Genomic DNA, 56,523 nt, shown 5'->3' with positions numbered 1-56,523 from the left:
CCGTGCCGCCGGGCCCTGCGGGTCATGCCCACCCGTGAGGGGCGCTGCAGCGTGCGGGAATTCGAGGTTCAGGGGGCTTCGTCGGGTACCGTGAGGAGCATGGCCACTCGAACGTCCCCTGCCCCGCGGGGCCAGCACCAGACCCGCAGCAAGGGAGCGACCGCCGCTGCAGGACCCTCCCGGAGCAAGGCCCCGGCGAAGGGGACGGCGCGGACCGCGGCGAAGACCCGTCCGCTCCCCGCCCCGCCGGAACCGGAGGACCGCCAGGCCCTTCCGGTGAGGGCCGTCCGGGCGGTCTGGATGGGCATGGCGCACGTCGTCGGTTCCGGCGTCCGCACCTTCGGGCACGACGTCAGCCCGGAGCGCGAGCTCCGCCGGGACGGTTCCGGTTTCTTCCTCCTCCTGGTCGCCCTGGCCGTCGCGGCCGTCGAGTGGTGGGCGCTGACCGGCGTCGCCGCCGACATCGTCCACGCCGCCGCCGGCGGGACCTTCGGCTGGATGGCCCTGCTCGTCCCCTTCCTGCTCGGTATCGGCGCCGTCCGGCTGTTCCGCTATCCGGAGCGCCACCGGGCCAACAACCGGATCGCCATCGGGCTGCTCGTGATCCTCTTCGCCGGCTCCGGCATCGCGCACCTCGTGGGCGGCCGGCCTAGCCTCGCGGACGGGCTGGACGCGCTCTGGCGTGCAGGCGGCGTCGCGGGCTTCCTCGTCGCGGGTCCGCTCAGCAGCGTCCTCACGGCCTGGCCGGTCGGGGTCCTGCTGGCGGCGGCGATCTTCCTCGGGCTCCTGATCGTCACGGCCACGCCCTTCCGCCACATCCCGGGCCGCCTGCGCACGCTCTACGAGCACCTCATGGGCCAGGACCCCGATGGCGCCGGGAACCGCCGCGACGACGGCCACGACCAGAGCTACCTGTACGAGACGCACGGCGCCACCGCCAAGCCCGAACCGAAGAAGCGCAAGCGCCTCTTCGGCAAGGACAAGCAGGAGGCCCCCTTCGACGCCGAGCAGGAGGCCGGGCACGACGCCGACTGGGACGGGTACGTCGGCGACGAGGCGTTCGAGCGCGCCGTCATCGAGGACGAGGAACGCCGCGCCCGCGAGGCGGAGGCAGCCGTCCCCCCGGGCGTCCGTCGACCCACCAAGCAGGAACTCGCCGCCGAGGAACTCAAGCGGTCCCAGGCTGCCCGCCCGCCCGTGCCCGAGGCGCCGGAGCGCGCTCCGGAGGGCGCCACGGAGGCCATCGACGTCGTTCCCGCCGCGAAGGCGCTGATCGTCCCCTCCACGCCCGTGCAGCCGCAGGTCCCGCCCACGCCGATCCCGCAGCGCACGGAGCAGCTGCAGCTCGCCGGCGACGTCGCCTACACGCTGCCGCCGTCGGACTACCTGCCCGCCGGCACCCCGCCGAAGGAGCGGTCGGAGGCCAACGACGCCGTCGTCGCCGCCCTGACGCACACGATGGACCAGTTCAACGTGGATGCCAAGGTCACCGGGTTCTCCCGCGGCCCCACGGTGACGCGCTACGAGATCGAGCTGGCACCCGGCACCAAGGTGGAGCGGGTCACCGCCCTGTCGAAGAACATCTCCTACGCCGTGGCGAGCTCGGACGTGCGCATCCTGTCACCGATCCCGGGGAAGTCGGCCATCGGCATCGAGATCCCCAACACGGACCGCGAGACCGTCTCCCTCGGCGACGTGCTGCGCTCCGGCAACGCCCGCAAGACGGACCACCCGATGGTGATGGGAGTGGGCAAGGACGTGGAGGGCGGCTTCGTCGTCGCCAACCTCGCCAAGATGCCGCACCTGCTCGTCGCGGGTGCTACGGGCGCCGGCAAGTCCTCCTTCGTGAACTCGATGATCACGTCCATCCTGATGCGCTCCACCCCCGATGAGGTGCGCATGGTCATGGTGGACCCCAAGCGGGTGGAACTCACCGCGTACGAGGGCGTCCCGCACCTCATCACGCCCATCATCACGAACCCGAAGAAGGCCGCGGAGGCGCTGCAGTGGGTGGTCCGGGAGATGGACACGCGCTACGACGACCTCGCGAACTACGGCTACAAGCACATCGACGACTTCAACAAGGCGGTCCGCAACGGCAAGGTCGTCCCGCCCGAGGGGTCCAAGCGGGTCGTGCGGCCCTACCCCTACCTGCTGGTCATCGTGGACGAGCTCGCCGACCTGATGATGGTCGCGCCGCGCGACGTCGAGGACTCCATCGTGAGGATCACGCAGCTGGCACGTGCCGCCGGCATCCACCTGGTGCTCGCGACGCAGCGGCCGTCGGTCGACGTCGTCACCGGCCTGATCAAGGCGAACGTCCCGTCACGCATGGCGTTCGCGACGTCCTCCGTCACGGACTCCCGGGTGGTCCTCGACCAGCCGGGCGCGGAGAAGCTGATCGGCCAGGGCGACGCCCTCTTCCTGCCGATGGGTGCCTCGAAGCCCATGCGCGTCCAGGGCGCCTGGGTCACGGAATCCGAGATCCACCGCGTCGTCGAACACGTGAAGGGCCAGCTGCAGGCCGTGTACCGCGAGGACGTCGCGGTCGATGCCCCGAAGAAGCAGATCGACGACGACATCGGAGACGACCTCGACGTCCTGCTGCAGGCGACGGAACTCGTGGTCACCACCCAGTTCGGGTCCACTTCGATGCTCCAGCGCAAGCTCAGGGTCGGCTTCGCCAAGGCCGGACGGCTCATGGACCTCCTCGAGTCACGCGGCGTCGTCGGCCCGTCGGAGGGGTCGAAGGCCCGCGACGTGCTCGTCAAGCCCGACGATCTCGCACCGGTCCTCGCGGCCATGCGCGGCGACGAGGCCCCGGTCGCGCTCCGTGCAGCCTCCGAACCGATCGACCTCGTCGCCGACGACCTCGCCTCGCGGGCGCAGGCCGTGGACTACTACGACGGCGCGGACGGTTCGGACAGCGGCGATGACGGCGACAACGACGCGTGGAACCTCACCGGCAGGTAGCCTGACATCGTGAGTACCTCCCCGAGCCCGGCGGTGCCGGTCCTGAACATCGCGAACGTCCTCACCGTCGTGCGCATCCTGCTGGTCCCGTTCTTCATCTGGTTCCTCCTGCTCGACGACGGGCGGGCCGGGCTGTTCCGCTGGCTCGCGGTCGCCACCTTCGTCGTGGCCATCTACACCGACAAGCTCGACGGCGACCTGGCGCGCAGCCGGGGCCTCATCACGGACTTCGGCAAGATCGCGGACCCGATCGCCGACAAGCTGCTCATCGGATCGGCGCTGGTGCTCCTGTCGGTCCTGGGCGAGCTGTGGTGGTGGGTCACCGTCGTCATCCTCGTCCGGGAGCTCGGCATCACGGTGCTGCGCTTCGCGGTCATCCGGTACGGCGTCATGCCGGCATCCCGCGGCGGCAAGCTCAAGACCGTCGTCCAGACAGCTGCCATCCTGCTGTTCCTCATCCCGCTGCAGGCCATCGCGGGAGCCTGGGCATGGTGGCTCGCCGCAGCGGTCATGGCCCTGGCGGTCGTCATCACGGTGGTGACGGGTGTCGATTACGTGCTCCAGGCGATCCGCCTCCGGGCGGCAGGCCGCCGGTGAGCGACATCGGTGCCGCGTCCGAGGTGGTCGCACGGGCCACGCATCTGGGCGTCACCGTGGCGACCGCCGAGTCCCTGACGGCCGGCCTGGTGGCCTCCTCGATCGCAGGGGTGCCCGGCGCCTCGGCCGTCCTCCTGGGAGGTCTGGTCGCCTATCAGCTGGAAGTCAAGCAGAAACTCCTGGGCGTCGACGCGGACCTCCTCGCGACGGCAGGAGCCGTGGATCCCCGGGTCGCTGCCGCGATGGCCGACGGCGCGCGGGCCGCGTTCTCCGCCGATATCGGCCTCGCGACCACCGGCGTCGCGGGTCCCGCACCCCACGGGGGCAAGCCCGTGGGCACCGTGTTCACGGCGATCTCGTCCTCCGCGGGCACGGAGACCTTCGAACACCACTTCCCCGGCGACCGCGAAAGCATCCGGGCAGCCTCCTGCGAGGCGGTGCTTACCGAGCTCCTCGGGACTTTGTCCAAGGGAACAAACAGTGGCCGGGGGTAGTTATAAACACTGTCGGCCGTTGATAGGGTTGGCGACTTAGGCTCAAGCAGATCGGGCAGGTCATCATCACGGGGCACTCGTCGATCCGGCGGTGCCGCATTTATGAGGGAGCAAGGCGATACAGATGGTAAAGCAGCCCGTATCCGTAAACGGCGTTGTCCGTTGGCGTGATGTGGGGTTGGCGGATGATGCACAACGCAAGCCTAAGGAGCGCAAAATGGTAGTTCTTCGCCATGAAATCGGCGACGTCCTCCGTGACGTCCGCCAGCGCCAGGGCCGTACCCTGCGCGAGGTGTCGCACAGTGCGAGGGTCTCCCTCGGATACCTCAGCGAGGTCGAGCGTGGACAGAAGGAAGCATCCTCTGAACTCCTCTCATCAATCTGCAGTGCACTCGAGGTGCCGCTTTCCTCGATGCTGCGGGAAGTCAGTGACCGCCTGGCAGAAGCAGAAGGCGTGTCGATCCCGGACACCATCCCCCAGGAGTTCTCCCGTGAGTTCGGGGAGGATCTCACCGACGATCTGAACGACGATTTCCGTCGGGGACTCGCGGCAACGAACCGCTAGTCGCCCGCGACAAGGAAGGCCCGCCCCCTCAGGGACGGGCCTTCCTGCCGTCTCCTACCAGTTGTCCTTGGTGTAGGTGCTGTTCAGCTGGGCGATCAGCGTGCCGAGACGGGTCAGGTCCTCCACGTCCCAGTCCTCCATGAGCTGGTGGAACGCCTGCTTGCGGGCCGTCTGGGCGGCCACGAGCTGACGCGTACCGGCGTCGGTGAGGGAGATGGACTGGGCCCGGCCGTCCAGCGGATCGGCCTCCTTGTGCACGAGCCCGAGCTGTTCCAGCATCGCGATCTGGCGGCTGACCGAGGGCTTGCCGACGCCGACGCTCGCCGCGATGTCCGTGAGGCGCATGGAGCCCTCGCGCTGCAGGATCACGAGGAGCCCGTAGGCGGCCGGCTCCATGTCCGGGTGCACGCGACGGGCCACCTTGTAGGAGTTCGACCTGGCGCGACGCCACAGCATGCTCAGCTGCTGTTCGAGGGCCTCGATGGCCGCGTCGGTGTCGGCATCTTCCCCGGGGTAGGCTGCAAGGCCCGGGCCGGGGTGGGTGGTGCTCGGCTTCGCGTTCATGGGCCAATTGTAGGGTTCCGGGGTGGGAGTGGCACCATGTGAGCCGGTCCGATCCGATGGTCCGATCCGATGGTCCGACCTGGCGGGAGGACCTGCGGTGGTTCCCGGGGCACATACCGGGTACGGTCTGCCGTGCGTGCCGCCGGAGGAGCCACCCATGAGCGGGACAGGGGGCCGTGCGGCTGCGCCCGTACGACCCATACACGAGAGCAGGGAACTGTAGATGCGGCTGAGCGATTTCTGGCGATTGATGGACGACGAGTTCGGCGAGCGGTACTCGCGGACCCTCGCCCGGGACCTGGTGGTCGATCGACTGGGCGACAGGACGGCCTCCGAGGCTCTGGGCGCCGGGGTCGATCCGAAGGCGGTCTGGGAGGCTGTATGCCGGGCACAGGACGTGCCGCGCGAGCGCTGGCTGGGACGGGACGTGAAGCCCCGCTGAGACGGGTGACAGCCCCCCGGGGAACACGCTGATCCCGTCGAATAATCGAATACCTGTTCGGGCCGCGATATGATGGAGGTGGAGGCGGCGCCCTCTTGTGCACACAGCGGCGGCCCCACCTCAAACTGTCGGCGCAGGCTACTACAGTCGAATCGAACACTTAAACAGGCCGGTTGGCCATGAATGACCGAGGTGAAGAATGGCCGCTCCAGACCGCGAGAAAGCCCTAGAAGCTGCTCTCGCCCAGATCGACAAGCAGTACGGCAAGGGTTCCGTGATGCGTCTTGGTGATCAGACCAGGGCGCCCATCGAAACCATCTCCACGAGTTCCATCGCCCTGGATGCCGCACTCGGCATCGGCGGTCTTCCGCGCGGCAGGATCGTCGAGATCTACGGTCCGGAATCCTCCGGTAAGACCACCGTGGCCCTGCACGCCGTCGCGAGCGCACAGCGCAATGGAGGCATCGCAGCCTTCATCGACGCCGAGCACGCCCTGGACCCCGAGTACGCGAAGAAGCTCGGCGTGGACACGGATGCACTCCTCGTGTCGCAGCCGGATACGGGTGAGCAGGCGCTCGAGATCATGGACATGCTGATCGGCTCCGGCTCGATCGACATCGTCGTCATCGACTCCGTCGCCGCGCTCGTGCCCCGTGCCGAGATCGAGGGCGAGATGGGTGACAGTCACGTCGGCCTCCAGGCCCGTCTGATGAGCCAGGCCCTCCGGAAGATCACCGGCCGCCTGAGCCAGACCAAGACCACCGCGATCTTCATCAACCAGCTGCGCGAGAAGATCGGCGTGTTCTTCGGAAGCCCCGAGACCACCACGGGTGGCAAGGCGCTGAAGTTCTACGCGTCGGTCCGTATCGACGTGCGCCGCATCGAGACCCTGAAGGAAGGCGTGAACCCGGTGGGTAACCGGACCCGCGCCAAGATCGTCAAGAACAAGATGGCTCCGCCCTTCAAGCAGGCCGAGTTCGACATCCTGTACGGCCACGGCATCTCGCGCGAGGGTGGCCTGATCGACGTCGGAGTGGAGAACGGACTGGTGAAGAAGTCCGGTGCCTGGTTCACCTACGACGGCGACCAGCTCGGGCAGGGCAAGGAGAACGCCCGGAAGTTCCTCATCGACAATCCCGATCTGGCCGATGAGCTCGAGCAGAAGATCCGGGTCAAGCTGGGCATCGGAGTGCAGGTCGAAGAAGAGTCCGACGCACCCAAGCTCAAGGCTGTCAGCGGCGAGTAGGTCGCATGCCAACGGATGCCGGATCCGAGCCGGTCGAGTGGGGTTCCTCGTTCGGCCGGTTCGGCTCCGACAGCTCTTCTGATGCCGACGGGGCTTCCCGACAGCCTGCGGCGAAGCGACAGGGGCTGACCCGGTCTGCCTCGTTCGGCGCCCCGAGTTCCGGTGCGCGCAGCGCAGGTGGAGCGGGACGGGGCGCTCCGGGCCGTCGCCGGCGATCGTCGGGGCGGCCCCCTGCCGATGATCCGTTCGGTCCCGTCGTCGGCTCGTCCGCCGATGGCCCCGTCGATCACGGCTCTGCCCACGGCGGTTCTGCCGACGAGGACGGGTTCCGCGCTGGCCGACGCGCCCGTGGTGTCTCGGGTGGCCGGTCGGCACGTCGAGGATCGACCGGTGGCCGGGCGGCGCGTGGATCCTCGACGAGCGGAAGAGGTGTCAGCTCAGGGGAGGACTCCGCGGGCGAAGCGCGTGGTCCAGACGGGAGCGACGGATCCCTGCCTGACGGCACCCTGCCGGGTCCCGGCAGCGCGCCGTCCGGGGATCCTTCGGGCGGTACGGAGCCGAGCAGGAGCGACGAGGACTGGGCGTCCGAGGCGCGCTCCATCCTGCTCCGCCAGTTGGCTCTCGGTGCACGGAGCCGGCACCAGCTCGCCCGGAAGCTTGCCGACCGGGAGATCCCGGCAGCCGTGGCCGCAGCACTCCTGGACCGGTTCGAGGAAGTCCAGTTGATCGACGACGCCGAGTTCGCCCGGATGTGGGTGCGGACCCGCACCGCGGCCAAGGCGCTCTCCCGGTCCTCGCTGCGGCGAGAGCTCGCGGACAAGGGCATCGATCCCGACCTGGCGGAAGACGCGCTGCTCCAGGTCTCCGACGAGGACGAGCATGCCCAGGCGCGCGACGTCGTCCGCCGCAAGCTGCGCGGAAGCGCCGACCCCGCGGACCGTGCCGTGCGGGACAAGGAGGTGCGGAGGCTCGTCGGAATCCTCGCACGCAAGGGGTACAGTCCGGGGACCGCCTTCTCCATCGTGAAGGATGTCCTCGCGGAGGCTGAGGCGCAGGACTGAGCGGCCTTCCGGCGATTGTGGGCCCCCACCGTGCCAGCCGTACGCTTAAGGGCGTGAGCATGACACTTCCCGTTCCCCTCGATGAGACCGCCAGCAGCGCCCTGGAGGCGCAGGACGAAGCGCAGGACACCGGCGACCGGCGCACCTACGAGGTGCGGACCTTCGGCTGCCAGATGAACGTGCACGACTCCGAACGCATCTCCGGGCTGCTCGAGGGCGCCGGCCTCAGCAGGGTCGAGGACGGACAGGCGGACGTCGTCGTCTTCAACACCTGCGCCGTTCGTGAGAACGCCGACAACAAGCTCTACGGCAACCTCGGCATCCTGAAGGCCGTGAAGGAGGCGCGGCCGGGTATGCAGATCGCCGTCGGCGGCTGCCTGGCGCAGAAGGACCGCGAGACCATCCTGAAGAAGGCCCCCTGGGTGGATGCGGTGTTCGGCACTCACAACATCGGCGCACTGCCCGCCCTGCTGCAGCGCGCCCGGCACAACCAGGACGCGCAGCTCGAGATCCTCGAGTCGCTCGACGTCTTCCCGTCGACGCTGCCCACCAAGCGGGAATCCGTCTACGCGGGGTGGGTGTCCATCTCGGTCGGCTGCAACAACACCTGCACCTTCTGCATCGTGCCGTCGCTGCGGGGCAAGGAGCGCGACCGCAGGCCCGGGGAGATCCTCGCCGAGATCGAGGCGCTCGTGGCCGACGGCGCCGTGGAAGTCACGCTGCTGGGACAGAACGTCAATTCCTACGGCGTCGAGTTCGGCGACCGCGGCGCGTTCGCGAAGCTGCTGCGCGCGTGCGGGTCGATCGAAGGGCTCGAGCGCGTCCGCTTCACGAGCCCGCACCCCGCCGCCTTCACCGACGACGTCATCGACGCCATGGCCGAGACGCCCAACGTCATGCCGCAGCTCCATATGCCCCTGCAGTCGGGCTCCGACCCCGTCCTGAAGGCCATGCGCCGCTCCTACCGGTCGAGCCGCTTCCTCGGCATCCTCGACCGCGTCCGGGAGCGGATGCCGCACGCCGCCATCTCCACCGACATCATCGTCGGCTTCCCCGGCGAGACGGAGGAGGACTTCCAGGCCACCCTCGACGTCGTCGAGCAGTCCCGCTTCGCCACCGCCTTCACCTTCCAGTACTCGAAGAGGCCCGGCACACCCGCGGCCGAGCTGCCCGACCAGCTGCCCAAAGCCATCGTGCAGGAACGCTTCGAACGCCTCACCGCCCTCCAGGACCGCATCGCCCGGGAGGAGAACGCACGCCAGGTGGGCACGCTCGTCGAGGTGCTCGTCACCGACCAGCAGGGCCGCAAGGGAGGCGAGACGCACCGCCTGACGGGCCGCGCCCGCGACCAGCGCCTGGTGCACTTCTCGGTCCCGGCGGGCGCCGACGTGCCACGCCCGGGTGACTTCGTCACCCTGCCCGTCACGGAGGCGGCGTCGTTCCACCTGCTGTCCGACCCGACCACCGAGCAGTACTCCGTGCGCCGCTCACGCGCCGGCGACGCCTGGGACAGGAGCCAGGCCGACTCCTGTGCCGCTCCGGCGCCGGCCGGCGGGGCCCTCCGCGCCGTGTCCCTCGGCATGCCGTCCCTGCCGGTGCGGGGGAGCGGCCGTTGACCCTTCCGGTCGTCGCGGTCGTCGGTCCCACCGGGTCGGGCAAGTCCGACCTCGGCGTCGCCCTGGCGCAGCGGCTCGGGGGAGAGGTGATCAACGCCGACGCCCTGCAGTTCTACCGCGGCATGGACATCGGCACGGCGAAGCTTCCCGAGCATGACCGCGGGGGCATCGAGCACCACCTGCTGGATGTGCTCGACGTCACCGAGGAGGCCAGCGTGGCCGCCTACCAGGAGGACGCCCGCAGGATCATCGACGAGATCCGGATCCGCCGGCGCGTTCCCGTGCTCGTCGGCGGATCCGGGCTGTACGTCCGGGCAGCCCTGGACCGGCTGGAGTTCCCGCCCACTGACCCCGCGGTGCGTGCGCAGCTCGAGGTGGACATCGCCCGGGTGGGAAGCGAGGCCTTCCGCGAGCGGCTGCGCGCCGTGGACAGCGTGTCCGCGGAACGGATCGACGACGACCGCCGGCTCATCCGGGCCCTCGAGGTGTTCGAAGTCAGCGGACGGCCCTTCAGCGCCTTCATGCCGAGGCGCGAGTACCACCAGCCGACGGTGCAGATCGGTCTCGGCGTCGACCGCGAGGTGCTGCGGGAGAGACTCGCCGACCGCGTGCACGCCATGGTCCGCGCCGGCCTCGGACAGGAGGTGGAGCGCCTCGCCGCAGCCGGGCTCCGGGACGGCCGGACGGCGTCGCGCGCCCTCGGCTACGCGCAGTTCCTCCGGGTGCTGGACGGCTCCCTCACGGAAGCGGAGGCCATCGAGGACACGATCGCCGCCACCCGCCGATTCGCACGACGCCAGCTGACCTGGTTCCGCGGCGACCCCCGTGTCGCCTGGACCGACTGGCAGGACCCCGGCCTCGTCGAGCGGGCGGTCGGGATCGTCGAACGGCGCGGGGACCTATCCTAGGACGGTGACCGATTCCCTCGCCGAAGCACCGTCCCCCGCAGCTCCGCGCCCTTCCGACGCCGCGGGCCTGTCCTTCACGAAGGGTCACGGCACCGGCAACGACTTCCTCCTCACCCTCGACCCCGAGGGCGCCGCTCCCACCGACGCCTCGTTCGTCGCCGCCCTGTGCGACCGGAACCGGGGCCTCGGTGCCGACGGGTACATCCGCGCCGTCCGGTCCGCCGCGCTTCCCGAAGGCCGTGCCCTGCTGCAGACCGACCCTGCTGCGGAATGGTTCATGGACTACCGCAACGGGGACGGCTCGGTTTCGGAGATGTGCGGCAACGGCGTGAGGGTCTTCGCCCACTTCCTCCTCGCCAAGGGCGTCGCCGCACTGCCCGAGGGCGGCGCTCTGGCGATCGGGACCCGCGCAGGGGTCAAGCGCGTCACCCGTTCCGGGGACGGGTACGCCGTGGACATGGGACCCTGGGAATTCATCTTCCCGGATGCCGCCGTGGCGCGCGGCACCGATTCCCTCGTGGGCATCGGAGGGCTCGACGTCGACCGGCCCGCCCTGTCCATCAGCATGGGCAACCCGCACACCGTGGTGGCGCTGGCCGAGCACGCCGAACTGGAACGGACCGAGCTGTACAGGGCACCCGCCGTCAGGCCCGCTCCGCCGGCCGGCACGAACGTCGAACTGGTGGTTCCGGCCGATCCGCTGGTGGGGGACGACGGCGTCGGGCGCCTCCGGATGCGCGTGCACGAACGCGGCGTCGGCGAGACCCAGTCCTGCGGAACCGGAGCGTGTGCCGCAGCCGCCGCGACGAGGTACTGGGCAGGAGAGGGCGCCCCCGCACAGTGGCTGGTGAGCGTGCCCGGAGGAGTCGTCGGTGTGACGTTCTTCGACGGTCCCGAGGGGCGCGAGCACGTCCAGCTCAGCGGGCCGGCCGTCCTCGTGGCCAACGGCGTGCTGCTGCCGACCGGCTGACGCCCGGCGGTCCCGGTCCAGCCGCCCGCCTCGGGCCGGGCGGTGTTCCTCGAGTCAGGCGGGGCGGTGTTCCTCGGGTCAGGCCGGGCGGTGCACCTCGAGGATGCGGAACGACTTGGAGGTCTCCGCGCGACGCACGCTGAACCCTTCGGGCAGTTCCTCCCCGAGCCATCGCTGCAGGGAGTCCGCGCCGAGGTTCTTCTGCACCACGAGCCAGGCCCGTCCTCCGGGAGCGAGGCGCGGCAGCCAGCGGAGCAGCAGGCCGTGCAGTTCCTGCTTGCCGATCCGGATGGGCGGGTTGGACCAGATCGTGTCGAACTCGATCGCGGGGTCGACGTCGTCGGGTGCGCCCGCGATCACGTTGCGGAGCCCGAGGCGCTCGGCGTTCTCGGCGGTGAGGGCGATGCACCGCTCGTTCACGTCGACCGCATGGACCTCCGCCTCCGGGGCCTTCAGCGCCATCGTGAGGGCGATCGGTCCCCAGCCGCAGCCGATGTCAAGCATCCGGTGTCCCTCGGGGTCCGGGACCGAGCCGAGGAGAATGGCAGTCCCCTTGTCGACGCCATCGGGACTGAAGAGCCCCGACGACGTCACGAGGTCCCGGCGCGTGCCGGCAAGGACCACGGACAGGGGCCTGCGGGTGTCCGGTCCGGCCGGCTGGGCGCTGAAATAGTGCTGTGACTCCATGACGAAAAGCCTAGTGCCACGCCGGAACCCGTCGCGGCGGGGAGGTTTCGCGCTGGGAGAAGTGGCTGGAACGCGTCAGGCGGGCGGCCGTAGAATCGGACTACATCCATTGAGGGAGACTATGACCACGAATAACGGACACTCCACCGGGTCCGACATGGGCCGGGAGGAGATCCAGGCCGTCATCGACCGGATCCTCGCCAGCGACGAAGCTGCAGCGGCGAAGACCAGGGCGAAGGACGGAACAGCGAAACCGGAGGAGACGACGGCGCCCGCCGAGAAGACGTGGCGACCGCACGCCCTCGCACTCTCGGGCGACGAGGACGCTTCCGACGCCGACGGTGACCAGCAGGACCTGGCCGAGCGGAACGCGCGTCGCCGCGTGGCGGGACTGTCCACCGAACTCGAGGACGTCACGGAGGTCGAGTACCGGCAGCTGCGGCTGGAGCGGGTCGTCCTCGCGGGACTGTGGAGCGAAGGCACCGCGCAGGACGCGGAGAACTCGCTGCAGGAGCTGGCCGCACTCGCCGAGACCGCAGGATCCGAGGTGCTCGACGGCATCGTGCAGCGACGCCTGAAGCCGGACCCCGCCACGTTCCTCGGCTCGGGCAAGGCCCAGGAGCTGAAGGAGATCGTGCACGCGACCGGAGCGGACACGGTGATCGTGGACAGCGAGCTGTCGCCGTCGCAGCGCCGCGGCCTGGAGGACATCGTCAAGGTCAAGGTCATCGACCGCACGGCACTGATCCTGGACATCTTCGCGCAACACGCCAAGAGCCGCGAGGGCAAGGCGCAGGTGGAGCTCGCGCAGCTCGAGTACCTTCTGCCGCGTCTTCGTGGCTGGGGCGAGTCGATGTCCCGCCAGGCGGGTGGCCAGGTCGGTAGCGCAAGCGCCGGCATGGGCTCCCGTGGCCCCGGCGAGACGAAGATCGAACTCGATCGTCGGAAGATCCGGACCCGCATGGCGAAGCTGCGTCGCGAGATCGCAGGGATGAAGCCTGCACGCGAGACCAAGCGGTCCAACCGCCGTCGGAACCAGGTTCCCTCCGTGGCGATCGCCGGCTACACGAACGCCGGCAAGTCGTCACTGCTGAACCGGCTGACGGACGCGGGCGTCCTCGTCGAGAACGCGCTCTTCGCGACACTGGATCCGACCATCCGCAGGGCCGAGACCCCGGACGGGATCGGCTACACGCTGGCCGACACCGTCGGGTTCGTCCGGTCGCTCCCGACGCAGCTGGTCGAGGCCTTCCGCTCAACCCTCGAGGAAGTGGCGGACGCCGACCTGATCCTCCACGTCGTCGACGCCTCACACCCGGACCCGGAGGGGCAGATCGCCGCGGTGCGCGCCGTCCTGACCGAGGTGGATGCGCGCAAGGTGCCCGAGATCATCCTGCTGAACAAGGCCGACGCGGCCGATCCGTTCGTCATCGAGCGGCTCCGGCAGCGCGAGCCGCGGTCCGTCGTCGTGTCCGCCCGCACGGGTGCAGGACTGACGGAGCTCCAGCAGCTCATCAGCACGAACATCCCGCGCCCGGCCGTGAAGCTGGACCTGCTGGTCCCCTACGAGCGGGGCGAGGTCGTGAGCCGCCTCCACGAGGAGGACGTCGAGATCCTGAGTACGGAACACATCGACGAGGGCACCCGCCTCGAAGTGATGGTGCGGGAAGGCCTGGCCGCCGAGCTGGAGCAGTTCGTCCGGCATGAGTGACAGCGCGCCGTCCGGTGCTGCCGTTGCGGCGCCGGACGCGCCGCGACACTCCGCGGAGGTACGGCAGGCCCTCGACCTGCTCGATGCCGCCGTCGGGTCCATGGGCGGGGAGATGCGCGCCGGCCAGCACGAGATGGTTCGGCAGGTGAGCGAGGCCATCCGGACGGGAGACCATCTGCTCGTCCAGGCCGGCACCGGTACCGGCAAGTCGCTCGCGTACCTCGTGCCGCTGATCGCCCATGCGATGGACAGCGAGCGCCCGTCGGTCGTCTCGACCGCGACGCTCGCCCTGCAGGCGCAGATCGTCGGCCGGGACCTCCCGAGGCTCCTGGACGCCGTGCGGCCGGCGCTCGAACGTCCGATCGACGTCGCGCTGCTCAAGGGCCGCTCCAACTACGTGTGCCTGCACAAGACGGGCGGAGGCTTCCCCGAGGAGGACGCCCCCGGTACCCTCTTCAGCCTCGGCGAGGACGCCGCTCCGCATCCCTCGCCGGCAGGCGGAGGCGGCGCGCCCGCGTCGGCGCTCGGCAGGGAAGTGGTCCGGCTCCGTGAGTGGGCGGAGGAGACGACGATGGGGGACCGCGACGACCTGGTGCCCGGCGTCAGCGACCGCGCGTGGCGGCAGGTGTCCGTCTCCAGCATGGAGTGCCTCGGTGCCGGGCGCTGCCCGGTGGCGCAGGAGTGCTTCAGCGAGAAGGCTCGCGCGGCCGCAGCCGACGCCGACATCATCATCACGAACCACGCGATGCTCGCGATCAGCGCCTTCGAGGGGCTCGCGGTCCTGCCCGAATACGACGTCGTGGTCATCGACGAGGCTCATGAGCTCCACGACCGCGTGACCGGAGCCGTCTCCGGACAGCTCTCGGCCTCCATGGTCACGGCCGCCGCCACCGCGCTCCGCCGCCATGCATCCATCGGCACCGCATCGCTCGATACCGCTGCCGACGCCTTCGAGGCCGCGTCCGAGCTCGTCCCGTCCGGGCTGCTGCCCGGCGCCCTGCCGGAGGACCTGGAGCAGGCCCTGGCACAGGTACGGGACGCGGCACGCGCCGCACTCTCCGACACGAAGACCGACGGCAAATCCGAGGCCGACGCCGACGGCGGACGGCAGGTCGCCCGCTCCCGGACGACACTGGTCTTCGAGCTCGCGGAGCGGATCCTCGCCGCCGCCGATCTCAACGAGGTCGTGTGGGCCTCGCGCCCGAGCACGTTCACGCCGGGCTCCGGGTACGCACAGCCGGACGACAGCGCACCCGCGACGCTGAACGTCGCCCCGCTCTCCGTCGCGGGCAGGCTGCGCGAGGGACTGTTCGAGGACCACACGGTGATCCTCACGTCGGCGACCCTCGCGATCGGCTCCGAGTTCGGGCCCGTCGCGGGATCCCTGGGGCTGAGCGGGCCCGGCGCCCCCGCCTGGACCGGCGTCGACGTCGGCAGCCCGTTCGACTATCCGCGCCAGGGTGTCCTCTACGTGGCGAAGGATCTCCCCAAACCCGAACGAGGCACCTCGGACGCGCAACTGGAGGAACTCCTGGCGCTCCTCACGGCGTCGCGCGGGGGAGCGCTCGGTCTGTTCTCCTCCAAACGGGCCGCCGAGGAAGCGGCGGAGGCACTGCGGCCCAAGGTCGACTTCGAGATCCTGTGCCAGGGTGAGTCCTCGCTCAACGCCCTCGTGACGCAGTTCGCCGACGAACCGGACACCTGCCTGTTCGGGACGATGTCCCTGTGGCAGGGCGTCGACGTACCGGGCTCGTCATGCCGTCTGGTGGTCATCGACCGCATCCCGTTCCCGCGCCCGGACGATCCGCTCATGACGGCCCGGACGAGGGCCGTGGCGCGCAATGGAGGCAACGGCTTCATGAGTGTGTCCGCCACGCATGCGGCGGTGCGGCTCGCGCAGGGCGCGGGACGGCTGATCCGCGCGACGGGCGACCGCGGCGTCGTCGCCGTTCTCGACAGCCGTCTCGCCACCGCGCGCTACGGCGGCTTCCTCAGGGCGGCACTGCCGCCCTTCTGGGCGACGACGGACAGGGCGACGGTCACCGGCATCCTCGAGCGGCTCTCGGCTCGCTGAGCCGCGGCAGGGCCGCGCGCGTGCGGCTCGGGCGGCCCCTGCCAGCCAGATGTTCCTGCCCGATGGTCCTGGCAGGACCCCCGGCAGGATTCCCTGCCGGCGGACCCCGGCCCAGTACAGCTAGAGGGCGCGCATCACCGAGACGACCTTGCCCATGATGCTGGCGTGGTCGCCGAGGATCGGCTCGTAGCGGGTGTTCTGCGGCAGGAGCCAGGTGTGGCCGTCGCGCTGGCGGAAGGTCTTCACGGTCGCCTCGTCGTCGAGCAGTGCCGCGACGATGTCACCGTTCTGGGCACTCTGCTGGCGCCGGACGACCACCCAGTCGCCGTCACAGATGGCGGCATCCACCATGGAGTCCCCGGAGACCCTGAGCATGAAGAGGTCGCCGTGCCCGACGAGCTGTCGCGGCAGGGGCATGACGTCCTCGACGACCTGGTCCGCGAGGATCGGCCCACCCGCGGCGATGCGCCCGACCAGCGGCACGAGGGCGGTGTCCACGGCGATCTGGTGTCCTGCCCTGCGGTCGGCGGACGAGCCGTCCTCGCTCGGAGCCGCTTCGGAGGCGAGCGTCAGCGGCAGCAGCACTTCCATGGCCCGCGGGCGCTTCGGGTCGCGCCGCAGGTACCCGAGGCGCTCGAGCTGCGACAGCTGATGGGTCACGCTCGAGAGGCTCGCCAGGCCGACAGTATCCCCGATCTCCCGCATCGACGGCGGGTAGCCCTTGTCGGCGATCGACCGCTGGATGGTCTCAAGGATCGTCAGCTGGCGCGCGGTGAGCCCCTTGGAGGCCGAGCGGCCGCGCGGGCGTCCACGGCCCGCCGAGATCGACACGGCGTCGGTCGGTACGTCGGCGGTGTTCGATTCCTGCCGGGCTGCCGGTGTTGATTCCGCCACTGTTGTACCTTTCGCCTGGGACTGCAGATCCCATGTCGTCCGCCTGCCGATCACCCGGGGGTTTTCTGTCAGAGGCGGATGGTTGTCTGAGATACACCACCGGCTTGCCTGCCCTGAGCGGCAGCTTCCGCCGGTGATGTCCTGTCCTGTTCACGCTAGGACAGACAGGCGCAGTTATCAAACATATGTTCGAGCGAGTCTCGACAACGCTCGTCCGTGAGTGCTAGAAATAGGCAACGTTGAATTAGAACGCGTGTTCGAATCGAACGGATTGTTCGAGGAGGACATTCGAAGGGAAAGAGGTAAGGCAATGGCTGAAGCACCGGCACTGCACGGCAGCACCGCGCTGTGGGTACTGGCGCCCGTTCGTTCGGAGGCCCGCCTCCGGCTCGTCCCTGCCGCGCCTCGCTCCACCCCCGCACCGTCCCTCCGGTCGGCGTCCAGTTTCGTGCGGCTTCCGCACGTACAGCCGGATGCGTCCCGCACCTCCACGCAGCGGAGTGCGGCGCATGCGCTGACCCTGACGCGCCGCGGACGCCTGCTGCTGGTCGGCCTGCCGATCGCGCTGGGCGTCGCCGCCCTGATCCTCCTGGGCGCCTTCCTGACCTCGCAGGCCAAGGCCGGGGAGTCGGCTCCCGCATCGTCGTCGACGGTCGAGGTGAGTGTCACGGCGGGGGAGACGCTGTGGGACCTCGCCGTCCGGTACGCGCCGGAGCGCGACCCGCGGGACGTGGTGGCGGAGATCGTGGAACTCAACGACCTGCACACCTCCCTCGTCCGGGCGGGGCAGAGTATCGCGGTGCCCGCCGGCGCATAGCCGTGGCGGAGTAGGCACCCGGTGCGGCGACGCGGCATTAGCTGAGACCGGAAGCATCCCTTAAACTCGAAGGGTGCCATCCTCCGTCGACGCCCTCGCGAACCTTCCCCTGCGTGATGACCTCGTCGGGTTGCACCCGTACGGCGCCCCGCAGCTGGACGTACCCATCCTGCTGAACGTCAACGAGAACACCCACGGCGTCCCCGCCGACGTCCACGCCGCCATCGTCGCGGCGGTGGCGGAGGCCACGCAGGGCCTCAACCGCTACCCGGACCGGGAGTTCAGCGAGCTCCGGAAGAACCTCGCCGACTACCTGGGGCACGGGCTGACGCCCGACCAGCTGTGGGCGGCCAACGGCTCGAACGAAGTGCTCCAGCAGGTCCTCCAGGCCTTCGGCGGACCGGGACGCACCGCGCTGGGCTTCCCTCCCACCTATTCCATGTACCCGCTGCTCGCCAGCGGCACGGGTACCCGGTACGTGACCGCCGAGCGCGGCTCCGCGTACACCATGACGGCAGAGGCGACGGCGCAGGCCGTGCGTGACTCGGCCGCGAACATCGTCTTCCTGTGCTCGCCGAACAACCCGACCGGCACGGCCCTCGGGCTGGACGTCATCGAAGCCGCCTACGAGGCCGGGGAGGATGCGCGGGCCGTCATCATCGTGGACGAGGCCTACGGGGAGTTCGCGCACCAGGGGACACCGAGCGCCCTCACGCTGCTCCCCGGGCGTCCCCGGCTCCTCGTGTCCCGCACGATGAGCAAGGCCTTCGCCCTGGCCGGGGCGAGGCTCGGCTACCTCGCAGCAGCCCCGGAGGTCACCGACGCCCTCCGGCTGGTGCGCCTCCCGTACCACCTCTCCGCCATCACGCAGGCGGCGGCCAACGCGGCCCTCACCCACGCGGACACGCTGCTGTCCAACGTCGAGGCGATCAAGGTGCAGCGGGACCGCATCGTGCGGGAGCTCGGCGAGCTGGGGCTCTCCCCGGCCCCGTCGGACGCCAACTTCGTCTTCTTCTCCGGCCTCGAGGACCCCCACCGGGTGTGGGAGGGCCTGCTCGAGGCGGGCGTGCTCATCCGCGACGTCGGCATCCCCGGGTCCCTGCGGGTCACCGCGGGAACAGAGCAGGAGACCACGGTGTTCCTCACTGCGTTGAGGACGCTGCTGTAGCACGTCCCCTCTCCCTGCAGGACTCCCCGCACCGGCGCCGGGTGCTGTTCTCCTAGACTTGGAGTGCAGGGACCACCCGCGACCCCGCGTCGCCCAGCCCGTCGATCAGCGTCCGGCACGCCCGGAAGCGCACAGAAGGAATGCAATGACAGTTGATGCCGCCCGCGGCCGCACGGCCCGCATCGAGCGCGTCACGAGCGAGTCCAGTGTCCTCGTGGAACTCGACCTCGACGGCACCGGTGTCTCGTCGATCGACACCACCGTGCCCTTCTACGACCACATGCTCACGGCGCTGTCGAAGCACTCGCTGATCGACCTGACGATCCGGTCCTCCGGAGACACGCACATCGACGTCCACCACACCGTGGAGGACACGGCCATAGCGATCGGTGAGGCCCTCCGGCTCGCATTGGGCACCAAGGCCGGCATCCGCCGCTTCGGCGAGGCGACCGTCCCGCTGGACGAGGCTCTGGCCAACGCCGTCGTGGACATCTCCGGCCGCCCGTTCCTCGTGCACGGCGGCGAGCCCGCCGGACAGGAATACCACCTCATCGGCGGCCACTTCACCGGGTCCCTGACCCGCCACGTGCTGGAGGCCATCGCCCTGCACGCGCAGATCTGCCTCCACGTCACCGTCATCGCGGGACGGGACCCCCACCACATCGTCGAAGCCCAGTTCAAGGCCCTGGCCCGCGCGCTGCGCGCGGCTGTCGAGCCCGACCCCCGGGTCGAGGGCATCCCGTCCACGAAGGGAGCGCTATGACCGCGCGTACCGTCACCGTGCTCGACTACGGATCGGGCAACGTCCGCTCCGTGGTCCGCGCGCTCGAGCACGTCGGCGCGGAGGTCGTGCTCAGCGCCAAGCCCGACGACGTCCTCACCGCGGACGGACTGCTCGTTCCCGGCGTCGGTGCGTTCGCCGCCGTCATGAAGGGGCTGAAGGACGTCGACGCCCTGCGCATGATCGGGCGGCGCGTGGCGGGCGGCCGCCCTGTCCTCGGGATCTGCGTGGGGCTGCAGGTGCTGTTCGACGAAGGCGTGGAGCACGGTGTGCGCACGCCGGGCATGGGCGAGTGGCCCGGGACGGTCGAGCGACTGAAGGCCGACGTCGTGCCGCACATGGGCTGGAACACTGTGGAGCCACCGGAGGACTCCGTCCTCTTCGACGGCATCGGGGACCAGCGCTTCTACTTCGTGCACTCCTATGGCGTCCAGGACTGGTCCTTCGACGTGACCCAGCCGGCCATGAAGCCGCCGCAGGTCACCTGGTCCGACCACGGGGGCCGCTTCATCGCCGCCGTCGAGAACGGGCCGCTCAGCGCCACCCAGTTCCACCCGGAGAAGTCCGGCGACGCGGGAGCGCAGCTGCTGAGGAACTGGATCGAAGGACTCCGGTGAGCGGGTGCTGAGCCTCGTGCTCATGGGAGCCGCAGGCCTCCTCATCGGGGGAGCGTTCTCCCTGCGCAGCCAGGACTTCCCCCGCTGGGTGTGGATCGCGTTCCTGGTGCTGGCCGCGCTCTCGCTGTTCGCCGCCTACCTGTTCACCCTTCCCGGCGACTAGCCGGATCCCGCACCCGACCGCCCCGACCCAGCGGCCCGCGCCGCACCTACGAAAGCAGACACAGCAGACGATGAGCCCCTTCACCGAATCACCCACGCTCGAGCTCCTTCCCGCCGTCGACGTCGCCGACGGCCAGGCCGTCCGCCTGGTGCAGGGCGAAGCGGGCAGCGAGACCAGCTACGGCGACCCGCTCGACGCCGCGCTCGCCTGGCAGGAGGCCGGCGCGGAGTGGGTGCACCTCGTGGACCTGGACGCCGCCTTCGGCCGCGGCTCGAACCGGGACCTGCTCGAGCGCGTGGTGAAGCACCTGGACATCAAGGTCGAGCTCTCCGGCGGTATCCGTGACGACGCGTCACTGGACGCCGCGCTGGAACTCGGCGCGACCCGCGTCAACCTCGGGACCGCCGCGCTCGAGAACCCGGAGTGGACCGAGCTCGCCATCGCGCGCTACGGCGACGCCGTCGCCGTCGGACTCGACGTCCGCGGCACCACGCTGGCGGCGCGCGGCTGGACCGAGGAGGGCGGGAACCTCTGGGAGGTCCTGCAGCGCCTCGAGGACGCCGGCTGCGCACGCTACGTCGTGACGGACGTGACCAAGGACGGCACGCTGAAGGGCCCGAACATCGAGCTCCTGAAGGAGGTCCTCGCGAAGACCACCCGTCCCGTCGTCGCGTCGGGCGGCATCTCGAGCCTCGACGACATCGCGGCACTCCGTGACCTGGTGCCGCTCGGGCTCGAGGGAGCGATCGTCGGCAAGGCCCTCTACGCCGGCGCCTTCACCCTGCCCCAGGCTCTGGACGTGGCAGGACTGCCCGCCGCGGACGCGTGACCGGCAGGCAGCTGCCCGCTCACATCGCGGCGGCGCTGGCAGGCAACACCGCCGATTCCGCAGGCCGGCCCTGGGCCGGGCGGGACCTGTCCGGTCCGGAGAACCCGCTGCACTCCTTCGACGACGACGACGGGGCCGCGGACCCGCGGCTCGCCGAGGCGGTGGCAGGGCTCCTCGGGCCGGCGGACCAGCCGGGGCCGCACGAACGGGCCGTCCTCACCGCCCTCCGGACCGCGCGGGTCTTCATCCCCATCGTGGCCCAACTCGGGGTGGGCGGGGACGCTGCCTCCGGTCTGCAGGCCGACAAGGAGGCGGACATGGCTCTCGTGACGCTGACGGCGCCCGACGGGCGGAAGGCCCTGCCCGTGTTCTCCTCGACGCAGGCGCTCGGGCGCTGGCACCCGGACGCGCGGCCCGTGGCGGCCTACGCCCCGCGTGCGGCCCTCGCCGCCGCGGCCGAGCATGCGGAGCTCCTGGTACTCGACCCCGGTGCCGACGTGACGTTCGTCGTCCGTCGTCCTGCCGTGTGGGCGCTGGCCCAGCAGGCCGAGTGGACTCCGTCCTACGAGGACCCGTCGCTGGCGTCGCTGGTCGAGGTCGCGGCGGGCAAGGGGGAGGACATCCTCTCCGTGGCCCTGAGGCCCGGGGCCGGCGTCCTCACGCGGTCGGCCGGCGGTAGCATTGCCTCCGGTGGGGGACCGGGCCCCGAGCTGCGCATGGACCTGCGGCTCCGCGCGGGACTCTCGCCCCAGGAGGTGCGGGACGCCGTGTCGGCCTTCCGTGCGAGGCTCCTGGACCTCACCGAATTCGTGGAACGCGTCGACTCGCTCGACATCAAACTCACCCGCTGACGCAGCCGTCGGCGGAGAAGGACTGGCCGTGAACTTCGCCGTGTACCGGGATCTGCTGCGCATCCGCTCCGTGCGGACGCTGCTGATCGTCGGGATGATCGCCCGCTTCCCGCACTCGGCGGCCGGAGTGCTGCTGACGCTGCACGTGGTGCAGACCCTGGACCGGGGATACGCCGAAGCGGGAGCCGTCGCTGCGATCGTCACGATCGGCATCGCCGCCGGTGCGCCCTGGCGTGGCCGGCGCATCGATAGCGTTGGCCTGCGCCGCGCACTTCTTCCCTCCGTTCTCGCGGAGGCCGTCATCTGGTCCGTCGCTCCGCACCTGCCCTACCAGTGGCTGCTCGTCGCCGCGCTGGTCGGCGGCCTCTTCACCCTGCCCGCGTTCTCCGTCATCCGCCAGGCGCTCGGGGTCCTGGTCGACGGCGACCGGCGCCGGACGGCGTTCACGCTCGATGCGATCGCCACCGAGGTGATCTTCATGGCAGGGCCCGCTGTGGGCGTCGTCCTGGCCACCCAGGTCTCCACCGTGCTCGGCCTGACACTGGTGGGACTCGCCACGGCCTGTGCCGGGCTCTTCCTCATGTGGTTCAATCCACCCACCCGGTCGGCGCAACTGCCCGACGACGGGACCGTCCCGGCAGTGGCGCCGGCGGGGATCGGCGAGACCGCCGCGGACCTCATCGGTTCCCGCAATGCCGCCTCCGGGCTCCGCCGCGGTCCCTCACTGCTCCGCCGCGGCATCAGTCGGGCCTTCCCCTGGCTGACGGTGCCCCTCGTGGTGGTCATGGTCATCGCCGCGGGGGCGGGACTGGTCCTGTCGGGCTCCGAGGTGGGCATCGTCGCCACGCTCGAGCTCTCCGGGAACGAGGGTCAGCTCGGCCTCGTCTTCGTGGCGTGGTGCGCCGCATCCGTGGTGGGCGGGCTCCTCTACGGGGCACTGCACCGACCGGTACCGCCGTCGCTCCTGCTGATCGGCATGGCGCTGCTCACGCTGCCGATGGCGTTCGCGGAGAGCACCCTGTCGCTGGCCCTGCTGTCGATCCCCGCGGGCCTGCTGTGCGCGCCGGTGCTCTCGGCCGCCTCGGAGAAGGTCGCCGACCTGGTCGCCGAGGACAGGAGGGGTGAGGCGATGGGCTGGTACGGTTCGGCGCTGACCTCGGGGGTCGCTCTCGGCGCTCCCCTGGCGGGCGTCCTCATCGATGCCACGGGCCCGTGGGGCGGCTTCATCACGGTGGCCGTGGTCTCGGCGCTGATCGGCGCGGCCGGGTTTGCGGCGCGCGGCCTGGGCCGGCACCCGGCGACCGATCCTGAGCGGGTGGCCCGGCAGGTGTAGGTGCCGGGACCACGAAGGCGCCGCACCGGGAACCGGTGCGGCGCCTTCGGCCCGCGGGGTGGGACTATCGGGTCAGTTGACCGGACCCGTGTACTTCTCGCCGGGGCCCTGCCCCGGAGGATCGGGGATGATCGAGGCCTCCCGGAACGCCAGCTGCAGCGAGCGGAGTCCGTCGCGCAGGGGACCGGCGTGCTGGGACCCGATCTCCGGCGCGGCCGCGGTGACGAAGCCCGCGAGGGCGGTGATCAGCTTGCGCGCCTCGTCGAGGTCCTTGAGCTGCTCGGCGTTCTCCTCGTGCCCGAGCCCGCACTTCACGGCGGCAGCACTCATCAGGTGGACCGCCGAGGTCACGATGACCTCCACGGCGGCCACTTCGGAGATGTCGCGCATCTGCTGGCGGACGTCCTGCTCGGCCGCCGCGGGGCCGGCTGCGTGTTCCTGCTCCTCCGCGAAGCTGCGTCGGGAGGGCGTGGCCGGCCCGACGTCGGAGGCGTGCTGCGGATTGTCGTGTGGGGTGTTCATACTGGTAAGCTTGGCATAGACCAACCGGTCGCTGTTACTTGCTGTGCTCCTTCCAGGAGCCGGAGGCAACGGGCCGGGATGCAAGCGGAGTCCTCTCCCACCCGCGTTTGCCTGGTGCAGCCCTTGGCCGCATTGCAGGTAGCCGGGTCACCTGGTCGGTCCTGCGGACGATCGTGCGGGAAGCCTACGCTTCCGCCGACCCCCCCTGAACCGGCTGCCGAGGCCTTCGATTGCGCATGCAATGGGAGGCCTTCTTTCGTTTGCAGGCGGTTCCGGTTTGAGAATCCACAGGAGTCACACATTAGCGAGCCAAGAATCAACGATCGTATCCGCGTTCCCGAGGTGCGGTTGGTCGGACCTGCCGGCGAACAGGTAGGAATCGTCCGTATCGAGGACGCGCTCCGACTTGCTGCCGAGTCCGACCTGGATCTTGTCGAGGTAGCACCGCAGGCAAAGCCTCCGGTGGCCAAGCTCATGGATTTTGGTAAGTACAAGTACGAAGCGGCCGTCAAGGCCCGCGAGGCGCGGAAGAACCAGACCAACACGGTCCTGAAGGAAATCCGGTTCCGCCTCAAGATCGACACCCATGACTACGAGACCAAGCGCGGGCACGCGATGCGCTTCCTCGGCGCTGGTGACAAGGTCAAGGCCATGATCCAGTTCCGCGGTCGCGAGCAGCAGCGTCCGGAGATGGGTATCCGCCTGCTCCAGAAGTTCGCTGAGGACGTCGCCGAGGTCGGTGTGGTCGAGTCGTCGCCGCGGATCGACGGCCGCAACATGGTCATGGTCATCGGTCCGACCAAGAACAAGGCCGAAGCGAAGGCGGAGGCGCGCCGGGAGACGCAGCGGGCCGAGGCGAAGGCTGCCAACGAAGCGGTGAAGGCCGGCGGAGAGGTCAAGCGCATCGACACCTCCCGGGCGAGCACTGCCCCGCTGACGCAGTCGCTCGCCGACCTGCTGCCCGAGGGCTACTCGATCACGAGCGAGCCCGAGCCCGCCGCACCGGAGGCTCCCGCCCAGGAAGCGCCCGCCGCGGAGCCCACGGCTGTTCCGCAGGCCACGGAAGCCCCGGTCGCCGCTCCGGCACCGAAGGCTGCTCCGGCGCGGACCTCGTCGGCTCCGTCGCGGACGTCGTCGGCTCCGCGGTCGACGGCCCCACGGCCTGCGGCCGAGCGTCCGGCCGTGTCGCGACCGGCACAGCAGGCGCCGCGCCCGGCGACGGCTGCACCGGCACCACGTCCCGCCGCGGCCCCGGTCCCGAGGCCGGCGGCAGCGGCACCGAAGCCGTCCGCAGCCCCCATGCCTTCGGCCATGCCCAAGCCTGGAGCGCCGAAACCGTCGGCGACACCCAAGCCTGCCGGCAGGACGGCGCCCAAGAGCCCCACCAGCCGTCCGAAGCCCGGAACCGAGGACTAGGGCCTCGGCCCTGTCCTTACGGGCACGTTCGAACACCAGCAGGCACCTTCGGGTGCCGAATTCCGGGTGCAACCGCCCCGGCTATCAAAAGGAGATCGGTTCCCATGCCGAAGATGAAGACCCACAGCGGCGCCAAGAAGCGCTTCAAGCTGACCGGTAGCGGCAAGCTCAAGCGCCAGCAGGCCAACCGCCGCCACTACCTCGAGCACAAGTCCTCGACCGTGACGCGCCGCCTCGCGAGCGACCAGATCGTCTCGAAGGCCGACGCCAAGGTCATCAAGAAGATGCTGGGCGTCTAACCACCAATCCACCCCCTCGGGAAAGCGCACGCACCTGAAGGTGCGACGCTGCGGCTGCGGCCGTGACCGAAGAAGAACAAAAGGAGTACGCACGTGGCACGTGTGAAGCGGGCAGTCAATGCCCACAAGAAGCGCCGGGTCATCCTCGAGCGCGCCAAGGGTTACCGCGGTCAGCGTTCGCGCCTGTACCGCAAGGCGAAGGAGCAGCTGCTCCACTCGTTCGTCTACAGCTACGGTGACCGACGCAAGCGCAAGGGTGACTTCCGTCGCCTCTGGATCCAGCGCATCAACGCTGCATCCCGCGCCAACGGCCTGACCTACAACCGCCTGATCCAGGGCCTCAAGGCCGCCGAGATCCAGGTCGACCGCCGTATGCTCGCGGACCTTGCCGTCACCGATGGCGCTGCATTCGCGGCCCTCGTCCAGATCGCCAAGGATTCCCTGCCGGCCGACACGTCGGCTCCCCTCAAGGCCTCGGCCTAGGACCATCGGACGCTGCGGGCCTTCCGGCCCGCGCACCGATACATGATGAGCGCACACGGACGCCCCCAGGCGCCACTGATGACCAACACCCAGGCCGACCGGGTGAAGGAGGTGGCACGCCTGGCCGGGCGTCCGTCGCGTTTAAGGCGCCGGGAGTTCCTGGCCGAGGGGCCGCAGGCGGTGCGGGAGGCCGTGCGACTGCACCTCGACCGGCAGGACGCGGGCAGGGACGGCGTCGTCGTCGACGTGTACGCGACGGCGGAGGCCCTCGAACGGCACGCCGATGTCGCGGCTCTCCTCGACCGCGAGGGTGCGCCCTCCCTCCGGCGGGTGACCCCCGACGTGCTGGCGGCGATGTCGTCGACGGTCACCCCTCAGGGCTTCGTGGCGGTCTGCAGGTTCGTCGACGTCCCGCTCGAGGACGTGCTCGCCGCAGGGCCGCGGCTCGTCGCCGTGCTGGTCGAGGTCCGGGACCCGGGCAATGCCGGCACCATCATCCGCGCCGCCGATTCGGCCGGAGCGGGCGCGGTCATCCTGACGGGCGCCAGCGTCGACCCCTACAACCCGAAGACCGTGCGGTCCACCGTCGGTTCGCTGTTCCACCTCCCCCTCGTGATCGGGGTCGAGCTGGACGGACTGACGGACCGGCTGCGGGACGCAGGGCTGACGGTCCTGGCGGCCGACGGCTACGGTGGGACGAACCTCGACGACCTGCAGGACGCCAGCGCGGCGCGCAGGTTCGGTGCCGGGGACGACGACGGCCGGGATGAATCCGGACGCGGGCCGGACGAGGGCGCTGCCGGACCGTCGGCGAGCTCGGTACGGCTCGAGGACGCCGGCGCCTGGCTCTTCGGCAACGAGGCGCAGGGGCTTCCCGCCGAGGTGACCGCCGGCGCCGACGCGCGCGTGGCCGTCCCCATCTACGGAAGTGCCGAATCCCTGAACGTCGGGACGGCCGCCACGGTGTGCCTCTACGCCTCAGCCCGCGCGCAGCGCTGATGCCACGTCGCCGGCGACAGGCCGGCCCTGGCCCCGGCGGTCCAGCCGCCCGCTGAGGACGGCGACGCCGAGTCCGAGCACGGCGAGCACTGCTCCTACGAGCGCCGGCGCGGTGAAGCCCCAGCCCGCGGCGATGACGGCACCTCCGAGGGCCGCGCCCAGGGCGTTCGCGATGTTCAGCGCGGAGTGGTTCAGCGAGGACGCGAGCGACGGTGCGCCGGGTGACACGTCGAGCAGGCGCGCCTGCAGGGGCGGGATGAGCGTCGATCCGGTCGCGCCGACCAGGAACACGAAGAGGCATGCGCTCCACGGTCTGGTGGCGGCGAGGGGGAACAGCAGCAGCACGGCCGCGATCGTCGCCATCACGGCGTAGATGCTCCCCATGATGGACTTGTCCGCCAGCCGTCCCCCCAGGACGTTGCCGACCACCATGCCCACCCCGCACAGCGCGACGACGAGCGGCAGGAGCGAAGCGCCCGCGCCCGCCACCTCGGTCATGACCGGCGAGATGTACGAGTAGACGGCGAAGAACCCCCCGAAGCCCACGATGCCGATGAGCAGGGTCATCCAGAGCTGCGGGCGCCGCAGGGCTCCGAGCTCTCCCCGGATGCTCGCACCGGGCCGCACGGGAACGACCGGCACGAGAGTCCTGATGAGGACGAGGGTGCCGGCCCCGATCAGCCCGACGAGCAGGAACATGGAACGCCAGCCGAACTGCTGTCCCAGCCAGGTCGCGAACGGGACGCCGACCACATTGGCGATGCTGAGTCCGAGCATGACCATCGAGATCGCCCGGCCGCGTTTCGCCGGGTCGGCGAGGGACGCCGCGATCACTGCGGCGACGCCGAAGTAGGCGCCGTGCGGCAGACCGGACAGGAACCGCGATACGAGCATCCAGCCGAAACCCGAGGCGAAGAAGGACGAGAGATTGGCGAGCGTGATGACCAGCATCAGGGCCAGGGCCACCGTGCGCTGGGGCTTCTTCGCCCCCAGCGTCGCGAGGACCGGTGCTCCCACGACGACGCCCAGCGCGTAGGCGGAGATGACGTTGCCGCCCTGCGCGTAGTCCACGCCCAGGTCGGCGCGCATCTCCTCGAGCAGGCCCATGATGGTGAATTCCGTGGTCCCGATCGCGAAGCCGCCCACGGCGAGGGCGCCGATGGCCAGGGCCAGCCGCCGGCCTGCAAGGCGCTGGAGCGGAACGGGAGGGGGAGCGGAGGAAGTCATGGGTGTCCTAGCGGCGGGATCGGTCGGGGACGGGGACGGGGATCGGTCGCCGGAGCACCCTGCAGCGGGCGGAGCGGGACGGCGACGCGGACGCCGTCGTCGCCCTCCAGCCTAGGTGATGACCCGATTCCGTCCCGAAATGCAACCACCAACGACGCCCCGCAGAGTCTGCGGCAGAATGATCAGCCCACTTACCGTTGATGGACGACGTTGGTTGAGCAGCGGCCAGTCGATTCTTCTGCTCAGGAGTTCCGCCATGGAAACAACCGTCCGGCCCGCAGCGTCGCGTGCAGCACACCCATCGACCAGCGCGGTGGCGCCATGAGGACCTTCGGCGTGGAGGAGGAGTTCCTCCTGGTGGACGCCGAGACCGGGTATCCCGTGCCGCTGGGCCAGGAGGCCTTCGGCGGGTGCACGGACGATCGCCTCACCTGCGAGATCAAGCAGGAGCAGATCGAGACGGGCACACGGCCGCACACGGACGTCAACGACCTCGCGCTGGACATCGCGCGGTGCCGAGCCCTCGCCGACTCGGCCGCCCTGCGGGTCGGAGCCCGGGCGGCGGCCCTGGCGACGTCGCCCCAGCCCGCAGCCCCGCTGGCCTCGCCCGGCAGCAGGTACGAGGAGATGCAGGACAGGTTCGCCCTGACCGCGAGCGAGCAGCTGACGTGCGGCTGCCACGTCCACGTCGGTGTCGAGGACGACGACGAGGGGGTGGCGGTACTCGACCGCATCCGTGCCTGGCTGCCGGTCCTGCTCGCGCTCTCGGGCAATTCGCCCTTCTGGAACGGCACGGACACCGGATACGCCAGCTACCGGTCGCAGGCCTGGAGCCGCTGGCCCATGGCCGGCCCGTGCGACGTGTTCGGAACGGCCGAGCGCTACCACGCCATGGTGAGCGGCCTCCTGGACACTGCCGTTCCCGTGGATCTCGGCCAGATCTACTTCGATGCGCGCCTGAGCCACCACCACCCCACCGTGGAGGTGCGCGTCAGCGATGTGTGCCTGTACTTGGACGACGCCGTCCTGATAGCGCTCCTGACCCGAGGGCTCGTCGAGACCGCCGCGCGCGAGTGGCGTGCGGGCGGTGCGCCGCTCCCCGTGCCCACCGCCACCGTGCGCATGGCATCGTGGCGGGCCGGCAGGTTCGGCATGGACGGCAAGCTGCTGCATCCGCTGGACGCCAGGCCGCAGGATGCGGCATCGGTTGCCCTCGCCCTCCTGCGGTACATCCGGCCGGCCCTGCAGGACTCCGGCGACGCGGAGATCGCCGAGTCCCTGCTGCGCCAGCTCCTGGCCCGTGGAACGGGCTCGAGGCGCCAACGCGCCGCCCTGCTCCGCAGGGGCGAGCTGGGCGACGTCGTCTCGGAAGCGGTCCGGGTGACCAACCTGGCACGCGGAGGGATCGCCGAGCACCACGAGGCGGCACGCCGACCCGCACGCCGGAGGCTCGTGAGGACAGGGGGCTGGGGCCGCGCGTCGTCCTCCTGAGGAGACGTGCGACCGTCAAGGGCGCACGCACGCGGACCGAAGGCTGGAACAACGCACCACCGGATGATTGGATCGAACCATGGGCTGGACACCGCATTCATTTCAATTGCCGCAGAGCGAGCACCTGCGGGAGGACATCAACCTGCCGCAGGAGCCCGAGGCCGAGAGCGCCGCGGAATTCTCGGAGGAGACCTACACCTCGACGGAACTCAACGCAGGGCAGCAGGTCCCCGGACTGAGTCCCCACGGCGAGTACCGGCGCGGAGACAACCCGGAACACCAGACGGCCGCGGGCGGCAAGCTCGCCTCGCCCGAGGAGAGCTGACGGCACCGAGGGGCACCGAGACAGGACGACGGCGTCGATAGACTCGGCGGGTGACGCAACCAGCACCGGACCAGCTCCGCCAGATCGTCGGCGGAGCCGTCGTCGACTCCCTCGACCGTCCGACCCGCCTGCTCGTGGCGCGGCGGACGGCACCGCCGCAGTTCGCCGGGATGTGGGAGTTCCCCGGCGGGAAGGTCGAGGCCGGGGAGACCTGCGAGGCCGCGCTGCGGCGTGAACTCGAGGAGGAACTCGGGATCCAGGCACGCCTCGGTGAGGAGATCCCCGGTCCGGGTGCACAGGGCTGGCCGCTCAACGAGGCGGCCGCGATGCGGGTCTGGTTCGTGGAGGCGACCGCCGGCGACGCAGCGCCGCTGCAGGACCACGACGAACTGCGCTGGGTGCCGTTACACCCCGCCCAGGAGCTGGATGCCCTGCCTTGGATTCCCGCCGATCGACCCATCCTCGTCGCGCTGAGAGCCAGGACGGGACTGCAGGTCCAGGCCGGCGGAGGAAGCCAGCGCTAGAACAACGACTGGCTAGAACAGCGAGTGGCTAGAACAGCTACGGGCTAGAACAGCGACGGGCTAGAACAGCGACGGGCTAGAACAGCGACGCCTGCACGGCGCGGGACGCAGGGGCCGGCGCCGGTGGAACCGGCTCCTGCCCGCCGCCCGGGGACAGATTGCGGAAGAAGCCCGCGCCCGCGGCGAGTCCGTGCTTCCGGCGGAAGATCCGGATCCTGCCCGAGAGCCAGTCCCGGTACTCCTTGGACGCGTAGCTCCCGCCGCGGTAGAGCGCCTCGTACTTCGGGACGAGGTGGGGATGGTGGGCGGCGAGCCACTGCATGAACCACTCGCGCGAGCCCGGCCTCAGGTGCAGGGGGCCGGCTGTCACACCCGTGGCTCCAGCGGCGGCCAGCTCGCCGAACAGCCGGTCGAGTGATTCGTCGCCGTCCGTGAGCCAGGGCAGGATCGGCATGGCCATCACGCCGCACGGCAGTCCTGCCTCGCGCAGCCGCGAGATCAGGGCGAGCCGGGCCCGCGGGGCAGGGGTGCCCGGCTCGATCGCCTCGGCGAGGACCGGATCAACGAGTGCGAGCGAGATGCCCATCCCGACGCCCACCGACTTCGCAGCGGCCTTCAGCAACGGGATGTCGCGGGCGAGGAGGGTGCCCTTCGTCAGGATGGAGAAGGGCGTGCCGGAATCGGCCAGGGCCGAGATGATGCCCGGCATCAGCGCGTACCGGCCCTCTGCGCGCTGGTAGGGATCGGTATTGGTCCCGAGGGCCACATGCTCGCGCAACCAGGACGGGCGGGCCAGTTCCCGGCGGAGCACCTCCGCCGCATTGATCTTCACGACGAGCTGCGCATCGAAATCCAGTCCGGTGTCGAGGTTGAGGTAGCTGTGCGTCTTCCGGGCGAAGCAGTACACACAGGCGTGGGAGCAGCCCCGGAAGGGGTTGATCGTCCAGGAGAACGGCATCGACGACGTAGGCGGCACCCTGTTGAGGACTGACTTCGCGGTCACCTCGTGGAAGGTGATCCCGGCGAACTCCGGGGTTCGGACTGTCCGCACCAACCCCGCAAGGGGCAGCAGGGCGGACTCGGCTCCGCCGTCGTCCTGGACTCTCTGGCCTTCCCACCGCATACCGCAATTAGAACACGCGTACTAATACCGTGTCATCGTGCGTCGATCGCACGCCTAGGCTGGGAGCATGATCCTGCTGACAGGCTTCGAACCCTTCGGGGGAGAGTCCACCAATCCGTCCTGGTCCGCGGCCCGGCGGGCCGCCGGGCTCCTGGCCGGGCAGGGACACGAGGCTGTGGCCGTCGAGCTGCCCTGTGTCTTCGGCTCGAGTATCGACGTGCTCGAAGGCGCCCTCGAGCGGGTCCGGCCGGGGATCGTCCTGTGCGTGGGGCAGGCCGGCGGGCGCGAACGCATCTCCCTCGAACGCGTGGCCATCAATGTGGACGACGCACGGATCCCCGACAACGCCGGCCGGCAGCCCGTCGACGAGCCCGTCGTCCAGGGCGGGCCGGCCGCCTACTTCTCCACCCTTCCTCTCAAGGCGTGCCGCGAGGCCGTCCTGCGCCTCGGCGTGCCCGTCGAGGTGTCGCAGACGGCGGGCACCTATGTCTGCAACCACGTCTTCTACGGCCTCATGGACCTCCTCGCGACCCGTCCCGGAACCCGTGGCGGCTTCATTCACGTCCCGTACTCGACGGAACAGGGCGAGGCCAACCGGCAGCCGGGACTCGCCGTCGAGGACATGGCGAGCGCCCTTGCGGCCATCGCGAGCACGACCGCGGGCAGGACGTCCGACCTGCGGGTTCCTGCCGGAGCCGAGCACTGAGGATCTAGGAGCGCCGTGCCCACCGGGTGGGGAGGACGGCGCCGATCGCTGCTCCGATCGGCCGGAGCGGCTGCTCGCGGTACCCCCCGTCGGACAGCCCCGCCCTCCGCTCGAAGGGGTTCCGTGACGCCAGGTCCCCAGTCCGCAGGAGGGAGTACGCCGCCGCCAGCAGATACGCGGGAAGGAACGGCAGCCCGAGGAACGCCGCGTACTGGCGGGCATGGCGCGCCTCGTGCTCCAGCAGGCGGGTGAAGCCCGCGGAGGCGCCCCGCGGCACGTGTCCCCGCAGCAGCACCACGCTGCCCACCGTGAAGGCGCGGGCCTTCGGCAGCCGGCCCCGGTACCCCTCGGCGAGCAGGACCCCGGAGGGGCCGGCCGACACGCGGCAGCCGGTCAGGGCGGCCAGGGCGAGGCCGCACGGCGTCGACAGGTTGATCCAGTTCAGGAACGGCACGAGCCTGCGCTTCATGCCGTCATCGTACGGGGACGCCGCAGGGCCCGTCCCGCGGACCGACCGGCTCCCGTCGGGGTGGAGCGCCGCCGAGCCGGTCGCCTAGACTTGATCCGCCGGTGCGCCACGCTGCGACCCGGCGTTTTCCTGTCCACGGCGCGGCTGCACGCCGCCCGCCGCACATCCGAGAGTGCAAGGTAAGCAATCCCCATGTCCGAAACCCCAGAGCACGCCGGGCCCGGCAGCCCCGATGCCCAGGTCCCCGATCCGCTGGACGCCTCGTCGGTCGCCGCTGCCGTCGACGCCGCGCTCGCGGACATCGCAGCCGCAGCCGACCTCGACGCGCTCAAGGCGGTCCGGATCGCGCACGCCGGCGAGAAGTCGCCGCTGAGCCTCGCGAACCGGGGGATCGGTGCGCTCCCGAAGGAGCAGAAGTCCGCCGCCGGCAAGAACATCGGCCCGGCCCGCGGCCGGATCAACCAGGCCCTCGCCGCCCGGACCACCGAGCTCGAAGCGGAGCGCGACGCCCGGATCCTCGTCGAGGAAGCCGTCGACGTCACGGCCGCCCCCCGCCGTCGCCGGGCCGGGGCACGGCACCCGCTGTCCACCCTGCAGGAGCGGGTCAGCGACGTCTTCGTCGGCATGGGCTGGGAGATCGCCGAAGGCCCCGAGCTCGAGTCGGAATGGTTCAACTTCGACGCGCTCAACTTCAAGCCGGACCACCCCGCCCGCGAGATGCAGGACACCTTCTTCGTGGAGCCTCCTGAAGCCCACCTCGTGCTCCGGACCCACACGTCGCCCGTGCAGGTCCGCTCCATGCTCGAGCGCGACCTGCCGATCTACGTGCTGTGCCCGGGGAAGGTGTTCCGTACCGACGAGCTCGACGCGACCCACACCCCGGTGTTCCACCAGTTCGAGGGCCTCGCCATCGACAAGGGCCTCACCATGGCCGACCTCGTGGGCACCCTCGAGCACTTCACGCGGCAGCTCTTCGGCGACGAGGCGAAGGTCCGCCTGCGCCCCAACTACTTCCCCTTCACGGAGCCGAGCGCCGAGCTCGACATCTGGCACCCGGGTGCCAAGGGCGGCCCCCGCTGGATCGAGTGGGGCGGCTGCGGCATGGTCAACCCGAACGTCCTGCGCGCCACGGGGATCGACCCGGACGTCTACTCCGGGTTCGCCTTCGGCATGGGGATCGAGCGGGCACTCATGTTCCGCAACGAGGTCAGCGACATGAGGGACATGATCGAGGGCGATGTACGTTTCAGCGAACACTTCGGGATGGAGATCTAGGTGAGAATCCCACTGTCCTGGCTGCGCGAGTACGCAGCCGTGCCCGCGGATGCGACCGCGGAAGACGTGATGGCCGAGCTCGTGAAAGTGGGCCTGGAGGAGGAGGACGTCCATCGTCCCACCGATGAGCTGAGGGGTCCGGTCGTCGTCGGCCAGGTCCTCAGCGTCGTCAAGGAGCCGCAGTCCAACGGCAAGACCATCAACTGGTGCGAGGTCCGCGTGGTGCCCGAGGGCGCCGAGCAGACCCTCACCGGCGACGGCATCGACCCGTCGGGCGTGCAGGGCATCGTGTGCGGCGCCCACAACTTCGTCGAGGGCGACAAGGTCGTCGTGACCCTGCCCGGCGCCGTGCTGCCCGGGGATTTCCGGATCAGCCCGCGCAAGACCTACGGCCACGTCTCCGCCGGCATGATCGCGTCGGTGCGCGAACTCGGCATCGGCGACGACCATGACGGCATCCTCGTGCTCTCGACCCTCGGGCTGGACCCCGAGGTCGGCACCGACGCCCTGGAGCTCCTCGGCCTGTACGACGAGGCCGCCGAGATCAACGTGACCCCTGACCGCGGGTACTGCTTCTCCATCCGCGGCGTGGCACGCGAATACGCTCACGCCACCGGGACGGACTTCACCGACCCCGCAGGCGCCGTCGTCGTGCCGCAGGCGAAGGACGCCGGCTACCCGGTGCGCCTCGAGGACTCCGCACCGATCTACGGCAGGCCCGGCTGCGACAGGTTCGTCGCCCGGACGGTCCGCGGCGTCGACCCGTCGCGGCCGACCCCGCCGTGGATGTCGGCGCGCCTCCGCCTCGCCGGGATCCGCTCCATCTCCCTCGTGGTGGACATCTCGAACTACGTGATGCTCGAACTCGGCCAGCCGCTGCACTTCTACGACCTCGACCGTCTGTCGGGCGACATCGTGGTGCGACGTGCCGTTGCCGGGGAGACGCTGCGGACACTCGACGACCGCGAGCGCACGCTCGACGCCGAGGACCTGCTCATCACGGACGGATCGGGGCCCATCGGCATCGCCGGCGTCATGGGTGGGGCCGCCACCGAGGTCTCGGACGAAACACGGAACGTCCTGATCGAGTCCGCCCACTTCGAGGAAGTGGGCATCGGCCGCTCCCGCCGCCGCCACCGGCTGCCCTCGGAGGCCTCCAAGCGCTTCGAGCGCGGCGTGGACTGGAACGTCGCGGACGTGGCCGCGCAGCGCGCCGTCGAACTCCTCCTCGACCTCGCCGGCGGCACGGCCGACGACGCCGTCACCGACGTCGGACAGGCGCCGGCACCGCGCGTCATCGACCTGGCGGCAGATTTCCCGGCCCGCCTGATCGGGCGCGATTTCACGGACGAGCAGATCCGCGGAACCCTCACCGACCTCGGCGCGACCGTGGACGCCGTCGACGGCGGCTACCGCGTCACCGCTCCGAGCTGGCGCACGGACCTCGAGACGCGCGAGGACCTCACCGAGGAGATCATCCGGCTCGTCGGGTACGACACGATCCCCTCGACCCTGCCCGTCGCCCCTCCCGGGCGTGGCCTGACGCGCCTCCAGCAGCAGCGGCGGCGCCTGCTGAACGCGCTCGCCGGGGCAGGACTGACGGAGGTCCTCTCCTACCCGTTCGTCAGCGCACACGCGAATGCCGTCTTCGGCACGCCGGACGAGGGAGCCCCCGCGGCCTCGGTCAAGCTCGCGAACCCGCTCAGCGCGGAGCTCGGCTACCTGCGCCGGTCGATCCTCCCCGGCCTCGTGGAGCTCGCGAAGCGCAACTCGTCGCGCGGCTTCAGGGACCTCGCCCTGTTCGAGTCGGGTGCGGTGTTCCTGCCGGGCGCAGCCCTGGGGACGGACTCCATCCCGCCGCTGGGCATCCGGCCCGACGACGAGGTCCTCGACGGGCTGTACGCGGGCATCCCCGACCAGCCGCAGACCATCGCGGCGCTGTTCACCGGGCACGAGACCACGCCGTCGGCCGGCATCGTCCCCCGTGCATGGGACTGGGCCGACGCCATCGACGTCGTCCAGCTCATGGGGCGGGTCACCGGCGTCGACGTCGTCGTCCGGCAGGGGAGCCACCAGGCGTTCCACCCGGGACGCACCGCCGAGTTCTCGCTGCGCAGCGGCGAGGTGCTGGGCTACGCGGGGGAGCTCCACCCGAAGCTGATCGCCGCGCAGGACCTGCCGGCGCGCACGGTGGCCCTCGAGATCAACGCGGACCTCCTGTTCGACGCCGCCGCCGACGTGATCGTCGCCCGGCCGCTGTCCACCTATCCGCCGGCCACGCAGGACGTGGCGCTGGTCGTGGAGTCCGGCGTGGTGGCGGGGGATGTGCTCGAGACGCTCCGCGAGGGCGCAGGGGAGCTCCTCGAGGACGTCAGCCTGTTCGACGTGTACACGGGACAGGGCATCGGCGAGGGGCGGAAGTCGCTGGCCTTCGCCCTGCGTTTCCGTGCCCCGGATCGCACCCTGACCGCCGACGAGGCGAGCGCGGCACGCGATGCCGCGGTCGCCCTGGCCGCCGAACGGTTCGGCGCCGTCCAGCGCTGACCGCAGCAGGTAACGACCGAAGGCCCGTCCGGATGGACGGGCCTTCGGTCGTTCGGCAGCTCAGGGGAGCCGGGCAGGTCAGGGGATCAGCAGTACCTTGCCGGTGGTCCGCCGCGCCTGGAGGTCCTCATGTGCCCGCGCGGCATCGGCGAGGGGGTAGCGGGCGCCGATCCGGACGTCGAGCTGGCCGGCGACGACCGCGCCGAAGAGCTCCTCGGACCGCCAGCGCCGCTCCTCGGGTGAGAGCAGGTAGTGCGCGAGCGTGGGCCGCGTGAGGAACAGCGAGCCCCCGCTGTTGAGCCGCTGCGGGTCGACGGGCGGAACGGGCCCCGACGCGGCCCCGTAGAGCACGAGGGTGCCGCGGGTCCGGAGGGAAGCCAGCGACTCGTCGAACGTCGCCTTGCCGACGCCGTCGTACACGACGTCCACCCCGGTCCCGTCCGTTCCGGTCCTGACCGCGTCGGCGAATCCCTCGTACGGCAGCACCTCGTCCGCGCCCGCGCCGCGGGCCAACTCCTCCTTCTCCGGCGTGGACACGGTGGTGAACACGCGGGCACCCCTGGCCTTGATCAGCTGGATGAGCAGCAGTCCGACCCCGCCCGCTCCCGCATGGACGAGCACGGTGGAGTCGGGCTGCACGGGGAACGTGGAATTGATGAGGTAGTGGGCCGTCATGCCCTGCAGGGGGAGGGCGGCCGCGGTCTCGAGGTCGACGCCCTCCGGTACCGGGAGCGCCTTTTCCGCGTCGACCACGGCGAACTGGGCGTAGGTGCCCCGGCCTTCGGCGAATGCGACCCGGTCGCCGGGGGCGAACCCCCGGGCACCCTCGCCCACCGACTCGACCGTCCCTGCCGCCTCGGCTCCCGGAGTGAACGGGTGCTCCATGGCGTAGGCGCCGCTCCGCTGGTAGGTCTCGATGAAATTGACGCCGGCCGCCGCCACCTTCACCAGGAGCTGGCCCGGCCCCGGCTCGGGACGCTCGACGGTCGCGACGGCGAGGACGTCCGGACCGCCCGGTTCGGAGACGACGATGGCTGAGGGCATGGTGCTGGTCCTTTCGATGGTGTTCCCTCATGCTATTCCCGGGGCTCCGACCGTGGGAATGCATAACTATGTGTAGCTACGCATACCTTTGTTGTACGCTTGGGGAATGACGTTCACCGCAGCAGTATCCGGGGCCAGTGGCTACGCAGGAGGCGAGCTCCTGCGCCTCCTGGCGAACCACCCCGACATCGAGGTCGGGGCGATCACGGCCCACAGCAACGCGGGCGCGCTGCTGGGGGACCTGCAGCCCCACCTCCACTCCCTTGCCGACCGCGTGCTGCAGGAGACCACGCCCGAGGCGCTCGCAGGACACGACGTCGTCTTCCTCGCCCTACCGCACGGCGCGAGCGCGGAGATCGCCGCGCAGCTGTCACCGGACACCCTCGTGATCGACGCCGGGGCCGACCACCGCCTGCAGGACCCCGCGGCCTGGGAGAAGTTCTACGGCTCGGCGCACGCCGGGACCTGGCCCTACGGGCTTCCGGAGCTCCCGGGCCACCGCGCCGACCTTGCAGGGGCGCGGCGCATCGCGGTCCCCGGCTGCTACCCCACCAGCGCGCTCCTCGCGCTCACTCCCGGTTTCGCCGCCGGACTCCTCGAGTCCGACGACGTCGTCATCGTGTCCGCGTCCGGCACCTCCGGTGCGGGCAAGGCGGCCAAGCCCAACCTCATCGGGTCCGAGGTCATGGGGGGCATGAGCCCCTACGGCGTCGGCGGCGGGCACCGCCACACGCCCGAGATCGAGCAGGGCCTCAGCCTCGCGGCCGGCGAGCGCGTCTCGCTGTCCTTCACGCCGACCCTCGCCCCCATGGCTCGCGGCATCCTCACCACCGCCACCGCGAAGGTGCGGCCCGGCGTCGGCTATGCGCAGCTACGGGAGGCCTGGAAGTCCGCGTACGCGCAGGAGCCCTTCGTGCGCGTCCTCCCCGAGGGCCAGTGGCCCTCGACGAAGTCCGTGCTGGGCTCGAACTACGTGAACCTCCAGCTCGCCTTCGACGAGCACGCGGGCCGCGTGATCGTCAGCAGCGTCATCGACAACCTCACCAAGGGGACCGCCGGCGGAGCCGTGCAGTCCATGAACATCGCCCTCGGCCTCGACGAGACCGCCGGCCTGACCATCCAGGGGATCGCACCGTGAGTATCACCTACCCGGGCGGGTTCCGCGCCGCGGGCGTCGCCGCCGGCCTCAAGAGCACCGGAAAGCCCGACGTCGCGCTCGTCGTCAACGACGGGCCGCTGCACTCCGCGGCCGCCGTCTTCACCTCCAACCGCGTGGCCGCCGCTCCCGTGCTCTGGTCCCGTCAGGTCGTGTCGGACGGGCGCGTCGACGCCGTCGTCCTCAACTCCGGCGGCGCCAACGCCTGCACCGGCCCGGAGGGCTTCCAGAACACCCATCGGACGGCCGAGGTCACGGCCGAGCTCCTCGGCGTCTCGGCCACCGACGTCTTCGTGTGCTCCACGGGCCTCATCGGCGAACAGCTCCCCATGGACCGGCTCCTCGCCGGGGTCACGGGCGCCGCCGGTTCCCTGGGCAGGGGAGGCGGTCCCGGTGCCGCCGAGGCCATCATGACCACGGACACCGTGGCCAAGGAGGCCCGCTATCCCGCGAGCGCCGATGCCGCGAGCGAGGGCTACACGATCGGTGGCATGGCCAAGGGAGCCGGCATGCTGGCGCCCGGCCTCGCCACGATGCTCGTGGTCCTGACCACGGACGCCGTCCTCGACCCCGCGGCCCTCGATGCCGCCCTGCGGGACGCCACGCGCGTCAGCTTCGACCGCACGGACGCCGACGGCTGCATGTCGACCAACGACACCGTCGTGCTCCTCGCCTCCGGCGCCGCCGGCGTGAACCCCGACCCGGCGCAGTTCACCGCAGCCCTGACGGATGTCTGCCTCGACCTCGCCGCGCAGCTCATCCACGACGCCGAGGGCGCCAGTCACACGATCGCCGTCCGGACCGTGAATGCTGCCTCCGAGCGCGACGCCGAGACGGTCAGCCGCGCCGTGGCCCGGTCCAACCTGTTCAAGACCGCGATCTTCGGCAACGACCCCAACTGGGGACGTGTGCTCGCCGCCGTCGGGACGACGGACGCCGCGTTCGAGCCGGACCGGCTGAACGTGTCGATGAACGGCGTGCAGATCTGCCGCAACGGCGGCATCGGCGAGTCGCGCGACCTCGTGGACCTCACCGGGCGGGACGTCACGGTCGAGATCGACCTCGCGGCCGGACCTGCGAGCGCGACCATCTGGACCAACGACCTCACGCACGAGTACGTGCACGAGAACTCCGCCTACTCGAGCTGACGGGAGACACCATGAGCGAGGTATCGACCGGCAAGGCTCCTGCCCCGTCGTCGCCGTCGGCGTCGACGCTGAAGGCACAGGACAAGGCCGCCACACTGATGGAGGCCCTGCCCTGGATCCAGCGGTTCGCGGGCACCACGATGGTCATCAAGTACGGCGGCAACGCCATGGTGAACGACGAGATGCGCCGCGCGTTCGCGGAGGACATCGTGTTCCTCCACCACGTGGGCATCCGTCCCGTCGTCGTGCACGGCGGCGGACCGCAGATCAACGCGATGCTCGAGCGCCTGGGTATCGAGTCCGAGTTCAAGGGCGGCCTGCGCGTGACGACCCCCGAGGCCATGGACGTCGTCCGGATGGTCCTCACCGGGCAGGTGGGCCGCGAACTCGTCGGCCTCATCAACTCCCACGGGCCCTACGCCGTCGGACTGTCCGGCGAGGACGGCGGCCTGCTGCGCGCCATCCGCACCGGTACCGTGGTCGGCGGCGAGCAGGTGGACCTCGGCCTAGTCGGCGAGGTGACGGCGGTCCATCCCGGCGCCATCCTCGACATCCTGCAGGCCGGGCGCATCCCGGTGATCTCCACGGTCGCCCCGGAGTACGACGCCGACGGCGACGCGACGCAGCAGGTCCTCAACGTCAATGCCGATTCCGCCGCAGCTGCGCTGGCCGCCGCGCTCGGCGCGTCGAAGCTCGTCATCCTCACCGACGTCGAGGGCCTGTACGCCGCCTGGCCGGACCGCGGGTCGCTCATTTCCTCCCTCTCGGCATCCCAGCTCCGCGAGCTCCTGCCGAGCCTCGAGTCCGGCATGATCCCCAAGATGACGGCCTGCCTGCAGGCCGTCGAGTCCGGGGTGGAGCGCGCGCACATCGTGGACGGCCGCCTGGCACACTCCATGCTGCTCGAGACCTTCACCACCGCAGGGATCGGCACCCAGGTGGTGCCCGACGACGCCGGCACAGCGAACAACGCCGACACCACGGACAACGCCGTGGACGACACTGCAGGAGTGCACCCATGAACGAGACCGGCACCCCGACCGGCAGTGTGACCGGCGCCGCGACCGGCACCGTGACGGGCCGGCACGCCGCCGAACCCGTCGCCGGCAGCGACGGGACGGTGGACGTCCTCACGGGCGGCGACTCGGGCGCCGCCTGGCTCTCGCGCTACAGCGGCTCACTGATGGGCGTCTTCGGGACCCCGCAGCGTGTGCTGGTCCGCGGCTCGGGCTGCCATGTGTGGGACGCCGACGGCAACCAGTACCTGGACCTCCTCGGCGGCATCGCCGTCAATGCGCTCGGCCACGCGCACCCGTTCGTCACGTCCGTCATCGCGAGCCAGCTGGCGACCCTCGGGCACATCTCCAACTTCTTCACGAGCCCCACCCAGGTGGCGCTCGCCGAGAAACTGCTGACGCTGTCCCAGGCTCCCGCGGGATCGCGCGTGTTCTTCACCAACTCCGGCACCGAAGCACTCGAGGCCGCCGTCAAACTGGCCCGGCGCAACAGCACGGCCGGCCGCTCCCGGATCCTCGCGCTCGACGGTGCCTTCCATGGGAGGACGATGGGGGCGCTCGCCCTCACATCGAAGAAGGCCTATCGGGAACCGTTCGAACCGCTCCCTGCCGGCGTCGAGCACATACCGTTCAACGACATCGAGGCGCTCCGGAGCGCCATGGACGATACCGTGGCGGCCCTGGTGATCGAGCCCATCCAGGGTGAGGCCGGCGTGCGGCCGCTCTCGCCGGAGTACCTGCGGGCCGCACGCGAGCTGACGCGCCGCCACGGCGCACTCCTCATCCTCGACGAGGTCCAGACGGGCATCGCCAGGACCGGCCGCTGGTTCGCGCACCAGGCGGTCGACGGCGTCGTGCCCGACGCCATGACGCTCGCCAAGGGGCTCGGCGGCGGCTTCCCGATCGGTGCCCTCATCACCTTCGGCGAGGACACGTCGTCGCTGATCGGTGCCGGACAGCACGGCACCACCTTCGGCGGCAACCCGGTGGCCACGGCGGCCGGCCTCGCCACGCTGCATGCCCTCGAAGCGTCCGACGCCCTCCGGCACGTGTCTGAGGTCGGTGCCTTCCTGCGGTCGCGCCTCGCCACCATCGAGGGCGTCGTCGCCGTCCGCGGGGAGGGGCTGCTGATCGGCTTCGACCTCGACGGCGAGTACGCACCGGCGGCGGTCCAGGCCGCCCTCGCCGCGGGGTTCATCATCAACGCGACGGGCCCGCTGACCCTCCGCCTCGCACCACCCCTCATCCTCACCACGGAGCAGGCGGCGACCTTCCTCGACGCCCTGCCCGGGATCCTCGCCACCGCCAAGACCCCAGCCCGGGAGGCAATCTCATGACGCGCCACTTCCTCGTCGACACGGACCTCTCGCCGGCCGAGCAGGCGGAGGTCCTCGACCTCGCCGCGGAGCTGAAGGCGAAGCCGTACGCCCGTGCCCCCTTCGCCGGTGAGGGCGCCGGCCGCAAGACGGTCGCCGTGATCTTCGACAAGACCTCCACCCGCACCCGCGTGTCCTTCGCAGCGGGCATCGCCGACCTCGGCGGGGTGCCACTCATCATCGGTGCGGGGGACTCCCAGCTCGGCCACAAGGAGTCGATCACCGACACCGCGAAGGTCCTCGACCGGATGGTCGCGACCATCGTCTGGCGCACCTACGCGCAGGCAGGGCTCAAGGAGATGGCCGCGGCGTCGAGCGTCCCGGTCATCAACGCGCTCTCCGACGACTACCACCCCTGCCAGCTGCTAGCGGACCTGCTCACCATCCGCGAGCACAAGGGCACGCTGGCCGGGCTCACCCTGACCTACCTGGGCGACAGCGCCAACAACATGGCCAACTCCTATCTCCTGGCCGGCGTGACCGCCGGCATGCACGTGCGGATCGCAGGCCCCGAGGGCTACCTGCCCGACCCGGCGGTCGTCGCTGCAGCCGAGGACCGTGCCGCGGAGACCGGCGGATCCATCCTCGTCACCACGGATCCCGCCGCCGCGCTCGCAGGCGCCGACGTCGTCGCCACCGACACCTGGGTGTCGATGGGCCAGGAGGACGAGAAGGCCGCTCGGCAGGAGCTGTTCCGCGCCTACGCCGTCGACGCCGATGCCATGGCGCAGGCGGCACCCGACGCCGTCGTGCTCCACTGCCTGCCCGCGTACCGCGACTACGAGATCGCCGCCGAGGTCATCGACGGACCGCAGTCCCTGGTCTGGGACGAGGCCGAGAACCGGCTGCACGCGCAGAAGGCGCTCATGGCGTGGCTCGTCGAGCGGTCGGCGCAGCAGGACGGTCCGCCCGGGCCGGAGCGCGACTCATGACGGTCCAGCGCGATTCCGTCCGCCCCACCACGAAGACCGCCCGGCACGCCCGCATCATGGACCTCCTCACGGCACAGTCGGTGCGCTCCCAGGTGGAGCTCGCCGCGCTCCTCGCGGCGGACGGGGTGCAGGTGAACCAGGGGACGCTGTCCCGGGACCTGGTGGAGCTCGGCGTCGTGCGCGTCCGGGGAGCCGACGGAGCGCTCGTGTACGCCGTGCCCGTGGAAGGCGGCGGCCGCCACGCCCAGAGCGGGGTGTCGCAGGAGATCCTCGACGCACGGCTCGCCAAGCTCTGCAACGAGCTGCTGGTGACCGCCGAGTCCTCCGGGAACATCGTCATCCTGCGCACACCGCCGGGAGCCGCGAACTTCCTCGCCCTGGCCATCGACCACTCGGTGATGCCGTCCATCCTCGGCACCATCGCGGGCGACGACACCGTGATGCTCGTGAGCCGGGAGGTCGACGGCGGCGCCGCCGTCGCCGAACGGTTCCTCGGGCTGGCACAGGAACCGCAGGGACCCGCCGACCCGGGTTGAGGCCGCCACGCCGCTACGCTGGCAGCAGGGCCGGCCGACGAACAACCCACCACCCACACACGACACCCACACACGACACCCACAGACGACACACGGGCACACGCCCGGACAATCGAAGGAGCATATTCCGTGACCGAACGCATCGTCCTCGCCTACTCCGGCGGACTCGACACCTCCGTCGCCATCGGCTGGATCGCCGAAGCCACCGGGGCCGAGGTGATCGCCGTGGCCGTCGACGTCGGACAGGGCGGCGAATCGCTCGAAACCATCCGCCAGCGCGCCCTCGGCTGCGGCGCCGTGGAGGCCTACGTGGCCGACGCGCGTGACGAGTTCGCCACCGAGTACTGCATGCCCGCCCTGAAGGCGAACGCGCTGTACATGGACGCGTACCCGCTCGTCTCGGCGCTGTCGCGTCCCGTCATCGTCAAGCACCTCGTCGCCGCCGCACGGCAGTTCGGTGCCACGACCGTCTCGCACGGCTGCACCGGCAAGGGCAACGACCAGGTGCGCTTCGAGGTCGGCATCCAGACCCTCGGCCCGGACCTGAAGTGCATCGCGCCCGTCCGCGACCTCGCGCTCACCCGTGACAAGGCCATCGCCTTCGCGGAGGAGAAGGGCCTGCCGATCGAGACCACCAAGAAGAACCCGTTCTCCATCGACCAGAACGTCTGGGGCCGTGCCGTCGAGACCGGTTTCCTCGAGGACATCTGGAACGCGCCCACCAAGGACGTGTACGACTACACCGCGTCGCCCGAGTTCCCACCGGCCGCGGACGAGGTCACCATCTCCTTCCGCGAGGGCATCCCCGTCGCGATCGACGGCAACGCCGTCACGCCGCTGCAGGCCATCGAGGAACTCAACCGCCGCGCGGGCGCCCAGGGCATCGGCCGCATCGACATCGTCGAGGACCGCCTGGTCGGCATCAAGAGCCGCGAGATCTACGAGGCCCCCGGCGCCATGGCCCTGATCGCCGCGCACCGCGAACTCGAGAACGTCACCATCGAGCGCGAGCAGTCCCGCTTCAAGAAGACCGTGGACCAGCGCTGGACCGAGCTGGTGTACGACGGCCAGTGGTTCTCCCCGTTGAAGCGTTCGCTCGACACCTTCGTCGACGACACGCAGAAGTACGTCACCGGCGACATCCGCATGGACCTCCACGGCGGACGTGCGACGGTCACCGGCCGCCGCTCCGACGTCGCGCTGTACGACTTCAACCTCGCGACCTACGACTCCGGTGACACCTTCGACCAGTCGATGGCCCGCGGCTTCATCGAGATCTTCGGCCTGTCCTCCAAGGTGGCGTCGAGCCGGGACCAGCGGGCGGGCGCCTGATGTCCCCAGTGCACGGTGGCGGGACGAACGAGGGTTCGTTGTGGGGCGGCCGGTTCGCCGGCGGCCCCGCCGACGCCCTCGCCGCGCTGAGCAAGTCGACCCATTTCGACTGGCGGCTGGCCACCTACGACATCGAGGGCTCCCGCGCCCACGCGCGGGTGCTGCACCGGGCCGGACTGCTGGACGACGCCGAGCTCGCCGGGATGATCGATGCTCTCGACCGTCTCGACGCCGATGTCCGCTCGGGGGCCTATCTGCCCGCCGAGAGCGACGAGGACGTGCACGGGTCCCTCGAACGCGGCCTCATCGAGCGTGCGGGGCCCGCCCTCGGCGGCAAGCTCCGCGCCGGCCGTTCGCGCAACGACCAGGTGGCGACGCTGGGCCGCATGTACCTGCGGGACCACGCCCGCATCATCGCCCGCGGCGTCCTCGCCACGATCACCGCCCTCGTCGACCAGGCGGAGGCGCACCTCGAGGCGCCGATGCCCGGCCGCACGCACCTCCAGCACGCCCAGCCGGTCCTGCTGAGCCACCACCTGCTGGCGCACGCGTGGGCGCTCCTGCGCGACGTGCAGCGGCTCTCCGACTGGGACCGTCGCGCAGGCGTGTCCCCCTACGGGTCCGGCGCCCTCGCGGGGTCCTCCCTGGGCCTCGATCCGGAAGCGGTGGCCTCCGACCTCGGCTTCTTCTCGGCGACGCACAACTCGATCGACGGCACTGCCTCGCGGGACGTGTACGCGGAGTTCGCGTGGGTGACCGCGATGATCGGCGTCGACCTCTCGCGGATCAGCGAGGAGATCATTCTCTGGGCCACCAAGGAATTCTCCTTCGTCACGCTCGACGACGCCTTCTCCACCGGGTCCTCGATCATGCCGCAGAAGAAGAACCCCGACGTCGCCGAGCTCGCGCGCGGCAAGGCCGGCCGGCTGATCGGCGACCTGACCGGCCTGCTGGCGACGCTCAAGGGCCTGCCGCTGGCCTACAACCGGGACCTGCAGGAGGACAAGGAGCCGGTGTTCGACGCCGTCGACACACTCGAGGTCCTGCTGCCCGCGGTGTCGGGCATGATCGCGACCCTCGTCTTCAACACGGAGCGCATGGCCACGCTCGCTCCCCAGGGGTTCGCCCTGGCGACCGACATCGCCGAGTGGCTCGTGCGCCAGGGTGTCCCGTTCCGAGAGGCCCACGAGCTCTCGGGCGCGGCCGTCCGCGTCGCCGAGCAGCGGAACGTGGAACTGTGGGACCTGACGGACGACGAGTTCGCCGGCATCTCCGCGCACCTGACCCCCGCGGTGCGCGAGGTCCTCACGGTCGAAGGATCGCTGGCCAGCAGGGACGCGCAGGGCGGTACCGCTCCAGCCGCCGTCCGCCGTCAGCTCGCCGCGCTGCGGACCGAGCTCGACGCCGTCGAGGGCTACACGACCGCCTGACGCGGGAGGGGGCGGCGCGGTTCCCCGAGGAGCCGCGCCGCACCCCGGAGCGCCGTCCCGCCGTGACCTGCTACGCCCGCCGCGAAGTGCTTTGACACCCGGTGGTGCCCGGCGCACTGTGTGAGCATGCAGCCTGCCCTCCAGCGTGCCACCCTGCGGGAGTTCTTCCCCTACCTGAGGGGACACATCCGTGTGCTCGCCCTCGTCGCCGTCGTCTCGCTCGTCTCGACCGGCCTGTCGATCGCCCAGCCGCTGATGGTCCAGCAGCTCGTCAACGCCGTCTCGGCGGGCCGGCCGGCCACGGTGTTCGTCTGGTTCCTCATCGCGATCACGCTCGGCGGGGCCGTCTTCGGGGCGGCACAGTCCTATCTCCTCCAGCGGACGGCGGAGTCGGTGGTCCTCGGCGTGCGCCGCTCGCTCGTCGGGCAGCTGCTGGCGCTGCCCGTCCGGGAGTTCGACCGGAGGCGCGTGGGAGACCTCATGTCGCGGGTGGGCTCCGACACCACGCTCCTGCGCAGCGTCATCACCTCGGGCCTCTTCGAGATCGTGTCCTCCGTCCTGATGTTCTGCGCGGCCGTCGTGCTCATGGTGCTGATCGACCCGCTGCTGTTCGGGATCACGCTGTGCGCCGTCCTCCTCGGAGCGGCCGGCGTCCTGTTCCTCGGTCGCCTCATCCGCAGGCGCAGCCGCGACGTCCAGAACGCGGTCGGGTCCATGACCGCAGCCGTGGAGCGCGGGCTCTCGGGCATCCGCACCATCAAGGCCTCCGTCGCGGAGGAGCGCGAGGCCGCTGTCATCGATGGTGAAGCAACCCGGGCTTTCCGCGCAGGGATCGCGATGGCCCGCCTCCAGGCAGCGGTCCAGCCGATCATGTCCATCTGCGTCCAGGGCGCGTTCATCGTGGTCCTGGCGGTCGGGGGGATCCGCGTCGCCGCCGGCGAGTTGCTGCTCGGCGACCTCATCGCCTTCATCCTCTACCTGTTCCTCCTCGTGATGCCCATCGGGTCGGCCATGAGCGCCTTCGTGCAGATCCAGTCGGGACTCGCGGCGCTCGACCGCATCCAGGAGATCGCCCGGCTCGAGCCGGAACGCGCCGACGAGGACCGGCCCGTACGGATCCAGCCGATACCCGCACAGCCGGATGCCGCGGCCGGCTCGACGCACGGTGCCGGCAATTCTGGTGGCAGATCCGCCGGCGCCATCGAGCTCCGGAATGTCAGCTTCCGGTACGACGACGGAGGCCCCGACGGGAACCACGCAGTTCGGACCCCTACTTCCGACGCCGGGGCGCCGCAGGCAGGGCGGGACCGGCGAGCCCCTCTAGGGTCCCCGGGGGTACTGCACAACCGGGTCTCCCCGGAGACGGAGCCTCCGTCCGTCGAGCCCGGCCGGCTCGTCCTCGACGGCGTCAGCTTCAGCGTTCCTGCAGGCAGCAGGACGGCGCTCGTCGGGCCGTCCGGCGCCGGGAAGTCGACGGTGCTGGCCCTGCTCGAACGGTTCTACGAGCCGACGGACGGCACCATCACCTATGACGGCACGGCGCTGCCGCGAATTCCCCGGACGGAGCTGCGCTCACGCATCGGCCTCGTGGAACAGGAGGCACCGGTCCTGAGCGGGACGCTGGCGGACAATCTGCGCCTCGCCGCCCCGGCGGCGACGGACGACCAGCTCCGACGCGTCCTCGCGGCCGTCGGGCTCGACGCACTCGGGGACCGCACGGACGACGGACTGGACCTGAACCTGGGGGAGGACGGCGTCCGGCTCTCCGGCGGGCAGCGCCAGCGCCTCGCCTGGGCGCGCGTGATCCTCGCCGACCGCCCGGTACTGCTGATGGACGAGCCGACGTCCGCCGTCGACTCGAGGACAGAGCAGCTGCTGCAGCAGACACTGGGGGAGGCCTCGCGAGACCGCACCGTCGTCGTCGTCGCGCACCGCCTGTCGACCGTGGCGGACTTCGATCAGATCGTCGTGCTGGACCAGGGCAGGGTCACCGCCGTCGGGACGCATGACCAGCTGCTGGAGGAGAGCGCTCTCTACCGCGACATGGCCTCCCGCCAGCGACTGGTGGCGGCCTGATCCCTGTCGTCCCGGCGGTCGGCTGACCGGCGCAGGGGAAGAGCCAGGGCGGCATGTGCGCGGGCGGTCCGGCGCCGACCCGACGCCTGCCTGGACCCGTCTGCTCAGAAGGCGGTCGGGCGCCCCGCCTCCCGGTCGAGCAGGCGCTGCTTGACCGGGAGCCCCCAACGGAAGCCGCCGAGGGTCCCGTCCGTCCGGATGACCCGGTGGCAGGGCACGAAGAGGGCCGCCGCGTTCTTGGCGCACGCTCCGGCGGCGGCGCGGACGGCGCTGGGGCTGCCCGAGCGCTCCGCGTACTCGAGGTAGGTGACCGGCGCCCCTGGCTGCACGGTGCGCAGCACGTTCCAGGCGTGGGTGCGGAACGGCCCGGATGCCTGCCGGACCCGCACCGGACCGATCGCCTCGAAGTCGCCGTCGTAGTAGCGGGCCACCGCCTCGAGGATGGGCTGCACGGCGGACGCCGCAGGATCGAAGCTCGCCGCCCTGAGGGTCGGGTGGATCTGCCCGATTAGCTCCGACGCGAGGTCCGTCCATCCCGAGGACAGCACTGCGCCCTCCGCCTCGATGATGGTGAAGGGGCCATCGGGCGTGTCGACGGTGGTGGTGGTTGCGCCGCGCAGGAGTGCCGGAGCGGAGAGCGTCGTGGTCATGGCTGGGATATCCGTTCGGTGGGTGGGAACAGGGTACGTGACGTCGGGTCGGGCTGGTCAGGTGCGGTGGGTTTCTGGTCGCGCGGCGACGTCAGGGGCCGCCGCCCGCCGAGCGCGGTGGCTGCCGCCCAAAGGTGCAGCGTCGCGTACGACCGCCAGGGCCGCACGTGGGCCATGGCATCGGCGAGGAGAGGACCTGGCGGGGCACCCTCAGCCCCGTGCCCGACGGCGTGCAGGCCGTGCTCGGCGTGCGCGGCCTGCCCGGCGGAGTTCCGGGACGTTAGACGGGACCAGCCGGTACGGACGGCGGCGTCGGCCGGCAGGTGGGTGTCCGGATGCCCGAGGACGCGCATGACCACGTAGTCCGCTGTCCACGGTCCTACACCGTCGAGTTGGAGCAGGTCGGCGCGCAGGGCAGCGGGATCGGAACCGACGCCGAACTCGACGGCGCCGGAGGCGAGCCGGCGTGCTGCCGAGCGCAGGGCGTCATTGCGTCGGCGGAGGCCCCGGAGGAGCGGCTCGGGTGCTTCCGCCAGGTCGGCTGCCGCAGGGAACACCCTGTCGAGCCCCGCGGCTCCTGCGTCTCCGGCGTCGACGGGCGGACCCGCAGCGGCGAGGCGGGAGAGTGCCCCCGTCGCCGCCGCGACAGTCACCTGCTGGCCGACGATCGCTCGGATCAGCGCCTCGTGGGGATCGAGCACCCCGGGAAGGCGCATGCCCGGCGTCGCAGCCGCCAGGTCCGAGAAGTACGGGTTCCGCGACAGAGCGGCATCGATCGCCACCGGATCGGCATCGAGGTCGAACAGTCGCCGGATGCGGCTCAGGAGCGCCGGCACATCGCCCAGTCCCGCGACCGAGACGGTCACCGGCAGCGCTGCCCGCCCGTTGCCGCGCGCCTCGACGGCGCCCGCCCGGAACCAGGCAGGGCCGCCCGGCAGCTGGAGGAGCCGCTCGTAGCTGGAATCGGTGGCGTGTTCGACGCCGTCGACCGCGCGGGCGGCGAGGAAGCGGAAGATGCCGTTGTCATACGGCAGCCGCGTGGGCAGCTCCAGCGAGATCCGGAGCGCTCCGCCGGAATGTGCAGAGGTGCCGGCTGCCGCATGCTGCTGCCGCGACGCTTCCCGCAGCTGCCGCGGTGTGAGGTCGAAGACCTGCTGGACGGTCTCGTTGAACTGCCGGATGCTGCCGAACCCCGCCGCGAAGGCGACGTCGGCGAACCGCAGCGGAGATCCCGTGAGCAGGGCCCGGGCAGTCTGGGCGCGGTGTGCACGGGCCAGCGCCAGCGCACCGGCGCCGAGCTCGTCCCTCAGGATGCGGTTCAGGTGCCTGGGGGAGTACCCGAGCCGGGCAGCAAGGCCCGGCACGCCCGTCCGGTCCACCTCGCCGTCGGTGATGAGGCGCATCGCCCGTGCCGCCGCATCACTGCGGAGGTTCCATTCCGGGTCCCCGGGAACCGCTTCGGGCAGGCACCGCTTGCAGGCGCGATAGCCCGCCTCGTGTGCAGCAGCCGAGGTGCGGTAGAACGTGACGTTCGCCGGTTTGGGCGTCCGCGCGGGGCACGAGGGGCGGCAGTAGATGCCAGTACTCGAGACGGCGGTCACGAACTGTCCGTCGAAGCGCACGTCGCGTGCGTCGATCGCCCGGTACTGCTGCCAGAAGTCCATGCCGCCATCCTGTCACCCGCCACCGGAAGCAACTAGCGGGATTCGGACACGGCTGCAGGGAGGGCGCGCGCCGCCTTTGCTACGGTCGACGGGTGAGCGAGCAGAGCGGGGCGGATGCGGACCTGCGGCAGAGACTGGGCGGCAGCGCTCTCGACGTCGCCCCCCTGCTCCTGGGCGCGCACCTCACCCACCGGGACGACGACGGCGAGGTCACCGTGCGCATCTCCGAGGTGGAGGCCTACCTCGGCCCCGACGATCCCGGCTCCCACGCGTTCCGCGGGAAGACCGCACGGAATGCGACCATGTTCGGGCCGGCCGGCCACCTCTACGTCTACTTCACCTATGGCATGCACTACTGCGCCAACGTGGTCTGCGGGACGGAAGGGTGGGCCACGGGCGTGCTGCTGCGGGCGGGCGAGATCGTGGCGGGCGTCGACCGGGCGCGGACACGCCGGTCCCATCCCGCGTCGGACCTGGACCTCGCCCGCGGGCCCGCGCGCCTCGCGCAGGCCCTCGGACTCGACCGCCGGTTCGACGGCGCGGACGTCCTCGCCCCGCCCTTCCGGCTGACCCTTCCGGATGAGCCCCCTGTGCGGGTCGGACAGGGGCCCCGGGTCGGTGTGAGCGGCCCCGCCGGTACGGCGGAGTATCCGTGGCGCTTCTGGCTGCCGGACGACCCGTCGGTGTCCCGCTACCGTCCCGGCAAGCAGCCCGCAGCCCGTAAGGTTGATCCGTGACAACGAGCGGAGCGGACGCCGGGAGCATCCCGGCCGCAGGAGCAGGCACACTCGCGAGCGATGCGAGGGAGGCGATCGACCGCCTGTGCGCCGTCGTTCCCGACTTCCCCTCTCCCGGCATCATGTTCCGCGACCTCACTCCCGTGTTCTCCGACGCCTCCGCCTTCCGGACCGTCGTCGATGCGGTGGCAGCGCCCTTCGCAGGCTCCTTCGATGCCGTGGCCGGGGTCGAGGCCCGCGGGTTCCTCCTGGCCGCCGCCGTCGCCTACGCGACCGGTACGGGGGTGGTCACGGTGCGGAAAGCAGGGAAGCTGCCGCGCGCCGTCTTCCGGGAGTCCTACGACCTCGAATACGGGCAGGCATCACTGGAGATCCACCAGTCCGATCTGCCCGCCGGTGCCCGTGTCCTGGTGCTCGACGACGTCCTCGCAACGGGCGGAACACTCGTCGCGGCATGTGCGTTGCTCGAAAAGGCAGGGGCCGTCGTCGCAGGGTGCGGTGTGGTCCTCGAGCTCGGGGACCTGGGCGGACGGGCGAGCCTGGCCGGACGCCACGTCGCCGCGCTGGAAACCGTGTAGCGTCCGCCGCGCTAGAATTGACGGTCCGCCTTTCTGGAAGGAAGTGCCCGATGCACGAGACGGCCCAGGCCAAAGCAGAGCTGGACTACGAGCGCGACTACGTCGACGGCCTGTACCGCCGGCTCGATGAACTCCGTGCAGAAAAGGTCCAGCAGCTCGCCGACGTCCGGCGCACTCAGGCCGCCGGATCCCACCAGAACCGCTCGGAGCGAGATGCCTTCGCGACGATGTACGAGGACCGACTCGCCCAACTGAACGCCGTTGACGACCGGCTGGTGTTCGGGCGGCTGGACCTCGACAGCGGTGACAAGCGGTACATCGGCCGGATCGGCCTCTCCGACGACGAGCTGCGCCAGCTGATGGTGGACTGGCGCGCTCCGGAGGCCGGTACCTTCTACCAGGCGACGGCCTTCGACCGCATGGGTGTGCGCCGTCGTCGCCACCTCATCCTCTCGCGGCGCGACGTCGTCGCGATCGAGGATGACGTCCTCGACGCGGATCTCCTGGGCGACGACGACTCGCTCCAGGGCGAAGGCGCCCTGCTCGCAGCCCTCAACTCGCGGCGCACGGGGCAGATGTCCGACATCGTGGGCACCATCCAGGCGGAGCAGGACCGCATCATCCGTGCACCGCTCCCCGGCGTCACCGTTGTCCAGGGCGGACCCGGTACCGGCAAGACGGCCGTGGCACTGCACCGCGCCGCGTACCTCCTCTACACGCACCGCGAACGGCTGAAGTCCGCCGGCGTGCTGCTGGTCGGGCCCACCGACGCCTTCATGAAGTACATCGAGCGCGTGCTGCCGTCACTGGGCGAGACCGGCGTGGTCATGGCCGGCATCGGCACGCTCATGCCCGGCGTATCGACGGTGCAGGAGGCGAGCGAGGAAGCCGCTGCCATCAAGGGCCGGCTCGAGATGGCGCAGGTCATCAGGAATGCCGTCGCCAACCGGGAGCGTGTGCCGGCGGAGAACAAGCGCCTGAACGTCGAGGGTACGATGCTGACGCTCACGCCCCGGCAGGTCTCGCGGGCGCGGGAACGCGCCCGGGCCACCGGGAAGCCCCACAACGAGGCGCGCGTCACCTTCGTCAAGATCCTCCTGCGGGAACTCACCGAGCAGCTGCTGGACAAGCTCGAGGAATCCTCGGGTGGCGGGAACAACGCGGATCGCTCCTACCTCGCGGAGGACGTCCGCAGCGCGCGCGATGTGCGCATCGCCCTGAACCTCGCGTGGATGCCACTGACGCCGCAGAAGCTCGTGTCGGAGCTGTTCGCGCGCCCCGAACTGCTGCGCGCCGCAGCCCCCGGCCTGAGCGACCGGGAAGTCGCCGCCCTGACCAGACCGGCGGACGCCCCGTGGACCGAGGCCGACGTGCCACTGCTCGACGAGGCGGCCGAACTCCTCGGCGACCTCGACGCGTCGGCGGGCCGCGACACCGCGGCCCGTGAGCAGGAGCAGAAGCGCGACCTCGCGAACGCCGAGCGGGCCCTCGAGAACGTCAATGCGTCGCTCGAGGACTCCGGGGTGAACGGCGTGCTCACGGCCGAGGACCTCGCGCAGCACAACGCCGTGTCCTCGACGCGGCTGTCCGCCGCGGAACGGGCGTCCGGCGACCGCACCTGGGCCTACGGGCACATCGTGGTGGACGAGGCACAGGAGCTCTCCCCGATGCAGTGGCGCCTGCTCATGCGGCGCTGTCCGCTCAAGTCCTTCACCATCGTCGGTGACATCGCGCAGACGAGCTCGGCGGCGGGTTCCCGGTCCTGGCAGCAGGCGCTCGAGCCCTTCGTCGGGGACCGGTGGCAGCTCGAGGAACTGACCGTCAACTACCGCACGCCGTCGCAGATCGCGGAAGCCGCCGTGCGGATGGCGAATGCGGCGGGGCTCGTCGTGTCGGCTCCGAAGGCCGTCCGGGAGGGGCGATATGCTCCGGTGCTCGACACCGTGCGTGAGCTCGTCCCGTCCCTCGTACGCGTGATGCCGGAGGAACTGGCGGCGATCGACGGCGGGCTGCTCGCCGTCATCGCACCCGACCACCTGCTGCACGAGGTACGCGCCTCGCTGTCCCCGGAGTACGGCACCCGCGTCGGTTCCGGCGCGGGCGGGCCCGGGCAGGACATCGTGGTGATCGCGCCGCGCGAGTCGAAGGGACTGGAGTTCGACGGCGTGGTGATCCTCGAGCCGCAGGAGATGCTCGATTCGGCGACGGCCCGCGTCGGCGACCTGTACGTCGCGATGACGCGTCCCACCCAGCGCCTCCGCGTCATCTCGACCGGCCGAATTCCTGCGGGTATTGCCGACTGATAATTTGGTGGGGTGGCACAGCAAACAGAAACCCCCGTCAGTGGCCTTGCCGGCCAGCGCAACGATCCGTCCTTCGCGAACATCTACGACGAGCTCGTCTGGCGTGGACTGGTCTATGTCTCCACAGACGAGGGCGAACTCAGGGAGCTGCTCGCCGGCCCGTCCATCACGTTCTACTGCGGGTTCGACCCCACGGCCCCGAGCCTCCACCTCGGGAACCTCGTCCAGCTCCTGACGATGCGCCGGCTGCAGCTCGCCGGGCACCGCCCCCTCGGACTCGTGGGCGGATCCACCGGCCTCGTGGGCGATCCCCGGCCGACGGCGGAGCGCACCATGAACACGAAGGAGACCGTCGCCGAGTGGGTCGGCTACCTCCAGGGCCAGGTGCAGAAGTTCCTCGACTTCGAGGGCGACAGTGCGGCCCGGATGGTCAACAACCTTGACTGGACCGGGCCGATGAGCGTCATCGACTTCCTGCGCGACGTCGGCAAGTACTTCCGCGTGGGCACGATGATCAAGAAGGAAACGGTCGCCAAGCGCCTGAACTCCGACGAGGGCATCAGCTACACGGAGTTCAGCTACCAGATCCTGCAGGGCATGGACTACCTGCAGCTGTTCCGCGACTACGGCTGCGTCCTGCAGACCGGTGGCTCCGACCAGTGGGGCAACCTGACCAGCGGTACCGACCTCGTCCGCAAGGTGGAGGGTGCGGGGGTCCACGCGATCGGCACGCCGCTGATCACCAACTCGGACGGCACGAAGTTCGGCAAGAGCGAGGGCAACGCGATCTGGCTCGACGCCGCCATGACGAGCCCCTACGCGATGTTCCAGTTCTGGCTGAACACCTCCGACGCCGATGTGGCCCAGCGCCTGCGTATCTTCACCTTCCGGACCCGTGCGGAGATCGAGGAGCTCGACAGGGCGACCTCGGAGCGCCCGTACGAGCGGGCGGCGCAGCGTGCTCTCGCCTTCGACGTCACGTCGCTGGTGCACGGGGTGGAGGCGACCGAGAAGGTCATCGCCGCGTCCGCGGCCCTGTTCGGACAGGGCGACCTCCACGCCCTCGACCTCGCGACCCTGCAGGCGGCGACGGCGGAACTCCAGTCGGTCTCGGTTGCCCGGGACGGTTTGGGAATCGTGGATCTCCTGGTCGCGTCGGGGCTGTCGCCGAGCAACTCGGCCGCCCGGCGGACCGTCGCCGAGGGGGGAGCCTACGTCAACAACGCCAAGATCTCCGATGCGGACCACGCCGTCGCCGAGGCGGATCTCCTCCACGGCCGCTACCTCCTGGTCCGCCGGGGCAAGCGGAACCTCGCGATGGTCGACGTCGCCTGACAGGCCCGCCGCTCGGTTCGACGCCGTGGCCGTGGCCGGCATCCTCCTTCGGGAGGGTGCCGGCTTCGCTTGTTTTGGGGGTTGTCAGCCCGCCGTGGGGGTGGTTGTGGTGGTGGATTTGTGGTGGGGGGTGGGGTGGTCGTATAGTTATGTGGTTGCCCCGGTGAGGGTGACGACCCCCCTTTGACAGAGTTGAAGTTGTTCCGGCGTGTGCTGTGCATGGTGCTGGGATGGGCTTCTGGTTTGTTGTCGGTTGTGTGGGTTTGCTGGTTGGTCGTGGTGCCGGTTTCGGCGGGTGGTGCGGCTGGGAGCGGATTTGCGGGATCGGGCTGGTGGGGGTAGGCTTGAAAAGTTGCTTCGGAGCGAGGACACAGCGGTTTGGTTGTGTTTGGTGCCGGTAGCTCCTGTTGTTTGAGAACTCAATAGTGTGCCAAGTTTGTTGATAC

Annotated in this window: 53 protein-coding genes; 43 read left to right on the top strand and 10 right to left on the bottom strand. The window is 70.6% G+C overall.

All coding sequences use genetic code 11. The features are described from left to right. The first annotated feature begins 99 nt into the window (after positions 1-99). From ACX80J_RS16355 to ACX80J_RS16340, 4 genes are all read left to right on the top strand, one after another. A complete protein-coding gene (locus tag ACX80J_RS16355; protein WP_459348512.1) occupies positions 100-2,973 on the top strand; it encodes an FtsK/SpoIIIE family DNA translocase in 2,874 nt (957 codons plus the stop codon). A 6-nt stretch (positions 2,974-2,979) separates the two neighbouring features. Then, positions 2,980-3,570: a CDP-diacylglycerol--glycerol-3-phosphate 3-phosphatidyltransferase gene (gene pgsA, locus ACX80J_RS16350; protein ID WP_459346225.1), complete on the top strand. Its 591-nt coding sequence runs from the start codon at positions 2,980-2,982 to the stop codon at positions 3,568-3,570. Beyond that, the gene (locus ACX80J_RS16345; RefSeq protein ID WP_459348511.1) at positions 3,567-4,064 is read left to right on the top strand and encodes a CinA family protein; all 498 of its coding nucleotides are present in this window, start codon (positions 3,567-3,569) and stop codon (positions 4,062-4,064) included. The genes pgsA and ACX80J_RS16345 overlap by 4 nt, the downstream gene beginning before the upstream one ends. Before the next feature lie 124 nt (positions 4,065-4,188). Continuing rightward, entirely contained in the window at positions 4,189-4,629 is a 441-nt protein-coding gene (locus ACX80J_RS16340) for a helix-turn-helix domain-containing protein (RefSeq protein WP_087072152.1), read from the top strand. 54 nt (positions 4,630-4,683) lie between these two features. Here ACX80J_RS16340 and ACX80J_RS16335 read toward each other — a convergent pair whose 3' ends face one another. After that, positions 4,684-5,193, bottom strand: a complete 510-nt coding sequence (locus ACX80J_RS16335; protein WP_459346186.1) for a MarR family winged helix-turn-helix transcriptional regulator — start codon at positions 5,191-5,193, stop codon at positions 4,684-4,686. Between the two features lie 223 nt (positions 5,194-5,416). On the opposite strand from ACX80J_RS16335, the gene ACX80J_RS16330 reads away from it, so the two are divergent. The 6 genes from ACX80J_RS16330 to dapF all read left to right on the top strand — a co-directional run bounded on the left by ACX80J_RS16330 (position 5,417) and on the right by dapF (position 11,436). Beyond that, the gene (locus ACX80J_RS16330) at positions 5,417-5,635 is read left to right on the top strand and encodes a DUF3046 domain-containing protein (RefSeq protein ID WP_087072153.1); all 219 of its coding nucleotides are present in this window, start codon (positions 5,417-5,419) and stop codon (positions 5,633-5,635) included. Positions 5,636-5,834: 199 nt separating this feature from the next. Further along, complete coding sequence (gene recA / locus ACX80J_RS16325; protein WP_459348510.1) at positions 5,835-6,881, top strand: recombinase RecA; 1,047 nt, start codon at positions 5,835-5,837, stop codon at positions 6,879-6,881. 506 nt (positions 6,882-7,387) lie between these two features. Further along, positions 7,388-7,942 (top strand): regulatory protein RecX, encoded by a 555-nt coding sequence (locus tag ACX80J_RS16320; RefSeq protein ID WP_459348521.1) that lies wholly within the window; start codon positions 7,388-7,390, stop codon positions 7,940-7,942. Between the two features lie 59 nt (positions 7,943-8,001). Beyond that, complete coding sequence (gene miaB, locus ACX80J_RS16315; protein WP_459348520.1) at positions 8,002-9,558, top strand: tRNA (N6-isopentenyl adenosine(37)-C2)-methylthiotransferase MiaB; 1,557 nt, start codon at positions 8,002-8,004, stop codon at positions 9,556-9,558. Next, positions 9,555-10,466, top strand: coding sequence for a tRNA (adenosine(37)-N6)-dimethylallyltransferase MiaA (gene miaA, locus ACX80J_RS16310; protein ID WP_459348509.1), 912 nt, complete (start codon positions 9,555-9,557; stop codon positions 10,464-10,466). The genes miaB and miaA overlap by 4 nt, the downstream gene beginning before the upstream one ends. A 4-nt stretch (positions 10,467-10,470) precedes the next feature. Then, positions 10,471-11,436: a diaminopimelate epimerase gene (gene dapF / locus ACX80J_RS16305; protein ID WP_459348508.1), complete on the top strand. Its 966-nt coding sequence runs from the start codon at positions 10,471-10,473 to the stop codon at positions 11,434-11,436. A 78-nt stretch (positions 11,437-11,514) separates the two neighbouring features. Here the strand turns inward: dapF and ACX80J_RS16300 are convergent, their stop codons facing one another. Then, positions 11,515-12,123: a class I SAM-dependent methyltransferase gene (locus ACX80J_RS16300; RefSeq protein WP_459348507.1), complete on the bottom strand. Its 609-nt coding sequence runs from the start codon at positions 12,121-12,123 to the stop codon at positions 11,515-11,517. Positions 12,124-12,244: 121 nt separating this feature from the next. Between ACX80J_RS16300 and hflX the strand changes: the two genes are divergently transcribed. Further along, positions 12,245-13,834, top strand: a complete 1,590-nt coding sequence (gene hflX / locus ACX80J_RS16295; protein ID WP_459348506.1) for a GTPase HflX — start codon at positions 12,245-12,247, stop codon at positions 13,832-13,834. Continuing rightward, positions 13,827-15,908 (top strand): ATP-dependent DNA helicase, encoded by a 2,082-nt coding sequence (locus tag ACX80J_RS16290; protein WP_459348505.1) that lies wholly within the window; start codon positions 13,827-13,829, stop codon positions 15,906-15,908. The genes hflX and ACX80J_RS16290 overlap by 8 nt, the downstream gene beginning before the upstream one ends. Positions 15,909-16,028: 120 nt before the next feature. On the opposite strand, the gene lexA is transcribed toward ACX80J_RS16290, so the two are convergent. After that, positions 16,029-16,739: a transcriptional repressor LexA gene (gene lexA, locus ACX80J_RS16285; RefSeq protein ID WP_459348519.1), complete on the bottom strand. Its 711-nt coding sequence runs from the start codon at positions 16,737-16,739 to the stop codon at positions 16,029-16,031. A 373-nt stretch (positions 16,740-17,112) separates the two neighbouring features. On the opposite strand from lexA, the gene ACX80J_RS16280 reads away from it, so the two are divergent. The 8 genes from ACX80J_RS16280 to ACX80J_RS16245 all read left to right on the top strand — a co-directional run bounded on the left by ACX80J_RS16280 (position 17,113) and on the right by ACX80J_RS16245 (position 23,361). Next, complete coding sequence (locus ACX80J_RS16280; protein ID WP_459348504.1) at positions 17,113-17,619, top strand: LysM peptidoglycan-binding domain-containing protein; 507 nt, start codon at positions 17,113-17,115, stop codon at positions 17,617-17,619. Positions 17,620-17,692: 73 nt separating this feature from the next. Then, the gene (locus ACX80J_RS16275; RefSeq protein WP_459348503.1) at positions 17,693-18,787 is read left to right on the top strand and encodes a histidinol-phosphate transaminase; all 1,095 of its coding nucleotides are present in this window, start codon (positions 17,693-17,695) and stop codon (positions 18,785-18,787) included. Positions 18,788-18,932: 145 nt separating this feature from the next. Further along, positions 18,933-19,550: an imidazoleglycerol-phosphate dehydratase HisB gene (gene hisB, locus ACX80J_RS16270; protein WP_459348502.1), complete on the top strand. Its 618-nt coding sequence runs from the start codon at positions 18,933-18,935 to the stop codon at positions 19,548-19,550. Further along, positions 19,547-20,185, top strand: a complete 639-nt coding sequence (hisH, locus tag ACX80J_RS16265; RefSeq protein WP_459348501.1) for an imidazole glycerol phosphate synthase subunit HisH — start codon at positions 19,547-19,549, stop codon at positions 20,183-20,185. The genes hisB and hisH overlap by 4 nt, the downstream gene beginning before the upstream one ends. 4 nt (positions 20,186-20,189) lie before the next feature. Next, entirely contained in the window at positions 20,190-20,348 is a 159-nt protein-coding gene (locus ACX80J_RS16260) for a hypothetical protein (protein ID WP_459348500.1), read from the top strand. A gap of 70 nt (positions 20,349-20,418) precedes the next feature. Continuing rightward, entirely contained in the window at positions 20,419-21,177 is a 759-nt protein-coding gene (gene priA / locus ACX80J_RS16255) for a bifunctional 1-(5-phosphoribosyl)-5-((5-phosphoribosylamino)methylideneamino)imidazole-4-carboxamide isomerase/phosphoribosylanthranilate isomerase PriA (RefSeq protein ID WP_459348499.1), read from the top strand. Beyond that, the gene (locus tag ACX80J_RS16250; RefSeq protein ID WP_459348498.1) at positions 21,174-22,028 is read left to right on the top strand and encodes an SseB family protein; all 855 of its coding nucleotides are present in this window, start codon (positions 21,174-21,176) and stop codon (positions 22,026-22,028) included. Before priA ends, ACX80J_RS16250 begins: the two co-directional genes overlap by 4 nt. Before the next feature lie 28 nt (positions 22,029-22,056). Further along, entirely contained in the window at positions 22,057-23,361 is a 1,305-nt protein-coding gene (locus ACX80J_RS16245) for an MFS transporter (RefSeq protein WP_459346198.1), read from the top strand. Positions 23,362-23,433: 72 nt separating this feature from the next. On the opposite strand, the gene ACX80J_RS16240 is transcribed toward ACX80J_RS16245, so the two are convergent. Next, a complete protein-coding gene (locus tag ACX80J_RS16240) occupies positions 23,434-23,883 on the bottom strand; it encodes a DUF1844 domain-containing protein (protein ID WP_459348497.1) in 450 nt (149 codons plus the stop codon). A 342-nt stretch (positions 23,884-24,225) separates the two neighbouring features. Between ACX80J_RS16240 and infC the strand changes: the two genes are divergently transcribed. The 4 genes from infC to ACX80J_RS16220 all read left to right on the top strand — a co-directional run bounded on the left by infC (position 24,226) and on the right by ACX80J_RS16220 (position 27,080). Further along, entirely contained in the window at positions 24,226-25,299 is a 1,074-nt protein-coding gene (gene infC, locus ACX80J_RS16235; RefSeq protein ID WP_459348496.1) for a translation initiation factor IF-3, read from the top strand. A 104-nt stretch (positions 25,300-25,403) separates the two neighbouring features. Then, complete coding sequence (gene rpmI / locus ACX80J_RS16230) at positions 25,404-25,598, top strand: 50S ribosomal protein L35 (protein ID WP_459346201.1); 195 nt, start codon at positions 25,404-25,406, stop codon at positions 25,596-25,598. Positions 25,599-25,691: 93 nt separating this feature from the next. Beyond that, complete coding sequence (rplT, locus tag ACX80J_RS16225) at positions 25,692-26,081, top strand: 50S ribosomal protein L20 (RefSeq protein WP_301230091.1); 390 nt, start codon at positions 25,692-25,694, stop codon at positions 26,079-26,081. Positions 26,082-26,126: 45 nt separating this feature from the next. Next, a complete protein-coding gene (locus ACX80J_RS16220; protein ID WP_459348495.1) occupies positions 26,127-27,080 on the top strand; it encodes a TrmH family RNA methyltransferase in 954 nt (317 codons plus the stop codon). Here the strand turns inward: ACX80J_RS16220 and ACX80J_RS16215 are convergent. Next, the gene (locus tag ACX80J_RS16215; RefSeq protein WP_459348494.1) at positions 27,060-28,307 is read right to left on the bottom strand and encodes an MFS transporter; all 1,248 of its coding nucleotides are present in this window, start codon (positions 28,305-28,307) and stop codon (positions 27,060-27,062) included. The two genes, ACX80J_RS16220 and ACX80J_RS16215, sit on opposite strands and share 21 nt — an antisense overlap. Before the next feature lie 321 nt (positions 28,308-28,628). Here ACX80J_RS16215 and ACX80J_RS16210 point away from each other — a divergent pair, with 321 nt between their 5' ends. The 3 genes from ACX80J_RS16210 to ACX80J_RS16200 all read left to right on the top strand — a co-directional run bounded on the left by ACX80J_RS16210 (position 28,629) and on the right by ACX80J_RS16200 (position 30,647). After that, on the top strand, positions 28,629-29,798 hold the full coding sequence (locus ACX80J_RS16210; protein ID WP_459348493.1) for a glutamate--cysteine ligase: 1,170 nt from the start codon (positions 28,629-28,631) through the stop codon (positions 29,796-29,798). A 79-nt stretch (positions 29,799-29,877) separates the two neighbouring features. Continuing rightward, the gene (locus ACX80J_RS16205) at positions 29,878-30,123 is read left to right on the top strand and encodes a hypothetical protein (RefSeq protein WP_301230100.1); all 246 of its coding nucleotides are present in this window, start codon (positions 29,878-29,880) and stop codon (positions 30,121-30,123) included. Between the two features lie 50 nt (positions 30,124-30,173). After that, a complete protein-coding gene (locus ACX80J_RS16200) occupies positions 30,174-30,647 on the top strand; it encodes a (deoxy)nucleoside triphosphate pyrophosphohydrolase (protein ID WP_459346204.1) in 474 nt (157 codons plus the stop codon). A 76-nt stretch (positions 30,648-30,723) separates the two neighbouring features. Here ACX80J_RS16200 and ACX80J_RS16195 read toward each other — a convergent pair whose 3' ends face one another. After that, complete coding sequence (locus ACX80J_RS16195; RefSeq protein ID WP_459348492.1) at positions 30,724-31,770, bottom strand: Rv2578c family radical SAM protein; 1,047 nt, start codon at positions 31,768-31,770, stop codon at positions 30,724-30,726. A 67-nt stretch (positions 31,771-31,837) separates the two neighbouring features. On the opposite strand from ACX80J_RS16195, the gene pcp reads away from it, so the two are divergent. Then, the gene (gene pcp, locus ACX80J_RS16190) at positions 31,838-32,476 is read left to right on the top strand and encodes a pyroglutamyl-peptidase I (RefSeq protein WP_459346206.1); all 639 of its coding nucleotides are present in this window, start codon (positions 31,838-31,840) and stop codon (positions 32,474-32,476) included. A 4-nt stretch (positions 32,477-32,480) separates the two neighbouring features. Here the strand turns inward: pcp and ACX80J_RS16185 are convergent, their stop codons facing one another. Beyond that, positions 32,481-32,945 (bottom strand): eCIS core domain-containing protein, encoded by a 465-nt coding sequence (locus ACX80J_RS16185; protein ID WP_459348491.1) that lies wholly within the window; start codon positions 32,943-32,945, stop codon positions 32,481-32,483. A gap of 192 nt (positions 32,946-33,137) precedes the next feature. Between ACX80J_RS16185 and pheS the strand changes: the two genes are divergently transcribed. Next, positions 33,138-34,220: a phenylalanine--tRNA ligase subunit alpha gene (pheS, locus tag ACX80J_RS16180; RefSeq protein WP_459346208.1), complete on the top strand. Its 1,083-nt coding sequence runs from the start codon at positions 33,138-33,140 to the stop codon at positions 34,218-34,220. Next, on the top strand, positions 34,221-36,764 hold the full coding sequence (gene pheT / locus ACX80J_RS16175) for a phenylalanine--tRNA ligase subunit beta (RefSeq protein ID WP_459346209.1): 2,544 nt from the start codon (positions 34,221-34,223) through the stop codon (positions 36,762-36,764). A gap of 78 nt (positions 36,765-36,842) precedes the next feature. Here pheT and ACX80J_RS16170 read toward each other — a convergent pair whose 3' ends face one another. Continuing rightward, the gene (locus ACX80J_RS16170) at positions 36,843-37,808 is read right to left on the bottom strand and encodes a quinone oxidoreductase family protein (protein ID WP_459346210.1); all 966 of its coding nucleotides are present in this window, start codon (positions 37,806-37,808) and stop codon (positions 36,843-36,845) included. Positions 37,809-37,914: 106 nt separating this feature from the next. Between ACX80J_RS16170 and argC the strand changes: the two genes are divergently transcribed. The 9 genes from argC to ACX80J_RS16125 all read left to right on the top strand — a co-directional run bounded on the left by argC (position 37,915) and on the right by ACX80J_RS16125 (position 48,810). Further along, on the top strand, positions 37,915-38,946 hold the full coding sequence (gene argC / locus ACX80J_RS16165) for an N-acetyl-gamma-glutamyl-phosphate reductase (RefSeq protein WP_459346211.1): 1,032 nt from the start codon (positions 37,915-37,917) through the stop codon (positions 38,944-38,946). Further along, the gene (gene argJ, locus ACX80J_RS16160) at positions 38,943-40,112 is read left to right on the top strand and encodes a bifunctional glutamate N-acetyltransferase/amino-acid acetyltransferase ArgJ (RefSeq protein ID WP_459348490.1); all 1,170 of its coding nucleotides are present in this window, start codon (positions 38,943-38,945) and stop codon (positions 40,110-40,112) included. Before argC ends, argJ begins: the two co-directional genes overlap by 4 nt. A gap of 11 nt (positions 40,113-40,123) precedes the next feature. Next, entirely contained in the window at positions 40,124-41,134 is a 1,011-nt protein-coding gene (gene argB, locus ACX80J_RS16155) for an acetylglutamate kinase (RefSeq protein ID WP_459346213.1), read from the top strand. After that, positions 41,131-42,465 carry an acetylornithine transaminase gene (locus ACX80J_RS16150; protein ID WP_459348489.1) on the top strand — a complete coding sequence of 445 codons (1,335 nt, stop codon included), beginning with the start codon at positions 41,131-41,133 and terminating at the stop codon, positions 42,463-42,465. Before argB ends, ACX80J_RS16150 begins: the two co-directional genes overlap by 4 nt. Beyond that, complete coding sequence (gene argF / locus ACX80J_RS16145) at positions 42,462-43,436, top strand: ornithine carbamoyltransferase (RefSeq protein ID WP_459348488.1); 975 nt, start codon at positions 42,462-42,464, stop codon at positions 43,434-43,436. Before ACX80J_RS16150 ends, argF begins: the two co-directional genes overlap by 4 nt. Next, a complete protein-coding gene (locus tag ACX80J_RS16140) occupies positions 43,433-43,972 on the top strand; it encodes an arginine repressor (RefSeq protein WP_459314425.1) in 540 nt (179 codons plus the stop codon). Before argF ends, ACX80J_RS16140 begins: the two co-directional genes overlap by 4 nt. A 129-nt stretch (positions 43,973-44,101) precedes the next feature. Next, positions 44,102-45,304 (top strand): argininosuccinate synthase, encoded by a 1,203-nt coding sequence (locus tag ACX80J_RS16135; RefSeq protein ID WP_301230126.1) that lies wholly within the window; start codon positions 44,102-44,104, stop codon positions 45,302-45,304. Next, entirely contained in the window at positions 45,304-46,734 is a 1,431-nt protein-coding gene (gene argH, locus ACX80J_RS16130; RefSeq protein ID WP_459348487.1) for an argininosuccinate lyase, read from the top strand. Before ACX80J_RS16135 ends, argH begins: the two co-directional genes overlap by 1 nt. 126 nt (positions 46,735-46,860) lie before the next feature. Next, on the top strand, positions 46,861-48,810 hold the full coding sequence (locus tag ACX80J_RS16125) for an ABC transporter ATP-binding protein (protein ID WP_459348486.1): 1,950 nt from the start codon (positions 46,861-46,863) through the stop codon (positions 48,808-48,810). A 104-nt stretch (positions 48,811-48,914) separates the two neighbouring features. On the opposite strand, the gene ACX80J_RS16120 is transcribed toward ACX80J_RS16125, so the two are convergent. After that, positions 48,915-49,460, bottom strand: a complete 546-nt coding sequence (locus ACX80J_RS16120; protein ID WP_459348485.1) for a methylated-DNA--[protein]-cysteine S-methyltransferase — start codon at positions 49,458-49,460, stop codon at positions 48,915-48,917. Continuing rightward, positions 49,457-51,124: a DNA-3-methyladenine glycosylase 2 family protein gene (locus tag ACX80J_RS16115; RefSeq protein WP_459348484.1), complete on the bottom strand. Its 1,668-nt coding sequence runs from the start codon at positions 51,122-51,124 to the stop codon at positions 49,457-49,459. The genes ACX80J_RS16120 and ACX80J_RS16115 overlap by 4 nt, the downstream gene beginning before the upstream one ends. Before the next feature lie 92 nt (positions 51,125-51,216). Here ACX80J_RS16115 and ACX80J_RS16110 point away from each other — a divergent pair, with 92 nt between their 5' ends. The 4 genes from ACX80J_RS16110 to tyrS are packed head-to-tail and all read left to right on the top strand — an operon-like array spanning position 51,217 to position 56,077. Further along, entirely contained in the window at positions 51,217-51,861 is a 645-nt protein-coding gene (locus ACX80J_RS16110; protein ID WP_459346220.1) for a DNA-3-methyladenine glycosylase, read from the top strand. Positions 51,862-51,887: 26 nt separating this feature from the next. Beyond that, positions 51,888-52,439: an adenine phosphoribosyltransferase gene (locus ACX80J_RS16105; RefSeq protein WP_459346229.1), complete on the top strand. Its 552-nt coding sequence runs from the start codon at positions 51,888-51,890 to the stop codon at positions 52,437-52,439. A gap of 50 nt (positions 52,440-52,489) precedes the next feature. Further along, positions 52,490-54,742 (top strand): HelD family protein, encoded by a 2,253-nt coding sequence (locus ACX80J_RS16100; protein ID WP_459346221.1) that lies wholly within the window; start codon positions 52,490-52,492, stop codon positions 54,740-54,742. Positions 54,743-54,754: 12 nt separating this feature from the next. After that, on the top strand, positions 54,755-56,077 hold the full coding sequence (gene tyrS / locus ACX80J_RS16095; RefSeq protein WP_459348483.1) for a tyrosine--tRNA ligase: 1,323 nt from the start codon (positions 54,755-54,757) through the stop codon (positions 56,075-56,077). Positions 56,078-56,523 lie beyond the last annotated feature (446 nt).

The organism is Arthrobacter rhamnosi, assembly GCF_054510975.1.
Note: the sequence above shows the minus strand (reverse complement) of the source record. Positions and strands in the feature narration are given on the sequence as shown.

What these genes read in the sequence shown, in the direction of transcription:
- hisH (WP_459348501.1), top strand. Translation starts at nt 19,547, where the DNA reads ATGACCGCGCGTACCGTCACCGTGCTCGACTACGGATCGGGCAACGTC.
- priA (WP_459348499.1), top strand. Translation starts at nt 20,419, where the DNA reads ATGAGCCCCTTCACCGAATCACCCACGCTCGAGCTCCTTCCCGCCGTC.
- pcp (WP_459346206.1), top strand. Translation starts at nt 31,838, where the DNA reads ATGATCCTGCTGACAGGCTTCGAACCCTTCGGGGGAGAGTCCACCAAT.
- ACX80J_RS16150 (WP_459348489.1), top strand. Translation starts at nt 41,131, where the DNA reads ATGAACGAGACCGGCACCCCGACCGGCAGTGTGACCGGCGCCGCGACC.
- ACX80J_RS16215 (WP_459348494.1), bottom strand. Translation starts at nt 28,307, where the DNA reads ATGACTTCCTCCGCTCCCCCTCCCGTTCCGCTCCAGCGCCTTGCAGGC.
- hflX (WP_459348506.1), top strand. Translation starts at nt 12,245, where the DNA reads ATGACCACGAATAACGGACACTCCACCGGGTCCGACATGGGCCGGGAG.
- ACX80J_RS16220 (WP_459348495.1), top strand. Translation starts at nt 26,127, where the DNA reads ATGAGCGCACACGGACGCCCCCAGGCGCCACTGATGACCAACACCCAG.
- pheS (WP_459346208.1), top strand. Translation starts at nt 33,138, where the DNA reads ATGTCCGAAACCCCAGAGCACGCCGGGCCCGGCAGCCCCGATGCCCAG.
- recA (WP_459348510.1), top strand. Translation starts at nt 5,835, where the DNA reads ATGGCCGCTCCAGACCGCGAGAAAGCCCTAGAAGCTGCTCTCGCCCAG.
- ACX80J_RS16335 (WP_459346186.1), bottom strand. Translation starts at nt 5,193, where the DNA reads ATGAACGCGAAGCCGAGCACCACCCACCCCGGCCCGGGCCTTGCAGCC.
- ACX80J_RS16185 (WP_459348491.1), bottom strand. Translation starts at nt 32,945, where the DNA reads ATGAAGCGCAGGCTCGTGCCGTTCCTGAACTGGATCAACCTGTCGACG.
- miaB (WP_459348520.1), top strand. Translation starts at nt 8,002, where the DNA reads ATGACACTTCCCGTTCCCCTCGATGAGACCGCCAGCAGCGCCCTGGAG.
- ACX80J_RS16355 (WP_459348512.1), top strand. Translation starts at nt 100, where the DNA reads ATGGCCACTCGAACGTCCCCTGCCCCGCGGGGCCAGCACCAGACCCGC.
- ACX80J_RS16100 (WP_459346221.1), top strand. Translation starts at nt 52,490, where the DNA reads ATGCACGAGACGGCCCAGGCCAAAGCAGAGCTGGACTACGAGCGCGAC.
- ACX80J_RS16330 (WP_087072153.1), top strand. Translation starts at nt 5,417, where the DNA reads ATGCGGCTGAGCGATTTCTGGCGATTGATGGACGACGAGTTCGGCGAG.
- argH (WP_459348487.1), top strand. Translation starts at nt 45,304, where the DNA reads ATGTCCCCAGTGCACGGTGGCGGGACGAACGAGGGTTCGTTGTGGGGC.
- argC (WP_459346211.1), top strand. Translation starts at nt 37,915, where the DNA reads ATGACGTTCACCGCAGCAGTATCCGGGGCCAGTGGCTACGCAGGAGGC.
- ACX80J_RS16205 (WP_301230100.1), top strand. Translation starts at nt 29,878, where the DNA reads ATGGGCTGGACACCGCATTCATTTCAATTGCCGCAGAGCGAGCACCTG.
- ACX80J_RS16290 (WP_459348505.1), top strand. Translation starts at nt 13,827, where the DNA reads ATGAGTGACAGCGCGCCGTCCGGTGCTGCCGTTGCGGCGCCGGACGCG.
- ACX80J_RS16340 (WP_087072152.1), top strand. Translation starts at nt 4,189, where the DNA reads ATGGTAAAGCAGCCCGTATCCGTAAACGGCGTTGTCCGTTGGCGTGAT.
- ACX80J_RS16210 (WP_459348493.1), top strand. Translation starts at nt 28,629, where the DNA reads ATGAGGACCTTCGGCGTGGAGGAGGAGTTCCTCCTGGTGGACGCCGAG.
- rpmI (WP_459346201.1), top strand. Translation starts at nt 25,404, where the DNA reads ATGCCGAAGATGAAGACCCACAGCGGCGCCAAGAAGCGCTTCAAGCTG.
- ACX80J_RS16140 (WP_459314425.1), top strand. Translation starts at nt 43,433, where the DNA reads ATGACGGTCCAGCGCGATTCCGTCCGCCCCACCACGAAGACCGCCCGG.
- ACX80J_RS16115 (WP_459348484.1), bottom strand. Translation starts at nt 51,124, where the DNA reads ATGGACTTCTGGCAGCAGTACCGGGCGATCGACGCACGCGACGTGCGC.
- ACX80J_RS16170 (WP_459346210.1), bottom strand. Translation starts at nt 37,808, where the DNA reads ATGCCCTCAGCCATCGTCGTCTCCGAACCGGGCGGTCCGGACGTCCTC.
- ACX80J_RS16125 (WP_459348486.1), top strand. Translation starts at nt 46,861, where the DNA reads ATGCAGCCTGCCCTCCAGCGTGCCACCCTGCGGGAGTTCTTCCCCTAC.
- ACX80J_RS16280 (WP_459348504.1), top strand. Translation starts at nt 17,113, where the DNA reads ATGGCTGAAGCACCGGCACTGCACGGCAGCACCGCGCTGTGGGTACTG.
- argB (WP_459346213.1), top strand. Translation starts at nt 40,124, where the DNA reads ATGAGCGAGGTATCGACCGGCAAGGCTCCTGCCCCGTCGTCGCCGTCG.
- argF (WP_459348488.1), top strand. Translation starts at nt 42,462, where the DNA reads ATGACGCGCCACTTCCTCGTCGACACGGACCTCTCGCCGGCCGAGCAG.
- ACX80J_RS16300 (WP_459348507.1), bottom strand. Translation starts at nt 12,123, where the DNA reads ATGGAGTCACAGCACTATTTCAGCGCCCAGCCGGCCGGACCGGACACC.
- hisB (WP_459348502.1), top strand. Translation starts at nt 18,933, where the DNA reads ATGACAGTTGATGCCGCCCGCGGCCGCACGGCCCGCATCGAGCGCGTC.
- ACX80J_RS16195 (WP_459348492.1), bottom strand. Translation starts at nt 31,770, where the DNA reads ATGCGGTGGGAAGGCCAGAGAGTCCAGGACGACGGCGGAGCCGAGTCC.
- ACX80J_RS16120 (WP_459348485.1), bottom strand. Translation starts at nt 49,460, where the DNA reads ATGACCACGACGCTCTCCGCTCCGGCACTCCTGCGCGGCGCAACCACC.
- ACX80J_RS16240 (WP_459348497.1), bottom strand. Translation starts at nt 23,883, where the DNA reads ATGAACACCCCACACGACAATCCGCAGCACGCCTCCGACGTCGGGCCG.